We start from the raw sequence: 54978 nt of genomic DNA, 5'->3' as shown, positions 1-54978 counted from the left end.
CGGCTTTTGGTCAAAATATAGCATTTTATTCTATTAAAGCGCGGTCTAACTGTTGTGATTTTGTTAAAATTTGTTTGCTAGTTTATTGAATATTAAATAAAATCAAAATTAAGCCGCTCCCTACATTAGTGGCTGTTTGATTTATGAAATTTTATTTTCTGCACGATTTCTAGATAAAAATGTTATTTTACGACGAGTTAGGCAAGCCCAATGTGCACCTTCGTGGCTTGCCTGTGTAAACTAAGGAGCCATTATGCAACATGCCACACCGACACCAGAGAACGATACGTCAAACTGGAATTCTAAATTACGCGCGTTAGGCCCGGGCATCTTGATGGCCTCTGCCGCGGTGGGCGGCTCGCACCTTATCGCCTCCACCCAGTCAGGCGCCATCTACGGCTGGCAGCTGGCGCTGATTATTGTGTTGGCCAATTTATTTAAATACCCGTTCTTCCGCTTTGGTGCGCAATACACCCTAGACACCGGCAACACCTTGCTTGAAGGCTACCGCCAAAAAGGCAAATTTTATTTGTGGATGTTCACCATCATGAATTTGTTCGCAACCGTGGTGAACACCGCTGCGGTGGGCTTGTTGTGTGCGGTGATTTTAACCTTTGTGCTGCCATTTAGCGTGCCGCTGCCACTGCTGAGCTTGGTGGTGTTGCTCTTAAGCCTAGCGATTTTATTATTCGGGAAATACCGCATTTTAGATGGCATCTCGAAGGTGATTATGATTGCTTTGACGGTCTGCACCGTGATTGCTGTGGTCATCGCCTTTAGCCGCGGTGCGGTGGCCGCGCCCGATTACATCGGCCCAACACCGTGGAATATGGGCGCGCTGGCGTTTATCGTGGCCTTGATGGGCTGGATGCCTGCACCGATTGAAATCTCGGCCGTCAATTCAATGTGGGTGGTGGCCAAGCGCCGCTTGAATAAATTCTCCTACAAAGACGGCTTGTTTGACTTCAACGTCGGCTACATCGGCACCGCGATTTTGGCGTTGGTCTTCTTAGCCCTCGGTGCGCTGGTGCAATACGGCTCTGGCGTTGAGGTGGAAAAAGTCGGCGGCAAATACATCGCCCAGCTGATTAATATGTATGCCTACACCATCGGCGATTGGTCGCGCTGGTTGATTGCGTTTATCGCCTTTGCGTGTATGTTCGGCACCACCATCACCGTGATCGACGGCTACACCCGCACCAGCGTGGAGAGCATCCGCTTGTTGTTAAACAAAAAACACACCCGCCAAAGTGTGCTCAACGTTGCTTTGGCCTTGACCACCATTTCAGGCTTGGTGGTGCTGTTTTTCTTCAACAACGCCTTAGGCCCAATGCTGAAATTCGCGATGATCGCCTCATTCGTGTTGACGCCATTGTTCGCGTTCTTGAACTTGTTATTAGTGATGAAAGGTGAGCACCGCGTGCGTGGCGGCTTGTTTGTCCTCTCTGTGGTGGGGCTTGTCTACCTCACCGGCTTCGCGCTGTTGTTTATCGCGCAACAGTTAGGCTTGTTTGGCTAAGCGGTTTAAAAAGCAAAGTGCGGTCATTTGACCGCACTTTTTTTATTTCACATCAAAGGTGAGGGTGGTTTCCACCATGTCGATATCGCAGTGTTTTTCGTCTTGGAATTTCTCTTCCACTTCAGCTGTTAAATACCAACGCCCCGCCACGGTCGGTTTGAATAAAAACTCGCCGTCTTGATTGGTTTTGGCGTAAAACGCGTGCATGTCATCGCTATTTTTGTGAAAGCCTTGGTAGGCGCCCAAAATCACCACATCGGCAAGCGGCTGGCCGTCTTTGGTGAGTTTGAATTGTGACACCACGTCTTTATTAATCCGGCTTGGCAGCGTGATTGGCGTGATTTCAACGCCTTTGCCGAGTGCGTGGGTGGCGAATTTGCCGTCATCATCAATGCGGACAATACTTTTCCCGCGCATGGCGGCGCGTTCACATAGCTGCGCATCCGGGAAATCGTGGCGAGTTTTATTCATCTCCCATTTGCCGTCGGCTTTTTTGGTCCAAAATGTTGGCTTGTAATCCACACTTAAAATATAAGTGCCCTTGGCCAGCGCTTTGTCGCTTACAAAATGGTAGTTTTCCCCTTGCTGGGTGAGGGGCTGGGTGCCGCTTTCGCTGGTGAGCACAGGTGTTTCAAACAAACTCACGCGTTTTTCGGCGATGGTTTCAGGCTCGCCAAAGTGATGCCCGTAATTGATGTCCGCTTGGAATTGCTTGGCGTCATTCTCGCCATAAATCCAAACCGAGTGGGCGTGCGCGCCAAGGCTGGCAAGCATTAGGCAGGCAAGTGTTGTGACTTTTTTCATAGTAAGTTCCTCATGTCTGTCGTTAAGAGGCATCACTATAAATGATACTTATTTGCATCACAACGCACTTTAACTAACTTTATCTATCGCCATTTTGTGGCGAAAATTTGCGCATATTGCACCGCGTCACGGGGATGGCCATTGCATTTCAGGCAAAAAAATTCCATTATGACAACGAACCCATCGCAAGGACCCCTATGCAGCATCGAGAACCGTACTTTGCCCATTTTGTGCTCAATACGTTGAGCCGTTTTATTGCTGACTTTCCGATTGCCTTTTTGCAAGGCCAGCAAGGCTGCACCATTGCTTATCGCTTTTTCCGCCACCGCCACAGCCGCGAGCGGCGCTTGATTGTGCTGGTCAGCGGGCGGGGCGGCAATATGCTCAAATGGAGCGAGGTGGCCTATGATTTTTATCACGCCGGCTTTGATGTGATGCTGTTTGACCACCGCGGGCAGGGCTACTCTGGCCGGCTTTTGCGCGCGCAGGAAAAGGGCTACGTTGACCATTTTCACTACTATCTCGATGATTTAGACGCGGTGATCCACCAAATTGACGATTTAGCGGATTATCACACCAAGGTGCTGTTTGGCCACTCATTAGGCGGGTTGATTGCAACCCATTATCTCGCGCGCTACCCCCACAGTTTTGACAAATTGGTGCTCAGCGCGCCGCTTTTTGGCCTGCCGCTTAAGCGTGGCGTGGTGGACCGCGTGCTGGTGAATTTGGCGGTGCTGCTCGGCCAAGGCCAGCGCTACATCCCTGGCAAAACCGACTATCGCCCTGTGGATATTCACAACAACGATCTCAGCGCGTGCAAAACGCGCATGAAATGGGTCAATCGCCTTTCTCGCCGCTTCCCGAAACTGACGATCGGCGGGCCGACCTTTGGCTGGGTGCACCAGTGCTTGAATTTTATGCAACGCCTGCCTGCGGCGGCAAAAAAACTCGACCTGCCAGTTTTGATTATTCAAGCGCAAAAGGATACGATTGTCTGCAATCAGGTGATTGCAAACTGTGCGGCGCTGTTTAAAAATGCGCAGTGCACATCCATTGCCCATGCCAAGCATGAATTATTATTCGAGCGTGACCACATTCGTCATGCGGTGTTAACCACAATTTTTGACTTTTTACGTTAACTTATGCAAAACACAACGCCCACTTCGAACACCACGATGGACATTTTAGGCATCAACCAGCTGCAATTGGTGCTGGCGGAAAAGCGCACCGTGCTGGCTTCGATGCGCATTGGCATTTCGATGCTGGCGCTGCCGCTAGCAATTTTCAGTGCCTTGATTGCCACCTCAAAATATTACGAAATCGAGCACGTGTGGTTGGTGCTGAGTTTGATCAGCACGATTAACATCATTTTGATTGTGGTGGCCTGCTATTTGATTGTGCATGCGCTGATTCGCGTGCGCCATTATGATGTGATGATTGAAAACCTTAAGCGTGAGCACGCCAGCCTACAACCCTTGATTGAAAACTAAACCGCACTTTAGGCAAAGTGCGGTCGAGCTAAAGTGCGGTCACATTTAAATAATGCGTGAGAACTGCTGACGCTTGGCCAGCTGGCGTGAGTAGGTGTCGAAACACAAGCAAATATTGCGAATTAACAGTCGCCCCTTGGCGCTGACCTCAATACTGTGATCGGTGATGGTCAGCAGGCCATCTTCCGCCAGTGGTGCCAGCAGCTCCAGATCTTGGGCGAAATGCTGTTTGAAATCAATGCCATATTGCTGCTCAAACGGCGCGAAATCCAAGCGGAAGTTGCAAATCAGCGCTTTGATCACATCGCGGCGCAGGCAGTCTTCCTCACTCATCACAAAGCCCTTGGCCAGCGCCGTGCCGTGCGCTTCCACCGCGGTGTAGTACTCTTTCAGCACTTTTTCATTTTGCGCGTAGTGATCGCCTAGTAGCGAAATCGCCGACACGCCCAGGCCGAGCAAATCCGCCTCTTCTTGCGTGGTGTAGCCTTGGAAGTTGCGGTGCAGCACCCCGTTGCGCTGAGCAATCGCCAGTTCATCGTCGGGCTTGGCAAAGTGGTCCATGCCAATGAACTGATAGCCTGCGCCGGTGAGCGTTTCAATCGTGTTTTGCAAAATGGTCAGCTTGCTTGCCGCCGGTGGCAGGTTTTGCTCTTTGATTTTGGCCTGGCCTGCAAAACGTGCGGGCAGGTGGGCGTAGTTGAACACACTCATGCGGTCGGGGTTGAGCTCGCTGACGCGCTTGAGCGTTTGCATAAAGCTCTCCACCGTTTGGAACGGCAAGCCGTAAATCAAATCAATATTGGTTGAGTGAAAGCCGAGCTGGCGCGCTTTTTGCATCAAGGCGAAGATAAAATCTTCATCTTGAATGCGGTTAATCGCCGCCTGCACGTCTTTGTTGAAATCTTGAATCCCCATCGACAGGCGATTGAAGCCGATTTTGCGCAAGTGATCGAGCATTGAGAGCTCAATTTCGCGCGGGTCCATCTCGATGGAAATTTCCGCGTCATCGGCCACCGTGAAGTTGTCGGTCAGCATCGCCATCAAGCGCGCGGATTGCGCCTCGCTGAGGTAAGTTGGCGTGCCGCCACCCCAGTGAATTTGCGTCACTGTGCGTTGTTTAAACAGCGGCGCGCGGTGGAGAATCTCTTTTTCAACGTAATCAAGGTAGATATCCGCCTTGTGTTGATGGCGGGTGATCACCTTGTTGCAGGCGCAAAAATAGCACAATTTGTGACAAAACGGGATGTGGACATAAAGCGACAGCGGGCGGTCGGGGTAGCGCTCGGCGGCGCGCAGGAAATCCTGCTCGCTGTAGTGTTCGTTAAACTCAAGTGCGGTTGGGTATGAGGTGTAGCGCGGGCCTGATTGGTTATATTTTTGAATCAGCTTGAGGTCCCAGACGATCTCAGACATAAAGTTTCCTGTGTTGTAAATCCTGTAACAATTGGCGGGCATCGTCCAAAATGGCCGCTTGCAGCTCGGCCTCTTTGGCCTCGCGCGTGAGGTCATAGCGCATGCGCTCGTTACGTTTCAGCGCGCGGCGCTCGTCTAAAATCGGCATCGCTTTCACCGTGTCATACAGCGCGAACATCGCCGGGTAGTCACGCAGCGCCATGCCGCCTATGTTCGCTAGCAGGCCGTTGATGCGAATCACCCCTTCTGAGAGGTTGCACTCATCGCGCAGCATGGCGTTGGCGATAATCTCAATGCTCTCTTTGGCGTAGTCAAATTGGCGCAGTTTCACCGCATTGATGCGCTGCTTTTGCTTATTGACCGCCAGCATCAAGCTGCCCGCCCAGCCGGCCAGCCCCACCACAATGACAATCCCCACAAAAAGTAAAATTTGAATGGTGCTCATAATTATCTAAATTGGTTGATGTCCACTTGCGAAAAGCGTTTTAACAAATCGTCTTCGTCGTCTTCATCTTCATCAAGGCCGAGGGTTTGCATCAGCTCATCAATGCGCGCCAGGCACTCGTCAACAAAGGCTTGATCTTCCGCACTGAGCGTTTTGCCCGCATCGAGTTGGTCGAGCAGCGCGTTTAGGCACTCGTTATTCTCAAGTGCGGTCAGCTCCGCCATCGGGTCAGCTTTGGCGGGTTTTTCCGCTTTTATAGGGGCGATGGTTTGGCCTTTTTCAGGCTTGTTAACAAACTCCACCATCAGCGGGATTTTCTTGCGGCTGCCCACGCGCGGGTCGCGCGCAACCGCACTTTGGTTTTTATCATTGTGTTGGCTGGCGCTGTGGCGGTTGCCAGAGGGCAGGCCTTTGCGTTTTTTCTTGCGTTTTTCTTCGCGCGCTTTGGCATCAAGCTCATAGCGGCTTGAGCGGCGCGGCTGGCCGGCCGGTTTGTCGGCCTTGCGCGCGGGCATAATGTCGCTGATTTTGCGCGTTTTTTTCTGACGACTCATGGTTTCTCCGTCGTGATTAAAAAATTGATCGCACATTGTAGCATCTTCACGCCGCGCGCACAGCATAAATTCGCCAAAATGAGGTAATTTTACGAGCGCGATCGTAACAAGCGCCAAAACGGCTGGCAATGGCGGCAAAAATCGCGCAAAGTGCGGTTATTTGTATCAAACAAGGACGCTATGGACGGATTATTACCCCGCGAAAAATTATTAAAGTGCGGTGCCAGCGCGTTAAGCGACGACGAGTTACTCGCTATTTTCCTGCGCACGGGGATCAAAGGCTGCTCGGTGATGACGCTCTCCAAAGCGGTGCTGGCGGAATTTGGCTCGCTGCGCTATTTGCTCAGCGCCGATGAAAAAGCCTTTTGCGCGGTCAAAGGCCTTGGCATCACGCAATTTGTGCAACTGCAAGCCAGCATTGAGATGACCAAGCGCTACTTGGGGCAGCAATTGCAAGCCAAGCCGAGCTTTGACTCGCCTGAGCTGGCGCGCACTTATTTACAAAGCCTGCTGGAGGGCAGGCAGCGCGAGGTGTTTGTGGTGCTGTTTTTAGACAACCAACACCGCTTATTGCGCCATGAAGAGATGTTTCTCGGCAGCATCAACAGCACCGCCGTCCACCCACGGGAGATTGTCAAAACCGCACTTTCACTTAATGCCGCGGCGATCATTTTGGCGCACAATCACCCCTCGGGCGTGGCGCGCGCCAGCCAAGCCGACCGCGCGATCACTGAAAAGATCGAACGCGCCTGTGCGTTAATTGAGGTGCGGGTTTTGGATCATTTCATCATCGGCCACGGCTGTTATTTGGCCTTTTCAGAACAAGGCTGGCTCAACCCAGCGCCGTAAAAGTGGTGTAGATTTGCAAAAATCCGCATTGGGGCTTGAGAAAGCGAAAAAAAATGGGTATAATCCCCCACCTTTAATATCGTTGCGGGTCGGGTCATGTGCCTGACGAGGTAACCTGATGGGATCCGAACCGCTTAGCGTAAACTTAATTAAGTTTTTTGGAGAATGAACAATGTCTAGAGTCTGTCAAGTAACAGGCAAGCGTCCGGTCGTTGGTAACAACCGCTCGCACGCAATGAACGCGACCAAACGTCGCTTCTTACCAAACCTGCACACTCACCGTTTTTGGGTGGAAAGTGAAAAACGTTTCGTATCTTTGCGCGTGTCTGCCAAAGGTATGCGTATTATTGATAAAAAAGGCATCGATGCAGTGTTAGCTGATCTTCGTGCTAAAGGCGAGAAAATCTAAGGAGCTAAATCATGGCAGCAAAAGGTGCTCGTGAAAAAATCAAACTGGTTTCAACTGCTGAAACTGGCCATTTTTACACTACAACCAAAAACAAACGTAACATGCCAGAAAAAATGGAGATCAAAAAATACGATCCCGTTGTGCGCAAACACGTTATCTATAAAGAAGCCAAAATCAAATAATTCGCTTTTGGCGTAAAAAAGGTGAGCAGTGCTCGCCTTTTTTTGTGGGCGGCTGACCGCACTTTTGTATCCTGTGACTTGAAACACACTTAATTGGCCTTATTTATGCTATTATCGGCCAACATTGCTAAAAAGGTGAGTTTATGGCGCAGTACAATAAATTGAAATTAGCCTGGGAGTGCCGCCGTGGCATGCTGGAGCTGGATTATATGATTATGCCGTTTTATCAAGAACGGTTTGACAGCTTAAGCGAGGCGCAACAGGCGAATTTTGTGGCCTTTTTAGGCTACACGGACCCTCAACTCTTCCGCTGGCTGATGAACCAAGAAGCCGCTCCCACTGAGGCACTGCGCGAAATTGTGCAGCTGATTCAGCAACATTTGGCCTCGAAATAAAATTTTTTTGAACTTTTGAGAAAAACTACGCTCTAATGTTTTAAGACGACCTACTGTCAGAGCATGGAATGTTAGCGTAAAACGTGAAGGAGATTCGCTCACGATGGGTGAACAACTAACAGATCAAGCCCTGGTAGAAAAGGCTCAGCATGGTGATAAAAAAGCATTTAATTTGCTTGTTGCGCGCCACCAAAACAAGATTGCCGGTCTGTTAACGCGTTATGTTTCTGCCAATGACATTCCTGATGTGGTGCAAGAAACATTTATTAAAGCCTATCGCTCGTTGCATTTGTTTCGTGGAGATAGTGCGTTTTATACCTGGCTTTATCGCATTGCCGTGAACACCGCGAAGAACTATATCACGGCGCAAGGCCGCCGCCCACCGGGGGATGATATCCAAGCCGATGATGCGGAGGGCTATGAAACAGGTGACGGGTTACGCAACATTGATACACCGGAGAATTTGGTGCTATCGTCAGAGTTAAAAGATGTGATTTTTGAAACGATAGCCGCGCTACCAGAAGAGCTAAAAACAGCGATTACGTTGCGCGAATTAGAGGAACTGAGTTACGAAGAGATTGCTGAAATTATGGAATGCCCCGTTGGAACAGTGCGCTCACGCATCTTCCGCGCGCGGGAAATCATCAACAGCAAAATCGCCCCTTTAATGAGCAACGAACATTAACGACGACATAAGTCATAAAGCGGAGTAGATCAAAATGCAAAAAGAGTTACTTTCAGCCTATCTAGACGGCGAACATCAAGACAATCAAGCCCTTGATGCGCTTTGTCAGGATGAAGAGCTCCAGCAAACTTGGCAACATTACCATCTCGTGCGTGCCGTGATGCGCAACGAATCCGAGGTGCTATTAGGCGGTGATTTTACCCAAAAAATGGCGATGTTGATTGAATCAGAAGCCACCATTGAGTGCGATCAACCCACCCCGCATGAGGTTGAATCTCATCCGTTTGCGCAAACGCTCAAAAAATGGTTTGCCCCACTCACCCAAGTGGCGGTGGCTGCCAGCGTCTGCCTAGTGGCGGTGTTTGGCGTGCAAACGTATATGCAAAACGGCCAAGAGAGCAACTTTGCGCAAACACCGGTGTTGCAAACCTTGCCGTTTACCAACAACTTGCAGCAAGTGAGCTACAACGCGCCGAGCAAAGATTTGCCAACGCAAGATCAGCTTGAGCAACAAAGCAAGCGCATCAATTTGATGCTGCAAAACCACGAGCTGCAACGCCGTGTGAATGGCCCCGCTTTAGAGCATGTGTCTAACCACAATGACTAAAATGCTGATGACGGATTTCACCACCTTTGGGTGGTGAATTTATTTGCATTGGATGTATCAATGAAGCACAATTCTTATCTGCTCGCCCTGTGCCTGGCGGCAACCGCACTTTATCCTTCAACCCTGCTGGCAGACGACGCCCCGCGTGAGGCCGTGGCGGCGGAGCAAACCCAGCGCAGTAGCCTAGATGCGTTAGCGCAAATGACCGCCGCGTGGCGCAACAGCGACTTTGACATCACCTTTGTGAAGCTGATGCCAAATGAGGTTAATAGCTATCAGTACCGCCACCTTTACCACAACGGCAAGCACTACGCCCAGCTGTTTTCGCTTGATGGTGCGCGCCAAGAAATTATTCAGCGCGACGACATCGTCAGCTATTTTGGCTCGAATTATCAACCCTTTAGCCTTAAAGCCAATGCGATTATCGACGATTTGCCAAGTGCGGTCTATGCCGATTTTGACAAGCTCAAAGCCCATTACGACTTTATCGATGCGGGCAAAACGCGCATTGCCAACCGCATTGCGCAGGTGGTGCGGATTTTGCCGAAAGATGATTTTCGCTACCAATATGTGTTGTGGATTGACTCCGCCAGCCACTTGCTGATGCGCAGCGATATGCTCGATCGCAACGGCAATTTGCTTGAGCAGTTCCGCGTGACCTCGCTCACCCAAGGCGACACTCTTAAAGGGCTGATTGCCCCGATTGAGCAGCTCCATTTGCCGCCGGTGATCGCCTTAGAGGGCGATGCGCCCGCGCAAGACCCAAACTGGCACCTCAGCTGGCTGCCACCTGGCTTTGAGCTGCGCAAGCATGACAAATACCAAACCGACATCGGCGAGCTCGAAAGCCTGCTGTTTAGCGACGGCTTGTTCTCGTTTAGTTTGTACCTCAACCCCAATATCAGCGACAATTTGGGCGAGCACGCCTGGCAGCAGGAGAACAACACAATCTACACCTTGAGTGAAAATCACCACGAAATCACCCTGATTGGTGAAATCCCGCTGATTACCGCCAAGCAAATTGTCAAAGACATCACCTTCAGCAAGAGTGCCAAATAATGCTCATTGAGGTGGCGGAAGTGGTCAGCGTGCGCGACGGCATCGCCAAAGTGCGGTGTGAAACCAAGCAAAGTTGCGGTGGCTGTGCCGCCAAAGCCAGCTGCGGCGCGCATGCCCTGTCTGAGCTGGGTGGCGAGGGGCAAGATCATCTGTTGCTGAGTGTCGTGGTCAGCCCCGAGGTCCAAGCCGGCCAGCGCATTGAAATTGGCCTGCAAGAGCGCTCGATGATCTTGACCGCACTTTTACTTTATATCGCCCCACTGGCCGCCTTGGTGCTCAGCGCTGTGGCCAGTGCCCAGTGGCTGGAGGCTGAATGGTTGCAGGCCTTGGTGATCGCCAGTTGCACCGCGCTGAGTTTTGTCCTCATTCGCCCCATCAGCGCGAAATTGGCGGCGAGAAAGCACTTTCAACCGCACTTTATCCGCGTGCTCGGCAAGCCGATCACGTTGTCTGATACCAAATTTTATTGATATACCACACCCGCTTACCGCTGGGCATTTGCACGCAAATGTCGTCGTCCACCTGCTTGCCAATCAGCGCGCGCGCTACAGGTGAGTCGATCGAAATCCAGTTTTTTTGCGGGTCAAATTCATCACAGCCGACAATGCGATAGGCTTGCTTCTCGCCTTGCTCGTCTTCTAATTCCACCCACGCACCGAAAAACACCTTGCCCTCTTGTTTGGGGTGATAATCAACAATTTGCAGCACCTCCAAACGCTTGGTGAGAAAGCGCACGCGGCGGTCAATTTCCCGCAGGCGGCGCTTGCCGTAGATGTATTCCGCGTTTTCACTGCGATCGCCCAGTGCGGCGGCATCCGAGACCGCTTGAGTCACCTTCGGGCGCTCGTCACGCCAGAGAAATTTCAGCTCTTGGTCGAGCGCCTGCCAGCCAGGGCGGGTGATATAATTCGATTTAGCCATAGGATTCCTTAAAAATTGCGTCAAGATCGCCTTTGTCATTCCACATTCGCGCCATTTCAAGGTAAACTATACCAAATTGACACTCAAGGACAGACTATGCGCGTTCTCATTCTTATTTTAATCGCCCTGGTGGCATTGTTTCAATACAGTTTCTGGTTTGGCAAAAATGGCTATGTGCAACACAGCGCCGTGGAGCAAGAGATCGCCGCGCGCGAGCAAGAAAACGAACAATTGACCCAACGCAACCAGCTGATTATGGCCGAGATTAAAGACCTCAAAGAGGGCGTTGAGGCCATTGAAGAGCGCGCCCGCCTTGAGCATGACATGGTCAAGCCCAACGAGGTGTTTTACCGCTTAGTCAAATCCGACGAGTATCAATGATGCGCCGCCGTATTGCCGCCATTGTGCCCGCTGCGGGCGTGGGCAGCCGCATGGGCGCGCGTATCCCAAAACAGTATTTGACCCTGGCGGGCAAAACCGTGCTTGAGCACACGTTGAGCCGGCTGGCGCAGCATCCCGCCATTGGCGAGATTGTGCTGGCGGTGGCTGAAGACGACCACTGGATTGACGCCCTCAAACCGCACTTTGATGCAAAAGTGCGGTTGGTGACAGGCGGGGCGAGCCGCGCGCAGTCGGTTTATAACGCGCTGTGCACGCTGGAGGATGATACTTGGGCGCTGGTGCATGACGGCGCGCGCGCCTGTGTGCAGTTAAGTGACATTGATCAACTGCTGGCTGCTGATGCACCGCACGGGGCGATTTTAGCCTGCCCGGTGACAGACACGCTCAAGCTGGCCGACCGCGAAGGTGACATCAGCGAGACAGTCGACCGCACGTTGCTGTGGCAGGCGATGACACCGCAGCTCTTTCCGGTCAGTTTGCTGCGTGAGGGCTATGCCCGCGCTTTTGGCGAGCACGTTGAGCTGACCGATGATGCCAGCGCGATGGAGCTGCTTGGCTACAAACCGCACTTGGTCGAAGGCCGGCGGGATAATATTAAGATCACGCGCCCTGAAGATTTGGCGCTGGCAGAATTTTATTTACAACGGAGAGAGATGTGACAATACGAATTGGGCACGGCTTTGACGTGCACGCCTTTGGCGGCGAGGGGCCGGTGATTATCGGCGGCGTGGCCGTGCCGTTTGACAAGGGCTTGCTGGCGCACTCTGACGGCGATGTGGCCTTGCACGCGCTTACCGACGCGCTCTTGGGCGCAGCGGCACTGGGCGATATCGGCAAATTATTCCCTGATACCGACATGGCGTACAAAAACGCTGACAGCAAAGTGCTGCTCGCCGAGGCGTATGCTAAAGTGCGGTCTTGCGGCTGGGTGGTGGGCAATGTCGATGTGACCATCATCGCTCAATTGCCAAAAATGCGCCCACACATTGATGCCATGCGCCAAGCCATCGCCAACGTACTGGCGTGTGATGTGGCGCAGGTGAACGTCAAGGCCACCACCACCGAAAAACTCGGCTTTACCGGCCGTGGTGAAGGCATCGCCTGCGAGGCGGTGGCGCTGTTGGTGGCACAATGATGCTGGCGTATCTTTACGGCGAACCGCGCCAACACGCACGGCTCAAGGCCGAGCCGCAGGATTTTATTGTCCAAGAAGTGCTCGGTTATGATATGGCGGGTGAGGGCGAATTTGTCGCGGTGTATGTGCGCAAAACCGATTGCAACACCTTGTTTGTGGGCGAAAAGCTGGCTAAATTTGCCGGCATCAGCCAGCGCGATTGGAGCTATGCGGGGCTAAAAGACCGCCATGGCGTGACCGAGCAGTGGTTTTGCCTGCATTTGCCAGGCAAGCCAACACCGGATTTCAGCACCTTTGCGCTCGATGGCGTGGAGATTTTACAGGTCACACGGCACAATCGGAAAATTCGCATCGGCAGCTTGCAAGGCAACCGTTTTGCCATTTTGTTGCGCGGTGCCAAAGCCGATGACGACTTGCTCGCGCGGCTTGAAAACGTGCAAAAGTGCGGTTTTGCCAACTATTTCACCGAGCAGCGCTTTGGCCGCGAGGGCAATAACTTAACCCAAGCTGAACGCTGGGCGAAAGGCGAAATTTCAGTGCGCGATCGCAAAAAGCGCAGTTTTTACCTCTCGGCGGCGCGCAGTGAGCTGTTCAACCAAGTGGTCAGCGCGCGCATTGACCGTGGCTTGGCGGGCAGCGTTTTGCGTGGCGATGCGGTGCAACTGGCCGGCTCGCACAGTTGGTTTATCGCCCACGAAGACGATTTGGCCGCCACCCAGCAGCGTTTAGACGCGCAAGATGTGCAACTCACCGCACCGATGATGGGCGAGCAAGGCGCGCTGAGTGAAGACGCCGCACTGGCCTTTGAGCAAGGCGTGCTGGCCGAGCGCAGCGCCTTGTGCCAATTGCTTAGCCAAGCACGGCTGAAAAGTGATCGCCGCGCGCTGCGCGTGGAACCACGCGATCTGCAATACCACTTTGATGCCCAGGGCCTGCATTTGAGTTTCACGCTGCCGGCGGGCAGTTATGCCACCGCGCTGGTGCGCGAATTAGTCCACCTTGAAGATGAAGGGATGTAATGCGAATTTTATTAAGTAATGATGATGGGATCCACGCCCAAGGCATTCAAGTGATGGCGCACGCCTTGCGCCAATTTGCCGAGGTGATTGTGGTCGCCCCCGATCGCAACCGCAGCGCGGCGTCAAGCTCGCTGACACTGGTTGAGCCCCTGCGCCCACACAAGCTGACCAACGGCGATTATTGCGTCAATGGCACGCCAGCCGATTGCGTCCATTTGGCGCTCAACGGCTTGCTGCAAGAGCCGATTGATCTGGTCGTCTCGGGCATCAACGCGGGTGCCAACCTCGGCGATGATGTGATTTATTCCGGCACCGTCGCCGCCGCGCTTGAAGGCCGCCATTTAGGCTTGCCGTCGATTGCGGTGTCGCTTGATGGGCGAATCTATTTTGACACCGCCGCCAAAGTGGTGTGCGAGATGATTGAAAAACTCTACCCAAGTTTGCTGGGCAAGCATGAAATCATCAACATTAACGTGCCCGATGTGCCATTTGAGGAACTTAAAGGCAAGCAAGTGACTCATTTGGGTTACCGCCAATGCGCCAGCGAGTTGGTCAAACAAGTTGACCCACGCGGTGAGAGCATCTATTGGGTGGGCGTGAGTGGCCTGCCAGAATACGCCAGCGAAGGCACGGATTTTCACGCGGTGAAAAACGGCTATGTTTCTCTCACCCCAATTCAAACCGACATGACCGCGCATCAGTCTCTCGACAAATTGCGCCAATGGGTGGACGGCGACTGATGTCTCGCTTTTATCAACGCCAGCTGGTGGAAAAACTCTATCAACAAGGCATCCGTGACGAGGCCGTGCTCAGCGCCATGTTTGAGTTGCCGCGCACGCTGTTTGTTGATGAGGTGTTTGCCCAGCGCTGCTTTGATAATCAACCCATTCCGATCGGCGAGGGGCAAACCCTCTCGCAGCCTTATATCGTGGCGAAAATGACCCAGCTTTTAGGCTTGCAACCGCACTTTAAGGTGCTTGAAATTGGCACCGGCAGCGGCTATCAAACCGCACTTTTAGCCAAATTGTGTGCGCAAGTTTACAGCGTGGAGCGCATCAAACGCTTGCAGTGGCAGGCGCTTAGGCGTTTTAAAAAGCTCGATTTGCACAACATCCATCTGCGCCATGCCGATGGCTGGCAAGGCTGGGCCGAGCGCGGGCCGTATGATGCCATTATCGTCACCGCCGCCGCCGAGCAAATGCCCTTTGAGCTGATTATGCAGCTTAAGCAGCACGCCAAAATGGTGCTGCCCGTGGGGCTTGATGGCGACGAGCAAGAGCTGCAGCTGGTCACCCGCATTGGTGAGCAATACCAGCTGCAACGCATTGAAAAAGTGCGGTTTGTGCCGTTAATTAAAGGAGATGTGCAGTGAATATTTTTGGCACATTGTATGACAAAACCATGCAATATTCCCGCCACCACTTGGCCATTTATTGGCTGGCGCTGGTGAGTTTTATTGAAGCGATTTTCTTCCCGATTCCACCGGATGTGATGCTCATCCCAATGGCGATGACCCGCCCACAACGCTGGCTGCGCATGGCGCTGATCACCGCGCTGGCCTCCGTGATGGGCGGCATGGTGGGCTATTATATCGGCTTTGCTGCTTATGACTGGCTGCACCACTACATTGTGCAATTTGGCTATTTGGACAAATTCAACCAAGTGATCGCCTGGTTTGACCAATGGGGCGTGCTGGTGCTGTTTGTGGCCGGCTTCTCGCCGATTCCGTATAAAATTTTCACCCTCGCCAGCGGCGTGATGCAAATGGCGTTTTTACCGTTTGTGGCCACCGCGTTTATCTCGCGTGCAGCACGCTTTTTGCTGGTGGCTAAACTCGCTGCTTGGGGTGGGCCAAAAATTGAGGCGAAACTGCGCCGCTCTATTGAAGTGATCGGTTGGAGCGTGGTAGTCTTAGCTATTGTTGCTTATTTTTTGTTACGAAAATAAATTCTAAAGGATTATCTCATGAAAGTATCAATTGTATTTCCGCTCAGTGCCTTGGCGCTGGCTTTGGCAGGTTGCTCGAGCAATAACCCTGCCCCTGTTGAAAGTGCCGACGGCGCACTCTCCCCTGGGATTATGCAACCGGTTGAAAACACCGGCGCAAGCAATGGCAGCTGGCAGCCAACCTTGCAGCCACAAAGCATGCCTGAGAGCATGAACGTGAGTACAGAAAATATTCAACAAAACGTGCAAAGCGCCATTTCTCAACCAATTGGTGATGTGCAACAAAGTGCGCAAAGTGCGCAAAGTGCGGTCAATCAGGCCAAACTGCAAACCCAAAGTGCGGTGAGCCACGCGCAAACCCAAGCCGCTCACACGCAAAAAACGGTTAGCACCGTGAAAACCCAAGCTAAAGCGGTGTCGCAAGATTTCACCATCCCGCGTGATGCCACCACCAACGCGCCGATTTATAACCAAATCGACAAAGGCTTTTACAAAGGCGATACCTACACCGTGCGCAAAGGCGACACCATGTTCTTGATTGCCTATATTTCAGGCATGGACGTGAAAGAATTAGCCGCCAAAAACAACATGAGCGAGCCTTATAGCCTGAAAGTCGGCCAAGTGCTGAAAATTGGCGAAAGCCACCCAGCCGCCGCACCGGCACCAGCGCCAGCGGCGACACAAAGTGCGGTTGCGCCAGCCCCTGCGCCAGCACCAAAACCAGCGGAGCCGGCGGTGACTTACACCTCAGGCCCGAATAATACCAAATTTGGCTCTGATGGCAGCATCAGCGGCCCAGTTAAAGCCTCCGTCGGCAACCCGGCCATGGCGGGCAACAAAGGCGTGAGCGCCAGCACGGGCGTGGTGGCCTCAGCTGGCAGTGCCGTGGCGGCAAAAGCGAGCGTTACGCCACCGCCGCCGGCAACTTCAAACATCCGCTGGAGCTGGCCGAGCAAAGGGCGCATTTTGCAAGGCTTTTCATCGGCTGATGGCGGCAACAAAGGGATTGATATCGCAGGCTCGCGTGGCCAAGCGGTCAACGCCGCGGCCAGTGGCCGTGTGGTTTATGCCGGCAACGCCTTGCGTGGCTACGGCAACTTGATCATCATCAAACACAACGATGATTATTTGAGTGCCTACGCCCACAATGAAACCATTTTGGTTAAAGACCAGCAACAAGTCAGCGCGGGCCAACAAATTGCCAAAATGGGCAGCTCTGGCACCAACGGCGTGAAGTTGCACTTTGAAATTCGCTACAAAGGCAAATCCGTTGACCCAATGCGTTATTTGCCAGCGCAATAATCATCTCAAAACATCAGCGCTTTGCTGATGTTTTTTTTCAGGAGCGTTTATGCAGGGTTTAGCCATCATTTTAATGGGCGTGTCTGGCACGGGCAAAAGCAGCCTCGGCCAGGCCGCCGCGCGGGATTTACAGCTAAAATTTATCGACGGTGATGACCTTCACCCGAAAGCCAACATTATTAAAATGGCCAGCGGCACGCCGCTTGATGACGCCGACCGTGCACCGTGGCTTGAGCGCATCAACGATGCGGCGTTTTCTTTAGTGGCGAAAGGGGAGGTGGGCATTATTGTCTGCTCGGCGTTGAAGCGCGCCTATCGTGAGCGTATCCGCGCGGGCAACACGGCGCTGCGGTTTGTCTATCTTGAGGGCCGTTTTGATGAAATTGCACAGCGCCTATCCGCCCGCCAAGGGCATTTTATGGGGCAGGCGATGTTGCAAAGCCAGTTTGACGCACTCGAGCCACCAACAGGCGAGGCCGATGTGCTGACGGTGCCGATTACCGGTGATTTTGCCACGGTGCTTACTCGGCTAAAAACCGCACTTGACCCGATTTTGCCAAAAAGTGACAAAAACAAGTGACCTAGATCACAACGCGCAATCATTTTGGCGACAACGCAAAAAAGTTTTGTTATATTTAGAAACAATGTTTCATCTTTAAAAAGGATCAATTATGAGTTGGAAAATTCAACCAAGTGACGTGTTTTCAGCCTCCCCTGTGGTGCCAGTGATGGTGATCAAAGACTTAAAAGACGCCGTACCAATGGCGCAAGCCTTAAGTGCTGGCGGCATCAATGTGTTTGAAATCACCTTGCGCAGCGCAGTGGCGTTAGACGCCATCAAAGCCATCAGCGAGGCCATGCCACAAGCGTTAGTGGGCGCAGGCACTGTGCTCAACGCAGAGCAATACGACAAAGCCGTGGAAGCTGGCGCCAAATTCATCATCTCCCCAGGGGCGAGCGTGAATTTACTCAAACACGCCGCTGCTAGCGACATCCCTATGATGCCAGGCACCGCCACTCCATCTGAAATGATGACCGCACTTGAGCTGGGCTTTGACCACTTGAAATTCTTCCCAGCCGAAGCCAACGGCGGCGCGCCAGTGCTGAAAGCCATCGCGGCACCTTTGCCACAGCTGAGCTTTTGCCCAACTGGCGGCATCAGCCCGAAAAACGTGGCCAACTATTTAGCGCTGAGCTGCGTGAAAACCGTGGGTGGCTCTTGGATGATTCCAAACGACGCCGTGGCCGCCGGCAACTGGGATGAAGTGACCCGCTTAAGCCGCGAAGCGGTGGAGCTGGTCAACCAACTGCGCGGTTAATTCCACACCACTTACGATGCACGCTTGGGCGTGCATTTTTTTTGCCTGATTTGCGATCGTCGTCGTAAAACGCCGTTTGCCTGCTCGCCTTTGACCGCACTTTGACTATCCTTAAGCAAAAAAGGAGGCAACATGTCATTGGCGATTGTTTATAGCCGAGCTTGCATTGGCGTGCAAGCCCCACTGATTACCATTGAAGTTCACATCAGCCGCGGCAAACCTGGGCTCACCCTCGTTGGCCTGCCTGAGGCGGCGGTGAAAGAAGCGCGCGATCGCGTGCGCAGTGCGTTGATTAACGCCAATTTTGAATACCCTGTGGCGCGCATGACCATCAACATGGCGCCGGCGGATTTGCCCAAAGAGGGCGGGCGTTACGATCTCGCCATCGCCCTTGGGATCTTAGCCGCCTCAGGCCAAATCAGCGCGGAGAATCTCTCGCGCTATGAATTTTTAGGCGAGCTGGCGCTAACAGGCGAGTTGCGTGGCACGGCTGGGGTGATCCCCGCTGTGTTGGCGGCGCAAAAAGACCAGCGCGAGTTGGTGATTGCGCGTGAAAACGCCATGCAGGCCAGTTTAATTGGTTCAACCCAAACCCACTTTGCCGAAACGCTATTGCAAGTCGCCAGCTTTGTGCAAGGCCAAGAGGAGCTCGGCGTGGCGCAATTGATGCCGCGCGTTGAAACGCAAGAGAGCAAACCGCACTTGTGCTTAACGGATATCATCGGCCAGCAGCACGCCAAACGCGCGCTCACCATCGCCGCCGCCGGCCAGCATAATTTGCTCTTTTTAGGCCCGCCGGGTACAGGCAAAACCATGCTCGCTAGTCGCTTGACCGCACTTTTGCCTGAAATGTCGGACGAAGAGGCGATTGAAAGCGCCTCGATTGCCAGCCTTATTCAAACGCAAATCAATCGGCGATACTGGCGTGAGCGGCCCTTTCGTACACCGCATCACAGCGCCTCGTTGGCCGCTTTAGTGGGTGGTGGCTCGAACCCGAAACCAGGCGAGATTTCGTTGGCGCACAATGGCGTGTTGTTTTTAGATGAGTTGCCCGAGTTTGAGCGCCGTGTGCTTGACGCCCTGCGTGAGCCGTTGGAATCAGGCGAGATTGTAATTTCGCGCGCCAGTGCCAAAGTGCGGTTTCCCGCTAAGTTTCAGCTGATTGCCGCGATGAACCCAAGCCCGACAGGGCATTACCAAGGCAACCACAACCGCGCCTCGCAACAGCAAGTGATGCGTTATCTCAACCGCTTATCAGGCCCGTTTTTAGATCGCTTTGATCTCTCCATCGAAGTGCCCTTGCTGCCCGCGGGCAGCTTGCAGCGCGGGGGCGATCGTGGCGAGCGCACGGTGGAGGTGCGCGAAAAGGTGCACCGCGTGCGCGAGTTGCAGTTGGCGCGCAATGGCTGTGTCAATGCGCAATTGCAAAGCAAAGCGCTGGAAAAGCACTGCGCGCTGAGCGAAAGCGATGCCGCGTTTTTAGAAAGCGCGCTAATCAAGCTTGGCTTGTCGGTGCGGGCGTATCACCGCATTTTGCGCGTGGCGCGTACCATTGCTGATCTCGAGGGCAGCGCAAGCATTGAGCGGCCTCATTTAAGTGAAGCGTTAGGCTATCGAGCCATGGACCGATTATTGGCGCGCTTAGCGCAGGCGTAAAAAGGCAAAATAGTGATGCAAAGTGCGGTTTTTTGTCTGAAAATTAATCGAACAAAGAGAAAAAACCGCTTTTTTTGCAAAAAACACTTGTCAGCAAAATTATTATGCCTATAATACGCCTCACTTGTTTACGTCGCCGACTTAGCTCAGCAGGTAGAGCAACTGACTTGTAATCAGTAGGTCGCCAGTTCGATTCCGGCAGTCGGCACCATCAAGCAAGTACAGTGGAGGGATTCCCGAGCGGCCAAAGGGAGCAGACTGTAAATCTGCCGGCTCAGCCTTCGAAGGTTCGAATCCTTCTCCCTCCACCATTTTCTATTTCCTAGTTGATGATCGGGGTAGATGAATAAGAACGCGGGCATCGTATAATGGCTATTACCTCAGCCTTCCAAGCTGATGATGCGGGTTCGATTCCCGCTGCCCGCTCCAACGCTGATATAGCTCAGTCGGTAGAGCGCACCCTTGGTAAGGGTGAGGTCGGCAGTTCGAATCTGCCTATCAGCACCACGTCTTTTTATTCTTGCTTTCCCATTCATCTTGCGTGATTACAATCTACATTAGGTTAATGTGGTAGAGAACCATCGATAACCGTGTTTGTTTAGAGGGACTTAAAATGTCTAAAGAAAAATTTGAACGTACAAAACCGCACGTTAACGTGGGAACAATCGGCCACGTTGACCATGGTAAAACAACTTTGACTGCTGCTATCACAACTGTATTGTCTAAAAAATACGGTGGTGCAGCACGTGCATTTGATCAAATCGATAACGCGCCAGAAGAAAAAGCGCGTGGTATCACCATCAACACTTCACACGTTGAATACGATACTCCAACTCGCCACTACGCCCACGTTGACTGCCCAGGACACGCCGACTATGTTAAAAACATGATCACTGGTGCTGCGCAAATGGACGGCGCAATCCTCGTGGTTGCTGCAACTGACGGCCCAATGCCACAAACTCGTGAGCACATCTTGTTAGGCCGCCAAGTAGGCGTTCCTTACATCATCGTGTTCTTGAACAAATGTGACATGGTTGATGACGAAGAATTGTTAGAGTTGGTTGAAATGGAAGTGCGTGAGCTTCTGTCTCAATACGACTTCCCAGGTGACGATTGCCCAATCGTGCGCGGCTCAGCTTTGAAAGCATTGGAAGGCGACGCTGAGTGGGAAGAAAAAATCGTTGAACTGGCAAACCACCTTGACACCTACATCCCAGAACCAGAGCGTGCGGTTGACCAACCATTCTTGTTGCCAATCGAAGACGTATTCTCAATCTCTGGTCGTGGTACTGTGGTAACAGGCCGTGTTGAACGTGGTATCATCCGCACTGGTGACGAAGTTGAAATCGTCGGTATCAAACCAACTGCGAAAACAACCGTAACTGGCGTTGAAATGTTCCGTAAATTGCTTGACGAAGGTCGTGCAGGTGAAAACATCGGTGCCTTGTTGCGTGGTACAAAACGTGAAGAAATCGAACGTGGTCAAGTATTGGCTAAACCAGGTTCAATCACACCACACACTGATTTCGAATCAGAAGTGTACGTATTGTCTAAAGATGAAGGTGGCCGTCACACTCCATTCTTCAAAGGCTACCGTCCACAATTCTACTTCCGTACAACTGACGTAACCGGTACAATCGAGTTACCAGAAGGCGTAGAAATGGTTATGCCAGGCGACAACATCAAAATGACTGTTAGCCTGATCCACCCAATCGCGATGGACCAAGGCTTGCGCTTTGCGATTCGTGAAGGTGGCCGCACAGTCGGCGCTGGCGTTGTAGCCAAAATCATCAAATAATTGATGCTGAATAAAAAGGGCGATTCACTCGCCCTTTTTTGTTGCCTGAAAACCGCACTTTAGGTTTTCTTTGCGCGTGTAATCCACCGCACTTTAGCCTTTCAAATATTTTTCTCTCTAAAATAATACAGTGTTTCAAAAAAACTAGACTCAAGTCACAAAACGGAAAAGTCGCGTTCGGAATCTTTTGAATCTTGCGCATTAAACCCATAGAATCACTGGGGAAAGCAATTTTTGCTCGATTTGACCGATAATTAAGGAGAGTCTATGTTAAAACAAAAATTATTCAAACTGGCTGCGGTGACGGCGGCTATGGGCGCGGCGTTTTCAGCTTATGCCACCACCGAGTTGAAAGTGGCATTCAACCAATCAGACAAACACCCGCAGTTTGAAGCGTTGCAATATTTAAGCGACAATTTATACAAAAAAACCGACGGCCGTTATAAATTAAACGTCTATCCAAATGAGCTGCTCGGTGACCAACGCGCTTCACTGGAATTAGTGCAAAATGGCGCGATTCAAATGGCGGTGGTGGCCAACCCATTGGTTGAAAACTACGACAAAACCTTCGCCGTGTTGGGCTTGCCATACCTTTACAGCAACTCAGCCCACCAAGAAAAAGTCTTCACCTCGGATGTGTTAGATAATTTGTTCAAATCCACCGACAAATTCGGCTTTGAAGTGTTGACAGCCTACACCGCTGGTGCGCGCAGTGTATACACCAAAGCAGCACCGGTGCAAAACATGGACGACATGAAAGGCAAAAAAATCCGCGTGATGCAATCAGATACCATGATCAAAATGCTCGGCTGCATGGGCGGCACTGGCGTGCCAATGAACCAAGGTGAAGTCTACACCGCGATTCAACAAGGGGTACTTGATGGCGCAGAAAATAACGAAATCACCTACGCTGATTTGAAACAATACGAAGTGGCACCGCACTTTTCACGCACGCAGCATTTGATGGTGGCGGATTTAGTGGTGGTGAGCACCAACTTCTTGCAAACCATGTCGGAAGAAGACCAAAAAACCTTGCGTGAGCTGGCCAAAGACAGCACCAAAAAAGAGTTTGAGCTATGGAATGCGCAAATCTCTAAAGCTGAAGCCCTCGCTAAAGAAAAAGGCGCAACGTTTACTGAGGTGGACTCAAGCCAATTCCAACAAAGCTGTAAACCGCTAACCATGGAATTACTGAAAACCCCTGAGCAAAAAGCGTTATATGAGCAAATTGAAAAATTAAAATAATATCGAAATGCGCCGCTGCACTGCGGCGGTGCATTTATAAAGGTATGGTATGCAACAACTCGAACAAAATCGTTTTTTTGACTATCTTGAAAAGGTGAAATTCGCCCTCGATAAACTAGCCGCAGGCCTATGCATTGTGATTGTGGCGGTGATGACGGTGCTGATTACTTATCAAGTGGTGTCGCGTTATATTTTCAACAGCCCAAGTGCGGTCAGCGAAGTGCTCTCGCGCTATCTTTTCATTTGGCTGATTTTGCTGGCGGGTGCCTATGTGTTTGGCCTGCGTGAGCACATGGCGATTGCCTATGTCAAACTCAAATGCAGCCCGAAAATGCAAATTATTTTGGATATGATCTCAGAGCTGGCCACCGCCATTTTTGCCCTGAGCATTATGATTATTGGCGGCTACAGTGCCGCGCTGCGACAAATGTGGCAGCTTGACTCCGCCTTGCAAATCCCCATGGGGGCGATTTATGCAGGCATTCCTATCTCGGGCGCGATGATTGTTTTTATTTTCTCTACAACGAGCTCAAACTCGCGCGCGCTCTGCACCATTTGAAATAAGGAGTCATTATGGATTTAGCATCAACAGCGGCCTTGATCATGCTCGTCGGCACGGTATTTTCTTGATTATCGGCACACCAATTAGTATCAGTGTCGGGATTTCCTCTTTTGCGGCAATGTTGACTATTTTGCCAAGCCAGGGGGCGATGGTCACCTCCGCTCAACGTTTGTTTGTGGGCTTGGATTCGTTCGCCTTGCTGGCTATTCCGTTTTTTATCTTAGCGGGTAATATCATGAACAGCGGCGGGATAGCCATTCGCTTGATCAATTTTTCAAAAATCATCAGTGGCTTTTTCCCTGGCGCTTTGGCGCAAACGAACATTGTCTCCAATATGCTCTTTGGTTCCATCAGTGGCTCAGGCGTGGCTTCGGCGGCGGCCGTGGGCGGGATTATGTCCCCGATTGAGAAAAAAGAAGGCTATGATCCTAAATACAGCACCGCGGTCAACATCGCCTCAGCGCCAACAGGCATGTTGATTCCACCGAGTAATACCTTGATTGTTTACGCCACCGTGGCAGGCAGCGTGAGTGTCTCAGCCCTCTTTATGGCCGGCTACGTGCCCGGCATTTTGTGGGGCATTGGCGTGATGATTGTCGCCGGCATCATTGCCAAGCGCCGCGGCTACATCGCCAAGCATCGCATGAGTTGCGCCGAGTGTGTGAAAGTCACAATCGAAGCGCTGCCAAGCATGTCGTTGATTGTGATTGTGATCGGTGGGATTTTGGCCGGCGTGTTCACGGCCACAGAGGCCTCGGCGATTGCGGTGGTGTATTCATTGATTTTAAGCTTGCTGTACCGCACTTTGGATGTGCGCAAGCTGCCAGACATCTTTTTGCAAACAGCCAAAATGTCGGCAATTGTGATCTTTATGCTGGCCGCCTCATCAATTATGTCGTGGGTGATGGCGTTCACACAAATCCCTGCAATGATCGCCAACGGCCTGCTGGGGCTGACCGACAACCCAATTTTGATTTTGCTGATCATCAATTTGGTGTTGCTGTTTATCGGCACCTTTATGGACCCAACCCCAGCTGTGTTGATTTTCACTCCGATTTTCTTGCCAATTTGTATGAATCTTGGCATGAGCCCTGTGCAATTTGGGATTTTGCTGGTGTTCAACCTCTCCCTTGGCACGATCACGCCACCGGTGGGGCCGATTTTGTTCACCGGCTGTAAAGTGAGCAATATTGAGATTGACCAAGTGGTGCGCACCTTGATTCCGTTTTTCTTGGTGATTTTCTTGGTGTTGCTGCTGGTGACGTATGTGCCAGCCATCTCCATGACAATTCCACAAATGATGGGCTTGGTGCAATAATTTCGCGCTTATAAATTTAAAACCGCACTTTGCATAGTCAAAGTGCGGTTTTTTATTCACCCGTGGGCGCAATAAGGTGTTGGCAAGTGATGAATTAAAATGCTACAATCCTGTGTTCTAAAAAATAGGTCGTTTAACGTCGGATGAGACCAATATGAATTCGAAAAATACTAAAAAACAACTCCCAGACACCGTGCATGAAGGCAAAAGCAAGGGCGTGAATGCTTTTTTGTGGCTGTTGGCCGTGCTTGCTGTGGTGGTGGCTGCCGTGGGTAATGCCTACTTCGCACAAGAGCTGAATGTGGCGGTGCGTGTTGTTGGCGTGGTGGTGTTGCTGGCTTTAGCGCTGGTGTTTGCTGGGCTGACCAATCAAGGCCAAAAAGCCATCACCTTTGTGCGTGAGTCACGCGTTGAAGTGCGCAAAGTGGTGTGGCCAACACGCCCAGAGGCAACACAAACTACCTTGATCGTGTTTGGGGTTACTGTGGTTACGTCATTGATTTTATGGGGATTTGACTCAATTATTATTGCAGTCATTAACTTTTTAACTAATTTGAGATTTTAAGCCATGAGTGAGAACGAAACCCCAATCAAAAAACGTTGGTATGTGCTGCAAGCGTTTTCAGGCTATGAAGCTCGTGTCGCCAAAACCTTGATTGAATACATCAAACAACAAGACATGGAAGATCAATTTGGCGAAGTGCTGGTGCCGACCGAAGAAGTGGTTGAAAACGTGGCGGGCAAACGTCGCAAAAGCGAGCGTAAATTCTTCCCAGGCTATGTGTTGGTTGAAATGGAAATGAACGACGACACATGGCACTTGGTGCGCAGCGTGCCGCGCGTGCTTGGCTTTATTGGTGGCACGCCAGACAAACCAGCACCAATTTCCAAACGCGAAGCCGATGCTATCTTAAACCGCTTGAAACAAGACGGCGACAAGCCAAAACCAAAAACCATGTTCCAACCAGGCGAAGAAGTGCGCGTGACCGAAGGCCCATTTATGGACTTCAACGGCACTGTGGAAGAAGTGGATTACGAAAAGAGCCGCTTGAAAGTCTCTGTATCCATCTTTGGCCGTGCCACGCCAGTGGAGCTGGAATTCCGCCAAGTGGAAAAAGCGAACTAATTTACAAGCATATTGCTTGAAATCTGTGCGGTATTTGTCTACAATACCGCACTTTTACACACAAGGGAAGCCGCAAGGCGATATTACCCATTAAGAGGAAACTAAAATGGCAAAGAAAGTACAAGCCTACATTAAGTTGCAAGTTGCAGCAGGTATGGCAAACCCAAGTCCACCGGTTGGTCCTGCATTAGGTCAACAAGGTGTGAACATCATGGAATTTTGTAAAGCGTTCAACGCAAAAACAGACAGCATGGAAAAAGGCTTGCCAATTCCAGTTGTGATCACTGTTTACGCAGACCGCTCTTTCACCTTTATCACAAAAACTCCACCTGCCGCTGTGTTGTTGAAAAAAGCCGCTGGTGTGAAATCAGGTTCTGGTAAACCAAACAAAGATAAAGTGGGCAAAGTGACTCGTCAGCAAGTGCAAGAAATTGCAGAATTGAAAGCTGCTGACATGACTGGCGCAACTATCGAAACAAAAATGAAGTCAATTGAAGGTACTGCGCGTTCAATGGGCTTAGTGGTGGAGGACTAATCAGATGGCTAAATTAACTAAACGTATGAAAGCGATCCAAGAGAAAGTTGACTCTACCAAATTCTACGATGTGAACGAAGCTATCGCATTGTTGAAAGAATTAGCCACCGCTAAATTCAACGAAAGCGTTGATGTGGCTGTGAACCTCGGCATCGAAGCACGTAAATCAGACCAAAACGTGCGTGGCGCAACTGTGTTGCCACACGGTACTGGCCGCAGCGTGCGTGTTGCTGTGTTCACCCAAGGTGCTAACGCTGACGCCGCCAAAGAAGCTGGCGCTGATGTAGTTGGCATGGAAGACTTGGCGGAACAAGTGAAAAAAGGCGAAATGGATTTCGACGTGGTTATCGCCTCTCCTGATGCGATGCGCGTGGTAGGCCAATTGGGTCAAATCTTAGGCCCACGTGGCTTGATGCCAAACCCGAAAGTGGGCACTGTGACACCAAACGTGGCAGAAGCTGTGAAAAATGCCAAATCAGGTCAGGTGCGTTACCGCAATGACAAAAACGGTATCATCCACACCACTATCGGTAAAGTGAGCTTTGAAGATAACCAAATCAAAGAAAACTTAGAAGCGTTGTTGGCGGCGTTAACAAAAGCACGCCCAGCCTCTGCAAAAGGTGTGTTCATCAAGAAAGTCAGCCTGTCTACCACACAAGGTGCAGGTGTTGCGATTGATCAAACAACCTTAAATCAATAAGGGTTTACAAGGGCAAGATTATCCTCTATAATTTTGCTCTTGACTTTATTCCGTCTAACGGAATTCTGGTTGGTGCTTGCCGTAAATCAAGCCCCATCCAAGACCGCAAGGGGAGCCGCAAAGTGCGGTTGCTTAATCATCTTGCGTAGATGGTGAACAGAATAGAAAATTTTTCTGCTTCTGTGCGCCGAACGTCTTAGTAGCTTAGCTATTAAGGAATTTTAATCTGGGAAACCAGAAGTGTATTCAGGAGCTAAAAGCCAATGGCATTAAATCTTCAAGACAAACAAGCAATTGTTGCTGAAGTAAATGAAGCTGCCAAAGGTGCCCTGTCAGCTGTGATCGCCGACTCTCGTGGTGTGACCGTTGATAAAATGACTGAATTGCGTAAAAACGCTCGTGAAGCGAGTGTGTCAATGCGTGTGGTTCGTAACACTTTGTTACGCCGTGCGGTTGAAGGCACTGATCTTGAGTGTTTGAAAGACGTGATGGTAGGTCCAACACTTGTTGCTTTTTCTAACGAACATCCAGGTGCTGCAGCACGTTTGTTCAAAGATTTTGCGAAAGCAAACGACAAGTTTGAAATTAAAGGTGCAGCCTTTGAAGGTGAATTTATCCCAACATCAGATATTGATCGTTTGGCATCTTTACCAACATACGAAGAAGCAATTGCACGTTTAATGGGTACAATGAAAGAAGCTGCGGCAGGAAAACTTGTACGCACTTTAGCAGCATTACGCGACAAATTAGAAGCAGCTTAATAAAGTTTGCTTGGTCTATTAAATATTTTACTTTAGGAATTGATTGTTATGTCTCTAACTAACGAACAAATTATCGAAGCGATTGCTGAGAAATCAGTAATGGAAATCGTTGAGCTTATCTCAGCAATGGAAGAAAAATTCGGTGTTTCTGCTGCCGCTGCCGCTGTTGCAGTAGCTGGTGGTGCTGATGCAGCTGCCGCTGAAGAAAAACTGAATTCGACGTAGTATTAACTGCCGCTGGTGGTAACAAAGTAGCTGTTATCAAAGCCGTGCGCGGTGCAACTGGTCTTGGCTTGAAAGAAGCGAAAGACATGGTTGAATCTGCTCCAGCCACCTTGAAAGAAGGCGTTGCTAAAGCAGAAGCTGAAGAGTTGAAGAAAGCATTAGAAGAAGCAGGCGCTTCTGTAGAACTTAAATAATTTCGTTTTATTTAAGTCAGCCTAATTAAAGGCGAATGGCTAGTGGTCTATACCGCTAGCCATTTTGTGCCTTTAAAAAATAAAAGTGTTATTGCCGTTTTTTCACTTTTATATTTACTTAATTTTCAATAAGTTAAGTCTGCACGAGAGTTGTAAAAAGCAAAAGTGCGGTACCAACAAACGGTATCGAATGTATTGCCACCTTGTTAACTTGATCGCAAGTGTGCGCGAATTTTGGGTCACCGATCAGCAAGCAGAGGAACCCTATGGTTTACTCCTATACCGAAAAGAAACGTATTCGTAAAAGCTTTGGCAAACGCCAACAAGTTTTAAATGTACCTTATTTATTAACCATTCAAATCGATTCTTTTGATAAATTTATCGAGCAGGATCCAGAAGGTCAGCAAGGCCTTGAAGCGGCATTTCGTAGCGTGTTCCCAATTGTGAGCAACAATGGCAGCACTGAATTGCAATATGTCAGCTACCAATTAGGCGAGCCTGTTTTTGACGTGCGTGAGTGTCAAATCCGTGGTACAACGTTTTCAGCGCCACTGCGTGTGAAACTGCGCCTTGTCAGCTATGATCGTGACGGCGCACCGGGTACGGTGAAAGACATTAAAGAAAATGACGTCTATATGGGTGAAATCCCACTGATGACCGACAACGGTACCTTTGTCATCAACGGCACAGAGCGTGTTATCGTTTCACAATTGCACCGTAGCCCAGGCGTATTTTTCGACAGCGACAAAGGCAAAACACACTCATCAGGTAAAGTGCTATATAACGCACGCATTATCCCATACCGTGGTTCATGGTTGGATTTTGAATTTGACCCGAAAGATAACCTGTTTGCGCGTATCGACCGCCGCCGTAAATTGCCAGCCACCATCATTTTGCGTGCGTTGGACTACAGCACTGAAGACATTTTGTCACTGTTCTTTGACAAAGTGCGCTACACCATTCGCGACAATCAATTGTTGATGGAATTGGTGCCAGAACGCCTGCGTGGTGAAACCGCCAGTTTTGATATTGAAGCCGATGGCAAAGTCTATGTTGAGCGCGGCCGTCGTATCACAGCCCGTCATATTCGCCAATTAGAAAAAGATAAAATCAGCGAAGTGGTTGTGCCGACAGAATATATCGTAGGCAAAATTGTCGCCAAAGATTATGTTGACCTCGACAGCGGTGAGCTGATTTGTGCCGCCAATGATGAAATGACATTAGAAATGCTCGCCAAACTCAGCCAAGCCGGCTACAAAGAGTTTGACGTGCTGTTTACCAACGACCTTGACCACGGCGCTTATATTTCAGAAACCTTGCGCGTTGACCCGTCAAGCGATCGCTTATCTGCGTTGGTTGAAATCTACCGCATGATGCGCCCAGGCGAGCCACCAACAAAAGAAGCCGCCGAAGCGTTGTTTGAAAACCTGTTCTTCTCAAACGAGCGTTACGATCTCTCTGCGGTAGGCCGCATGAAGTTCAACCGCTCTTTGAACATTCCTGAAGGCGAAGGCAGCGGCATTTTGAGCAAAGACGACATCGTGAAGGTGATGAAAAAGCTCATCGAAATCCGCAACGGCCGTGGCGAAGTGGACGATATCGACCACCTTGGCAACCGTCGTATCCGCAGCGTGGGTGAAATGGCGGAAAACCAATTCCGCATTGGCTTGGTGCGTGTTGAGCGTGCCGTGCGTGAGCGTTTGTCAATGGGCGACCTTGATGGCGTGACTCCGCAAGATTTGATCAACGCCAAACCAATTTCTGCCGCGGTGAAAGAGTTCTTTGGTTCATCTCAATTGTCACAATTTATGGACCAAAACAACCCGTTGTCTGAGGTCACTCACAAACGTCGTATCTCAGCCTTAGGCCCAGGTGGTTTGACCCGTGAACGCGCCGGCTTTGAAGTGCGTGACGTACACGCCACTCACTACGGCCGCGTGTGCCCAATCGAAACCCCTGAAGGCCCGAACATCGGTTTGATCAACTCGTTGTCTGTTTATGCACGCACCAACGATTACGGCTTCTTGGAAACGCCATACCGCAAAGTGGTTGACGGCCAAGTGACCGAAGAAATTGAATATTTGTCGGCGATTGAAGAAGGCAAATATGTGATCGCGCAGGCAAACTCTAACCTCGACGACGATTTCCGTTTCACCGACGAATTTGTCACCTGCCGTGGTGAGCACGGTGAATCTGGCTTGTACAAACCAGAGCAAATTGACTACATGGACGTTTCCACCCAACAAGTGGTGTCTGTGGCGGCGGCGCTGATTCCGTTCTTGGAACACGACGATGCGAACCGTGCCTTGATGGGTGCGAACATGCAACGCCAAGCGGTGCCAACCTTGCGCTCTGACAAACCATTAGTCGGCACCGGCATTGAAAAAGCCGTAGCGGTGGACTCCGGTGTTACCGTGGTGGCCAAACGTGGCGGCCATGTGCAATACATTGATGCCTCACGCATTGTGGTGAAAGTCAACGAAGACGAAACCGTTTCTGGCGAAGCGGGCATTGATATTTACAACTTGACTAAATACACCCGTTCAAACCAAAACACGTGTATCAACCAAGTGCCATGTGTGGCATTGGGTGAGCCAATTGAGCGTGGTGAAGTGCTGGCCGATGGCCCATCAACTGACCTTGGTGAACTCGCCCTTGGCCAAAACATGCGCGTGGCGTTCATGCCTTGGAATGGTTACAACTTTGAAGACTCCATGTTAGTCTCCGAGCGCGTGGTGCAAGAAGATCGCTTCACCACCATTCACATCCAAGAGCTCACCGCCGTTGCGCGTGACACTAAATTGGGTGCTGAAGAAATCACCGCGGATATTCCAAACGTCGGTGAAGCGGCGCTGAGCAAGCTTGATGAATCGGGTATTGTTTACATCGGTGCGGAAGTGAAAGGCGGCGATATTTTGGTGGGTAAAGTCACACCAAAAGGGGAAACCCAATTAACCCCTGAAGAAAAATTGCTGCGCGCCATCTTTGGTGAAAAAGCCTCCGATGTGAAAGACTCTTCATTGCGCGTGCCAAACAGCGTGTCAGGTACGGTTATTGACGTACAAGTGTTCACCCGCGACGGTGTTGAAAAAGACAAACGCGCGATTGAAATTGAAGATATGCAACTCAAACAAGCCAAAAAAGACCTTGGCGAAGAGTTGGAAATCTTGGAAGCTGGCTTGTTTGCCCGCGTGCGTGCCTTGCTTGAGCAAAACGGTATTGACGCGAAAAAACTCGACAAACTCAGCCGTGAAAAATGGCTTGAGCAATCACTGGCGGATGAAAACCAACAAAACTTGCTTGAGCAACTCGCCGAGCAGCACGAAGAGCTGCGCAGCGAATTTGAACGCAAGCTGGAAATCAAACGCAACAAAATCACCCAAGGCGACGATTTGGCGCCAGGCGTGTTGAAGATTGTGAAAGTTTACTTGGCGGTGAAACGTCAAATCCAGCCAGGGGATAAAATGGCGGGTCGTCACGGTAACAAAGGGGTTATCTCTAAAATCAACCCAATTGAAGATATGCCGTATGACGAAAATGGCCAACCGGTGGACATCGTGCTCAACCCGCTAGGGGTTCCGTCACGGATGAACATCGGTCAGATCCTCGAAACGCACTTAGGCTTGGCGGCCAAAGGCATTGGTGACAAAATCAATGCGATGATCAAGCAGCAACAAAGTGTGGCGAAATTGCGTGAATATATCCAACGCGCCTATGACTTAGGCGGCGCGCCGAAACAGGTGGATTTGGATACCTTCACTGACGAAGAAGTGTTGCGCTTGGCAGAAAACCTGCGCAAAGGTATGCCACTGGCCACCCCAGTGTTTGACGGTGCCCACGAAGAAGAGATCAAAGGCCTCTTGGATTTGGCAGGCTTGCCAACCTCAGGGCAAATCACCCTCTTTGACGGTCGCACAGGGGAAAAATTTGAGCGCCCAGTAACTGTGGGTTACATGTATATGCTCAAACTCAACCACTTGGTTGACGACAAAATGCACGCGCGTTCAACTGGCTCTTATAGTCTAGTAACTCAACAACCGTTGGGTGGTAAAGCGCAATTTGGTGGTCAACGCTTCGGTGAGATGGAAGTGTGGGCGCTGGAAGCCTACGGTGCGGCATACACCTTGCAAGAGATGCTGACCGTGAAATCCGATGACGTGAACGGACGGACCAAAATGTATAAAAACATTGTGGACGGCGCGCACCAAATGGAGCCAGGCATGCCAGAATCCTTCAACGTGTTGACCAAAGAAATCCGTTCTTTGGGTATCAACATCGAGTTGGAAGACGATCAGTAATTGATAAAAAGTGCAAGTGCGGTTCGCCGCACTTGAATCAAGTTTAACTCCGACAGGAGCAAATCTGTGAAAGACTTAGTAAAGTTTTTAAAAGCGCAAACAAAATCCAGTGATGATTTTGATGTGATTAAAATTGGCTTAGCCTCCCCTGATATGATCCGCTCATGGTCATACGGTGAGGTTAAGAAACCCGAAACCATCAACTACCGCACTTTCAAGCCTGAACGTGACGGGCTTTTCTGTGCGCGTATCTTTGGGCCAGTGAAAGACTATGAATGTCTTTGCGGAAAATACAAACGTTTGAAACACCGCGGCGTGATTTGTGAAAAGTGCGGTGTGGAAGTTACCCAAACCAAAGTTCGCCGTGAGCGCATGGGCCACATTGAGCTGGCCTCACCGGTGGCGCACATTTGGTTTTTGAAATCACTGCCATCGCGCATTGGCTTGTTGCTTGACATGCCACTGCGTGACATTGAGCGCGTGCTCTATTTTGAAAGCTACATCGTCACCGAGCCTGGCATGACCGAATTGCAACGCGGCCAATTGTTGACCGAAGAGCAATTTATTGAAGCGGAAGACCGCTGGGCAGACGAATTTGAAGCCAAAATGGGTGCCGAGGCGATTCAGCACCTGTTAAAAGAGATGGATCTCAACCACGAGATTGAAACCTTGCGTGAAGAGCTGCAAGAAACCAGCTCTGAAACCAAACGCAAAAAAATCACCAAACGCTTGAAATTGCTCGAAGCCTTTGTGCAATCGGGCAACAACCCAGAGTGGATGGTGCTCACTGTGCTGCCTGTGTTGCCGCCAGATTTGCGCCCATTAGTACCACTCGACGGTGGCCGCTTTGCGACTTCTGATCTCAACGACTTATACCGCCGTGTGATCAACCGTAACAACCGTTTAAAACGCCTGCTCGATTTAGTTGCGCCAGATATCATCGTGCGCAACGAAAAACGCATGCTGCAAGAATCTGTGGATGCCTTGCTCGACAACGGCCGCCGTGGCCGCGCCATCACCGGCTCCAACAAACGTGCGTTGAAATCGCTAGCAGATATGATCAAAGGGAAACAAGGCCGTTTCCGTCAAAATTTGCTCGGTAAACGTGTGGACTACTCCGGCCGTTCGGTTATCACCGTGGGGCCATACCTGCACTTGCACCAATGTGGTTTGCCGAAAAAAATGGCGCTGGAACTCTTCCGCCCATTTATCTATGCCAAACTGCAAAGCCAAGGCCATGCGTCAACTATCAAAGCCGCCAAAAAAATGGTGGAGCGTGAAGACGCCATTGTGTGGGATATCTTAGCCGATGTTATCCGCGAGCACCCAATTTTGCTCAACCGTGCACCAACCTTGCACCGTTTGGGTATCCAAGCGTTTGAGCCATTATTGATTGAAGGTAAAGCCATTCAGTTGCACCCGCTCGTGTGTGCGGCGTTCAACGCCGACTTCGACGGTGACCAAATGGCGGTGCACGTGCCATTAACGCTCGAAGCGCAATTAGAAGCGCGCGCGTTGATGATGTCCACCAACAACATTTTATCGCCAGCCAACGGTGACCCAATCATCGTGCCATCACAAGACGTGGTGTTGGGCTTGTATTACATGACCCGCGAAAAAGTCAACGCCAAAGGCGAAGGCATGTTGCTGCAAGACCCACGCGAGGCCGAAAAAGCCTACCGCACAGGGGATGCTGAACTGCACGCCCGCGTTAAAGTGCGGATCACCGAACACGTGAAAAACGAAGCCGGCGAGTGGGAAGCAAAAACCACGTTGACCGATACCACCGTGGGCCGTGCGATTTTGTGGATGATTGCGCCAAAAGGCATGCCGTTTAGTTTGTTCAACCAAACCTTAGGCAAAAAAGCGATCTCCAAATTAATTAACGCCTGTTACCGTATCTTGGGCATGAAGTCGAGCGTAATCTTCGCCGACCAAATCATGTACACTGGTTTTGCCTTCGCGGCGCGCAGTGGTGCGTCTGTCGGCATTGATGACATGGTTATCCCAGAGGCGAAAGACAAGATCATCAACGAAGCCGAAGAAGCGGTGAAAGAAATTCAAGAGCAGTTCCAATCCGGTCTTGTCACCGCGGGTGAGCGCTACAACAAAGTGATCGACATTTGGGCCAGTGCGAACGAACGCGTGGCCAAAGCGATGATGGAAAACCTCTCCACCGAAGAAGTGGAAAACCGCGACGGCGAGATGGAAAAACAAGCCTCATTCAACAGCATCTTTATGATGGCGGACTCTGGGGCGCGGGGTAGTGCCGCACAGATTCGTCAGCTTGCCGGTATGCGTGGTTTGATGGCGCGTCCAGACGGCTCGATCATCGAAACACCAATCACCGCGAACTTCCGTGAAGGGTTGAACGTATTACAATACTTTATCTCTACCCACGGGGCGCGTAAAGGGTTGGCGGATACCGCACTGAAAACCGCGAACTCTGGTTACTTGACTCGTCGTTTGGTTGACGTGGCGCAAGACTTGGTGATCGTCGAAGATGACTGTGGCACTGACCGCGGCATCGTGATGACCCCGTTAATCGAGGGTGGCGATGTGAAAGAGCCATTGCGCGACCGTGTGCTCGGCCGTGTGGTAGCCGAAGATGTGGTGAAACCAGGCACCGACGAAGTGCTGATTCCACGCAACACCTTGATCGACGAAAAATGGTGCGACATCATCGACCGTGAATCCGTTGACAGCATCAAAGTGCGGTCAGTGGTAACCTGTGACACTGACTTTGGCGTGTGTGCCAAATGTTACGGCCGTGACCTGGCTCGCGGGCACATCATCAACAAAGGTGAAGCCGTCGGGGTTATCGCGGCGCAATCCATCGGTGAACCAGGTACACAGTTGACCATGCGTACGTTCCACATCGGTGGTGCGGCATCGCGTGCGGCGGCCGAGTCGAGCATTCAAGTGAAAAACAACGGTAGCGTGCGCTTGGCGAACGCCAAATTTGTCACCAACAAAGACGGCAAATTTGTCATCACCTCGCGTAACACCGAGTTGACCGTATTAGACGAATTTGGCCGCACCAAAGAGAGCTACAAAGTCCCTTATGGTGCCAGCCTGAGCAAACAAAACGGTGACGAAGTCAAAGCTGGCGAAATCATCGCCAACTGGGACCCACACACCATGCCAATCATCGCCGAGGTGGAAGGTAAACTCGAGTTTGCTGACATCGTGGATGGCGTGACTGTCACTCGCCAAACCGACGAGCTCACAGGCCTGTCATCCGTTGTGGTGCAAGACGTGGGTGAGCGTGCCACCGCAGGTAAAGACATGCGCCCAGCGTTGCGCGTAGTTGATGCCAAAGGCAACCCAGTGGTATTAAGCGGCACCGACGTGCCAGCGCAATACTTCCTGCCTGGTAAAGCGATTGTGACCCTCGACGACGGTGCGGAAATCCACATTGGTGACCCTCTGGCGCGTATCCCGCAAGAATCTGCAGGAACCAAAGATATCACCGGTGGTTTGCCACGCGTAGCCGACTTGTTCGAAGCGCGCAAACCAAAAGAGCCTGCCATCATGGCGGAAATCTCCGGTACCGTGTCGTTTGGTAAAGAAACCAAAGGCAAACGCCGCTTGCTCATCACCCCAACTGACGGTGGCGATGTGTATGAAGAGATGATTCCAAAATGGCGTCAGCTCAACGTGTTTGAAGGCGAGCAAGTCGAGCGCGGCGACATCATCTCTGAAGGGGCGGAAACGCCGCACGATATCTTGCGCTTGCGTGGTGTTCACGCCGTGACTGAGTACATCGTCAACGAGGTGCAAGAGGTTTATCGCCTGCAAGGGGTTAAGATCAACGATAAACACATTGAGGTTATCGTGCGTCAAATGCTGCGCAAGGCGATCATCACCAACGCCCACGACAGTGAGTTCCTCGAAGGGGAGCAAGTGGAAGTGGCGCGCGTGAAAATCGTCAACCGCGAGCGTGAAGCACAAGGCAAGCCGTTGGTGGAATACGAGCGCGAGTTGCTCGGTATCACCAAAGCGTCATTGGCGACCGAGTCGTTTATCTCAGCCGCGTCGTTCCAAGAAACCACCCGTGTGCTCACCGAAGCGGCGGTGGCGGGCAAACGCGATGAGTTGCGTGGCTTGAAAGAGAACGTGATCGTCGGCCGTTTGATTCCAGCCGGTACGGGTTATGTTTATCATCAAAATCGTCACGATGGTAAGCTGGCCGCAGAGTTGGCGGTGGATGAGGACCTTGAGCATAAGGTGGATGCCGATGAGGCGTCAGCCAATTTGGCCGAGATGCTGAATATGACAAGTGATTTTAATCAGGCTTGATGCGTTGAGTGAAAAAACCTAGGTTCGCCTAGGTTTTTTTATGTCTGCTGACCGCACTTTGGGTTTTTATCACTCCGTCATCTCTCTTATTTCCGCCTGCGGCGGGTGGAATCGCGATAGCGATACGCAGTCATGACCATGCGCATCAAGTACTCGCGTACAAAATCTCCTTTTTATCTCCAAAAACTCCTGTATAATCAACGCCGTTTGACAACCTAACAAAGGAGAGCATCATGCACGGCTCGCATCGACTTCATCAAGCCACGCGAGAGGCGCGGTGGGCTTTAATCGTCACCATCGCCTACCTCATTGGCTGGATTTGCTGCGCCTACCTGCCACCGGACACCAAAGGCCCGCTCAACTTCCCTCTTTGGTTTGAACTCGCCTGCCTTTACCTGCCCGTGGTGTTTATCGTCGTGGCTTATTGGCTGATCAAAATTGTCTATCAAGATATCTCGTTGGAAAAGGACGTTCACGATGACTAATCTAGGCATGATTATCCCGCTGGTGATTTACCTCCTGTTTGTATTTGGTGCGGCGATTTATGCCTACACCCGCCGCAGCCGAGGCGATTATTTGACCGAATATTACGTTGGCAACCGCTCGATGACAGGCTTTGTGCTCGCGATGACTACGGCGGCGACCTATGCCAGTGCCAGCAGCTTTGTTGGTGGGCCAGGGGCGGCGTATAAATTTGGTTTGGGCTGGATTTTGCTGGCGATGATCCAGCTGCCGGCCGTGTGGTTGGCGCTGGGCGTATTGGGTAAAAAAATGGCGATTTTATCGCGCAAAGTCGATGCCTTAACCATCAACGATTTATTGCTCTATCGCTATAAAAACCGCACTTTGGTGTGGATCTCGTGTGTGGCATTGCTGTTGGCATTTTTTGTTGCGATGATCGCCCAATTTGTCGGGGGCGCGCGGCTGTTAGAAACCACGCTTGGCATCAACTACCGTTTATCGTTGCTGATTTTTGCCGTCACTGTGGCGCTCTACACCTTTATCGGCGGGTTTCGAGCGGTGGTGTTGACCGACACCTTGCAAGGGGCGGTGATGATTTTGGGCACCTTGATTTTGCTCTCCGGCGTGATTTATGCCACCGGCGGCATTGAGCGGGCGATGGCGACACTGCACAGCATTGACCCGGCCTTGGTCACGCCTTACGGGCCGAATGATATGCTCGGCTTTGAATTTATGGCCTCGTTTTGGGTGCTGGTGTGCTTCGGCGTGGTGGGCTTGCCGCACACCGTGATCCGCACCATGGCGTATAAAGACAGCAAGGCACTGCACAGCGGCATGCTGATTGGCACCGTGGTGCTCGGCATTATCATGCTCGGTATGCACCTCTCTGGCGCGTTGGGCCGGGCGTTAATTCCCGATCTTGCGATTCCCGATCAAGTCATCCCAACCTTGATGGTGCAAGTGCTGCCACCGATTGTGGCAGGCATCTTTTTGGCCACGCCGATGGCCTCGATTATGTCCACCATTGACTCCCAGTTGATTCAATCCTCGTCGGTGTTTGTCAAAGACATCTACCTTGCACTCAAGCCACAAGCGGCGAATAATCAGCGCCGTTTGTCGCGCATTTCTAGCGTGATCACGTTGCTGATCAGCATTTTGTTGATTTTTGCGGCGCTGAACCCGCCTGATATGCTCATTTGGCTCAATATTTTTGCCTTTGGTGGGCTTGAGGCGGCCTTTTTATGGGTGATTGTGTTAGGGCTTTATTGGGAAAAGGCCAACGCCTATGGCGCGATAGCCTCCATGCTCACGGGCATGATTTGCTACATCGGCTTGACCGCCGCGGGGGTGAAATTATTCCACTTCCACGCGATTGTGCCGTCGTTAATTTTGGGCTTGCTTGCCTTCTTGATTGCGAATAAAGTGGGTGAGAAGAAACAGATGGCCAACACACAGGAGTGATTATGCCTTGGGTACAAATTCGAATTGAAAGCACCAAAGACGAAGCCGAAGCGCTTGAAGATGCGTTATTGGCGCAAGGTGCGGTGTCGGTGACCTTTATGGACAGCGAAGACTGCCCGATTTTTGAGCCACTGCCAGGCGAAACGCGCTTGTGGGGCAACACGGTGGTGATCGGGCTTTTTGACGCCGAAACCCGCATGCAAGCGATTGTCGCCGATTTGCTCGCGCAAGGGGCGCTGGATGCGCACTCACAATACAAAGTGGAGCTGATTGAAGACAAAGATTGGGTGCGCGAGTGGATGAAAGATTTCAAGCCAATTTCATTTGGCAAACGGCTGTGGATTTGCCCAAGCTGGCTGCCCGTGCCCGATGAAAGTGCGGTCAACGTGATGCTTGACCCAGGCCTGGCCTTTGGCACCGGCACCCACCCGACAACCGCACTTTGCCTTGAGTGGCTTGATGGGCTGGATTTGGCAGGCAAAACGGTGATCGATTTTGGTTGCGGCTCGGGCATTTTAGCCATTGCGGCGCTCAAACTGGGCGCGAAGGCGGCGATTGGAATCGACATCGACCCGCAAGCGCTGCAAGCCAGTGCGCAAAATGCGCACAATAACAGCGTGGCGGAGCGCCTTTCGCTGTATCACGCCAATGAGGTGCCAGCTGGCCTACAAGCCGAGGTGGTGGTGGCCAATATTTTGGCCGAACCACTGCGTCAGCTTGTCAGCGAGATTGCAAGCGAGCGCCTTGCACCATACGGGCGGCTGTGTTTGTCTGGCATTTTAGACACCCAAGCCGATGAGATTGCCGCAATTTATCAAGACTATGTGCGCATTGATGAGGTCAAAACTCGTGGTGAGTGGTGTCGCGTGGTGGGCACGCGCGCGTAACATTTTGGTGGAGATAGCGCCAACCGCACTTTGCTTTTCGAACATCACGCGCGGGCAAAGTGCGGTGTGTGGCTTTGTGAATTTTAGGCCATAACGATGAAGTTTTGAGCAGCGTCTCACCTTGCTGAAGCGATTAACCTGGCAAAATCCACCCCAAAAGAGGTAAAAGTGCGGTTGTGTTTGGCGAAAAAAGAGCCAAAAATTGGACGTGGATCAAAAAAAAAGCATTTGTTTAAAAAATAGTCTTCCCTATCGTTAAAAAAGTGCGTATTATAGCGCCCTTGTTCGGTTTAACGCAGTTGCGTTGTTTAAGTGGGGCGAGATGCGCATTGGAAAATTTCAATTACTAAATCGCGTATTTCTCGCGCCAATGGCAGGGGTCACTGATCTCCCTTTCAGGCGGTTATGCGCGCGCTATGGCGCGGGTTTGACCTATTCTGAAATGATGTCGGCCAATCGCGATGTTTGGCATACCGAAAAATCACGCTTGCGCGTGGCGCACCACCCTGAAATTGGCATTCAAGCGGTGCAAATTGCAGGCAGCGAGGCGCAAGAGATGGCGCAGGCCGCGCGTGAAAACGTGGCACTGGGCGCGGAGATTATCGACATCAATATGGGTTGCCCGGCAAAAAAGGTCAACCGCAAGCAAGCGGGCTCAGCATTAATGCAAAGCCCCAAGCTGGTGGAGGCGATTTTGCACGCGGTGGTGGATGCAGTGGACGTGCCTGTCACCTTAAAAATGCGAACCGGCTGGGATAAAGCGCATCGAAACTGCCTTGAGATTGCCCGTATTGCAGAGCAAGCCGGCATTTGTGCGGTGACCATTCATGGGCGCACGCGCAGTTGTATGTATGACGGTGAAGCCGAATACGAGCATATTCGAGCGGTGAAGCGCGCGGTGAGAATCCCGGTGATTGCCAACGGTGACATCACCTCGCCTGAAAAGGCCAAATGGGTGTTGGATTACACCGAAGCAGATGCGGTGATGATTGGCCGAGCGGCACTTGGGCGGCCATGGCTGTTTGACCAAGTGGGCAAATTTTTGCAAACAGGCACCGCCTCAGGCGAGCCTGAATTGGCAGAAAAATGCCAAGTTGCTCTTGAGCATATCCATGCGCTTCATCAATTTTATGGAGCGCAGAAAGGTTTTAGAGTAGCGCGCAAGCATTTGGGCTGGTATTTGGACAACATTAAGCCTGACATGACGTTTAAGCGCCAATTCAATGCCATCAGCGACCCTGATGAGCAACTTGCGGCGTTAAGCGCGTTTTTTGACTCAATTTTAGCAAATTGAGAAGTTTTTATCGTTAAATGGAATAAATTGAATATGTTAGAACAACGTAGTAATTCATCAGAAGCATTAACCGTTTCGACATTGAATGCACAATCTCAACTTACAAATAAACCACTAAGAGATTCTGTCAAACAAGCATTGAAAAACTATTTGGCGCAACTCAACGGCCAAGATGTCAATGATCTTTATGAATTGGTGTTGTGCGAAGTTGAGCATCCAATGTTAGACATGGTGATGCAATACACTCGCGGCAACCAAACCCGTGCGGCGAACATGCTCGGCATCAACCGCGGCACATTGCGCAAAAAATTGAAAAAATACGGCATGGGCTGATAAAGCGACGCCAAAAACCCGCCATGTGCGGGTTTTTATTGCCTTTTTAGCCCAAGGTCACATTTTGCTTAAGCCCCGCTCGCACAGCGTGCGCATTTTGACTAAAATAGCCGCAAGAGGCCGGTTATGTTCAGTTCCATTCGACGCAATCTTTATTACATCTTAGAAAGTGCCCACAAAGGTGGGGTTTGGCGCGTGGTGGTCAATTCACTGATTGTGTTTTTGATCATTTTAAACGTGTTTGCCGTGATTTTAGAGTCCGATCGCGACATTTACCTGCAGTTTTATTCTCTTTTCTACCAGTTTGAAGTACTCTCCGTCAGCTTGTTTGCGTTGGAATATCTCGCGCGGATTTGGGTGATTCCTGAGAAAAATAAAACCCAAAGCGCGTGGAAAATGCGCCTAAAATGGCTCATCACGCCAAGTGCGGTGATCGACTTGCTGGCGATTTTGCCGTCGATTTTGCACTATTTCATCCCGTTTGATTTGCGCCTGTTGCGGATTTTCCGCTTGATTCGGATTTTAAAACTGGCGCGTTATTTCACCGCGATGCAGCTGATGCTGAAAGTCATCGCGCGGGAGAAGCGCTCGTTTCAAGCGGTGTTGATGATTTTGCTGATTTTGATCATCATCTCCGCCAGCGCCATTTATGTGGTGGAGCACAATGTGCAGCCGCAGGTGTTCGGATCGATCCCGAAATCGATGTGGTGGGCGGTGGTCACGCTCACCACGGTGGGCTATGGTGATGTCACGCCCATCACGCCGCTGGGCAAAATCTTAGGGGCGATCATCACCGTGCTGGGCATTGGCGTGGCGGCGCTGCCAGCAGGTATTTTAGCCTCAGGCTTTGCCAGTGAGTTGAACCAACGCCGTCAGCGGATGGAGCAAAAATTTCGCCAAGCATTGATGGATGAAAATACGCTGTCGCTTGATGAGCGCAAAATCCGACGGCTGCGCCGCAGTTTAGGGCTGTCGCGCGATGTGGCGCACGAGATTTTGCAGCAAGTGATCACCGAAAAGCGCATTCAAAAAGGGGAGAGTGAAGCTCAGCACGCCGCTGAGCTTGGCTATTGCCCCCATTGTGGTAAAAAACTGCCGCATCGCTAATGTAAAATACACAAAGTGCGGTTACAGCGCCTCTTCGTTTTCTTCGCTTGTGCGAATGCGGATCACGCGCTCGACGTCATAAACAAAGATTTTGCCGTCGCCAATTTTGCCTGTTTGCGCGCTGTCAATAATCGCCTCAATCGCGCGCTCAACGTCTTCGTCGAGCACCACGATATCGAGTTTCACTTTGGGCAGAAAGTCCACCATATACTCCGCGCCGCGGTACATCTCGGTGTGGCCTTTTTGCCGGCCAAAGCCTTTGACCTCGGAGACCGTCATGCCCGTGATGCCAACATCAGAGAGCGCCTCGCGCACGTCATCGAGTTTAAATGGTTTGATAATTGCTTCAATTTTTTTCATCTTGGCTCCTTAACGCCGCGCCGATTTTGGGCGGAAGGCGCTGACCACCGTGTCATGGGTTTCAACATAAATGCCGCTGAGCAGCTGCAAGCAGTAGGGCACCGCGCTGAAAATGCCGCGCACCACGGTGTTGCCCTCGGCGTCTTTCACGCCTTCAAGGGTTTCTTTAATCGCCTTTGGCTGGCCGGGCAAATTCAAAATCAAGCTTTCACCGCGGATCACGCCCACTTGGCGAGATAAAAGTGCGGTCGGCACAAAGTGCAAACTCACCTGACGCATCTGCTCGCCAAAGCCTGGCATGTCGCGATCGGCCACCGCCAGTGTGGCATCGGGGGTGACATCGCGCTTGGCCGGCCCCGTGCCGCCGGTGGTGAGGACCAAATCGCAGTGGTGAGTGTCGACTAACTCGATTAAAGTTTGCTCAATTAACGGCTGCTCGTCTGGAATCAGGCGGCTTTCAACGGCAAATTCGCCAACGATAGCGCTGCGCAACCAGCGTTCAAGCTCTGGCAGGCCCTGGTCTTGATAGACCCCTTGGCTGGCGCGATCAGAGACCGACACCAGGCCAATTTTCAGTTGTTTAGTCATGCGGCTTCTCCTTGTTAGGCTGGGCGCGTTGTTTTTCCAGCTCAGCTTGCGCTTGCGTGATGCTGCGCTCAATCAGCGCAATGCGGCTGTCGCTGGCGGGGAGTAATTTTAACATCATTTTCCACGCCGTTAATGCCATGGTGTAATTTTCTTTTTCATAGGCATTAAACGCCAGCAGGCTGAGCGCTTGCGTGTTGGTGTGATCGCGCTTAATCACTTGGCGCAACAGCAGCTCGCCTTGCACGTTGTCGCGCTCATCTTGTGAGAATAACAACACGCGCGCGTAGCTAACTTGATAATTGAGATCATCCGGCGCAAGCTGGTAGGCGCGTTTGTAGCTTTCCATCGCCAGCTGGCCGTTATTGGTGTTCATGCCGATTTGGCCCAGCAGCCACCAACCTTTGGCGTCATTTGGGTTGTGCTGCAATTGGGTGCGCAAGCCGATGGTGAGCTGTTGCAGCTCCTCCATGGTGAGCGGCTTTTGTTGTTCTTCCTCTAAGCGTTGATAAAGTGCGGGCAGCTGCGCTTGGGCGTGGTCTAATTGCTGCTGCGCATGCCATGAACCGACGGAAAAATAAGCCCCCAGGGCGATAACCACCAGCGCCAAGGTGGCGGAGGCAAACCACACGCCGCCACGGGCAATGCGCTGTGGCGTGACCGCACTTTGCGTGTCAGGAATGTCGCTTAATAGCCGTTGTTGCAGCTCATGCTCGGCTTGCGCGGCATCGTCAAGCACGCCTTCGTCTTGCTGCTGTTGCGCCTCTTGCAAGCTGTGGTAATAAAACGCACGGTTGAGCGCTTGCTGGCGGGTGAAAGTGCGGTTGCCCGAGCGCATTAACAACGGATAAAACGCCATCAGCGCCACCAGCACAGTAAAAATCAAAATCGCAAGCCACAGTGCCATTATTGCTGCTCCTCATCGTTGCGCAGCAGCGCATCCAGGCGCTGGCGGTCAAGTGAGCGCTCGTCACTGTGTGGCCGGCGCTTGAAAAAAAGCCCAAGGCCGATGAGCAACAGCACCACTGGCAGCAGCCACAACAGCACGGTGGAGAACGTCAGCGGCGGGTCGTAGGTGACAAAATGGCCATAACGCGCAACCATGTAATCGACAATCTCTTGCTTGCTTTTGCCTTGTTCTAACAGCTCAAACACCTTTGCGCGCATGTCGTTGGCGATGGTGGCGTTGGAATCCGCAATCGAGTTGTTTTGGCACTGCGGGCAGCGCAACTGCTCGGTCAATTGGTGATAGGCCTCCTCCTGCGCAGGGGAGGAAAACTGCAAGGCGTCAATCGCGCCATTGGCCTGCACGGCAAACAGCAGCAACGCCGCGGCGATTATTTTTGACATGTGTTCTCCTTGGCGTAGCGGTCATAAATCGGCTTGAGGGTTTGGCGCCACACGGCCTCATCCACCGCGCCGGCAAAGCGGTAGCGGATGATGCCTGCGCAATCAATGATGAACGTCTCGGGCGCACCATACACGCCTAAATCAAACCCCAGCGCGCCTTTTTCATCAAAAATCACGTGCTGATATGGGTTGCCTAACTTCTCCAGCCAGCGCAGCGCGGCCTCTCGGTTGTCTTTATAATTAACGCCTACCAGCGTAACCGCACTTTTCAGCGTGTTCAAATAGCTGTGCTCGGCATAACACGTTGGGCACCAGGTGGCCCACACGTTGAGCAAAATGGGCCGATTGCCGACAATGCTATGCTCATTTATCCGCCCAGCGCGCGCGTCTAGCGCCGGCAGATCAAAGTGCGGTAGCGATTTGCCCACCAGGGCAGATTCCAGCGCTTTCGGGTCGTCGCCGTGGGCGTTGCGCAACAGCTGCCAGCCAAACAGCGCAACCAAGATTAAAAACGCAATCAGCGGTAAAAATAACTTTTTGTTCATAGCGCCTCTTTATTGGCTTTTTTCACCAAGCGTTGCAAGCGGTAGCGGCGATCGCTGATGCACAATAGCCCACCGAGCGCCATAAACAGTCCGCCAAACCAAATCCAGCGCACAAACGGCTTGAAATACAGCCGCAGCGCCCAGGCATCCCCCTCCAACCGCTCGCCGAGGGCAACATAGAGATCGCGGCTAAAGCCCCAGTCGATCGCCGCCTCCGTCATGCTCATTTTACTGACGGTATAAAAGCGTTTTTCTGCCTGCAGGTGGGCTTGCGCGCGGCCATTTTTGTTGACCGAAATCTCGGCGCTGGCGCCTTGATAATTCGGCCCGTCTTGTGGTTTGACACCGTCAAAGGTGAAGGTGTAGCCGGCAATCTCAACGCTGTCGCCTGGTTGCATACGCACGTCGCGCTCAACGCTGAAATTTTGGCTAAAGGCAATGCCAAACACCGTCATCGCCACACCTAAGTGGGCACTCACCATGCCATAATGCGAGCGCGAGAGCTTGAGCAAGCCTTTAAAAAAGCCATGGCGGTGGGTGGCGCGCAGGTGCAGCTCATAGAGGCTTAGGAGCACGATAATCGCCGCCATCATGGTGCCAAGCACCGCCGTGGTGGTAAGGCGGTCAAATAAAGTGTAAGGCAAAATCACGCCAAGTGCGGTCATGGCGATGAGGCTGATGATAACCGGCGTGCGAATGGCGCTGAGTTGATCGCGGCGCCATTTGACCAGCGGGCCGATGCCGAGGATAAAGGCAAAAGGCACCATCAAAATCAGGAACATTTGGTTGAAAAACGGCGCGCCGACGGAAATTGATCCCAAGCCCAGCTGCTTGTGCAGTAGCGGCAGCAGGGTGCCGATCAATACCACCGAAAGTGCGGTCATCAAAATCACATTGTTGAGCAGCAGCAGGTTTTCGCGTGAGTAGCGCTCATAGTGATTGAGTGAGCGAATTTGGCTGCCTTTGAAGGCATACAGCGTGAGCGAGCCGCCGATCACCAGCACCAAATAGGCGAGGATAAACATCCCGCGCGTTGGGTCGGAGGCAAAGGCGTGAACAGACACCAAAATGCCCGAGCGCACCAAAAAGGTGCCAAGCAAACACAGCGAAAAGGCAAGAATCGCCAGCAGCACTGTCCAGGCTTTGAAACTGCCGCGTTTTTCTGTCACCGACAGGCTGTGAATCAGCGCAGTGCCCGCCAGCCACGGCATCAGTGAGGCGTTTTCAACTGGGTCCCAAAACCACCAGCCGCCCCAGCCGAGCTCGTAATAGGCCCACCATGAGCCGAGCACAATCCCGAGGGTCAAAAACACCCACGCCGCCAGCGTCCATGGGCGGGACCAGCGCGCCCACGCGGTGTCGAGCTGCCCGCCAATAAGCGCGGCGATGGCAAAGGCAAAGGCGACCGAAAAGCCGACATAGCCCATGTAAAGCAGCGGCGGGTGGAAAATCAGCCCCACATCTTGCAGCAGCGGGTTGAGCTCGCGCCCATCAACGGGGAAGTCAGGAAAAGTGCGGTCAAACGGGTTGGAGGTGAAAATGATAAAAATCAAAAAGCCGATGCTGATCAACCCCATCACCGCCACCACGCGCGAGATGGCCTCCAGCGGCAGGCTTTTGCTCCACAGCGCCACCGCCGCGCCCCACAGCGAGAGCAGCCAAATCCACAGCAGCAGCGAGCCCTCATGGGAGCCCCACACCGCGGAGAGGCGATAATACAGCGGCAGCTGGGTGTTGGAATTGTTCACCACATACTGCACGCTGAAATCATTCACAGCAAAAAGGTAGCTAAGGCTGACAAACGCCACCGTGAGCGTGACAAACAAGCTAATACTCAGCGGGCGGGCGAGTAGCATCAAAGTGCGGTTGTGCCAGCGGCTGCCAAGGGCAGGCAGCAGCGCTTGCATCACCGCCAGGGCAAGGGCGAGCGCGAGCGCGTAGTTTCCAAATTCGGCGATCATTTCCGCCCTCACTGGCATCGATGGTTTGTTTCAAATGCTGATTGAATTTCTCGATCGCTTGCGCGTCGCGTGCTGATTCGCCTTTGAGATCCTCACCGCTCACGCCCATCGGTTGGTGAACTTTTTGCATTTGCGTTTCAAGCTCAGGCGGCACGTAGTTTTCATCATGCTTGGCGAGCACTTCACTGGCTTTGAGCGTGGTTTCATCGATTAGCACGCCTTGCGCCACAATGCCTTGCCCCTCGCGGAACAAATCGGGCAAAATGCCCTCGTATTCCACCGTGATGGCAGGGCCTATGTCGTTGAGGTCAAACCGCACTTTCAAGCTGTTGGGATCGCGTTTGACCGAGCCCTCCACCACCATGCCGCCCACGCGCAGGCGTTGGCCGGGGTGCGGCTTGGCATCAGGCTTGTTGTCCTTGCCATAAATCACCTCAGAGGGGGTGTAGAACAAGTCAATATTTGAGCGCAGAGCAAACAGCATCAAGCCCACGGCGATGCTCAAGCCCAGCAGCACAAACACAACCACTTTTAAGCGCGATTTACGTCTTGGATTCATGCTCACTCCTTTTATATTGCGCTTGTTGCGCTTGGCGTTGGTGGTAGCGGGCAATCTCGCGCAACAGCCGTTTGCGCTCACGCACGCTCACCCCAATTAAGCCGAAAATGCAAAGTGCGGTCAGGCCGTAGCACAGCCACACATAAAAACCGTAGCCACCCATGTGGATAAACTCGGCAAAACTGTCAAAAAACGGTGTCATACCCCACCCCCTGCAAGTGCCTTCACCCACGGGCGTTTAAACTCTTCACGCAATAATGCGTTGCGATAGCGCATAAGGCTGAGCCACACGGTTAAGCATAAAAAGCCGAAAATCGCCAAAATGAGCGGATACAACATGGCGCTGGCCATCGACGGCTTGGCAAATTTGGTGATGGTGGCGCCTTGGTGCAAGGTGTTCCACCACTGGACGGAAAAGTGAATGATCGGCAAATTGACCACGCCCACCACCGAGAGCACGGCGGCGACTTTGCCACCGCGGCGGCTGTCGTCAAAGGCGCTGTAAAGGGCGATGATGCCGATGTATAAAAAGAACAAAATCAGCTCCGAGGTGAGCCGTGCGTCCCACACCCACCAAGTGCCCCACATCGGCTTGCCCCAAATGGCGCCGGTGGCAAGCGCGATAAAGGTGATGGTCGCGCCAATCGGTGCCATGGCGATCATCGCCAAATAGGCCTGGCGAATTTGCCAAATCAACCCCACGGCGGCCGCCGTTGCCATCGCGGCATAAATGCCCATCGACCAAATTGCGCTGGGCACATGGACATAAATCATGCGAAAGCCATTGCCTTGCTGATAATCCGCCGGCGCAAACGCCAAGCCCCAAATCAGGCCTACGGCGAGCAAGCAAAGAGCGCTCAGGCCGAAAAAGGGCATCAGTTTGCCGCACAAGTGGTATTGCGTTTGTGGTTTTGCATAAGGGTGAAGCCATTTCCACATGGGGTGTTGTCCTTAATCTAAATGTATTTTGATAGCACCAGCGATAGCAAACGGCGCCAGCGTGACGCTCAGTGCTGCGATCGCACCCAAAATCGCCAGCTGTGGGCGGTAGTCGAGCTGCAATTGCGCCGCATCCAGCGCGGCGGCGGAAAAGATCAGCACAGGGATGATAAGCGGAATCACCAGCACACTGAGCAGCACGCCACCACGGCGCAGGCCCACGGTCAGCGCCACGCCAATCGCGCCAATCGCGCTCAGCGTTGGCGTGCCCAGCAACAAGGTGAGCACCAGCGCCCACCACAGCGGTGCGTCTAAATTTAACAGCAGCGCAGCCAGGGGTGAGAGCACAATCAGCGGCAGTGCGGTCACCAGCCAATGCGCGAGCATTTTCGCGAGCATCAGCCACGGCAGCGGCGCGCTCAGCAGTGCGATTTGCTCGAGCGAGCCATCGCGGAAATCATCGGCAAACAGCCGCTCAAAGGCCAATAGCGCAGAAAATAGCGTGGCGACCCACACCACACCCGGTGCAATGCGCGCCAACAGCACCGGCTCCGGCCCAATAACAAGCGGGAAGAGCGTGATCACCAGCAGGAAAAACCACAGCGGGTTGAGCAGCGCCGATTTGCTCAGCCACGCCAGATGCAGCTCGCGTTTTAAAATGGTCGCGAAAATCATCATTCCTCCTCGCCTTTGAAGGCGTTGAGGTCTACGCGCGCGAGCATCTCGCTTTCAACGCGTTGGTGACTGGTTAAAATCACCATGCCGCCTTGCGTGCAGTGGCGCTCAAAAAGTGCGGTCAGCGTGGCTTGACCTTGCTTGTCGATGGCGGTGAACGGCTCATCAAGCAGCCAAATAGGTGCGTGGGTGAGGTGCAACCGCGCGAGCGCCACACGCTTTTGTTGCCCGGCAGAAAGCTGACCCAAGGCGGTGTCTTCCAGCCCCATCAAACCCATGCGATAGAGCGCGTCGAGCACCGCACTTTCACCTTGCTCACAGGCGCTGATGCGTTGATAAAAGCGCAAATTCTCCAGCGCACTCAACTGTGGCTTGAGCCCGCTTTGGTGGCCAAGAAAAAGCAACTGGCTGTGGTAGTGCTCGCGCTGCTGGGTAATGGGTGTGCCGTCAAAGCGCACCTCGCCTTCACGCGGGCGAGAGAGCCCGGCGATAATGCGCAGCAAGCTGGTTTTGCCAATGCCGTTGTGCCCTTCAAGTTGCAGCATTTGCCCACTTTGCAAGGCATACGACAAGCCTGCGAACAGCGTGTTGTCACCGCGCTGGCAGGCAAGTTGATGCAATGTGAGTTGATGTTGGGCAAACATAGGGCACCTTACGTGATTAGTTGAGTGAGGATTTTAGCACAGCCTTTTCTCGCTGTGCTAATGCAAGGTGCGCGGCGGGCTAACTCAAAAGATGTAGAGCGCGCGCCGATTTGCCCGCCTTTAAGTAAAATCGGCGTGTAACGACTTGATATTTCAGCAAAATCTTGCGTCAAAATAGTTGCGAAAATTTTGATCTATCGCAAGTCGATTACCCGCACCGCACTTTCGTTTTTTACAGCACTAGGCTTTGATATCAGCGATGCGTTGATAAATGCAAAAGCGGCAGTCGTAGGCGTTTTTCTCGTCTTTTTCGGCCCATTGCTCAAACACCCGCTTCCAGCGCGCCGGCTCGATGTCAGGGAAGAAGGTGTCGCCTTCAAGGGTGGCTTGAATTTCGGTTAAATAAAGTGCACTCGCCAGCGGCAGCGCTTGGGCAAAAAGCTGCCCGCCGCCGATGATCATCACCTCACTGGCCTGTGCACACAAGCTCAAGGCGTTGTCTAAATTCTCCGCCCAGGTGACGTTTTCCGCCTCAAACGGGGTGCGTGAGAGCACAATATTGTGGCGATTGGGCAGCGCTTTGCCAATCGACTCAAAAGTTTTGCGCCCCATGATAACCGGCTTGTTGAGGGTGTTTTGCTTAAACCACGCCAAATCCCGCGGCAGGTGCCACGGCATGGCGTTGTCTTTGCCGATCACGCGGTTTTGGCTCATCGCCACAATTAAACTGATTTGCATGCCTGCTCCTTACACCACAGGGCGTTGACGGAAGAATAACAACCCCGGCAGCGCCAACCCAAAGGCCAGCGCACCAATGATAAAGCCCGATTTGACAAAGTTGTCGACCGCTTGTTGAAAGAGCGCATCAGCATAGCCGAAATGGTGAATCTGCACAACGGCGATCATCGCTTTGTAGGCATAAACCCCTGGGATCATCGGGATAATCGCCGCCACCGTGAACACTTTCGGGTGGGCGAGGTAACGCTGGGAGAGATACACGCCGATAAAGCCAATCAGGCTGGCGGCAAAAAAGGTGGCAAACACCATCGGCATGTCGATGGTCAGCAGCAACAATTTGCGAAACGCGTGGCCAAGGGCGCCGAGCAGCGCGCAGTATTTCAATGCATTCGGCGGCACGTTAAACAGCAACGCAAAGCCCACCGCCGGGATGGCGGCGAAGAACATATCGTCGAGCAAGGTTAAAATCAAGTCCATTAGCCACCCCACTGATGAATGTTAAGCAAACTCAAGGCAAACACAATGCCGATGCACGCACCAAAGGTCAGCACCGTGGCCAGCGCCCAGCGGCCAATACCCATGTTGGTGAAGCCTTTTAAAATATCCGACAACGAATTGATATACGGAAACCCTGGCACCAACAGCAACACGCTCGAGGCGATCGCCACTTGTGGGTCGTTGCCAATGCCAAAGCGCAGCGACACGCTGGAAATGCAAGTGGCCACAAACGCGGTGGTGGCAAACACAATGGTTGGGTTGTAGTGGCGCATCGCCAGCGCTTGGCGGACATACATCGCCACGCATGAGGCCAAAAAGGTGATGGCGCAAATGTTGGCGTCACCTCCTGAAAGGCGCGCAAAACTGGCGCACGACAGCCCGACCATCAGCACCACCAAATAGCGGTTGTATTTATACGGGCGGATGGCGTAGAGCTTTTTGTGCACGGTGTCGGTGTCGTAAATGTGGTGCTCGGCGGCAATCACAATGTGCTGCACCTCGGTTACCACGTGCATATTAATCCCGCGGTCTTGATTGCGCCGCGTGGTGGTGATGCAGTTGCCATCGTGGCGGGTGGTGAGCACCACGGCATTGGCGGTGAGCGCAATCTCCACGCTTTCCACGCCCAGTGCCTTGCCAAGGCGCTCGGCCACTTGGCTGACCAGCGTGCTCTCGGCGCCGTGTTGCAACAGCAAAAGTGCGGTGTGCACACACAAGCGCGTGATTTCTTGCTGCTCACTATGAGAGAGTTTTTTAAGCTCCATGGATAAGTCCTAGACAACGATTTTGTGAATGATTTTTAGCTGGAATAATGGTAACGTAACAGGAAATTTTTTTCATTATTTAAGACTAAAAATTATGCAAAAAGTGCACACATCCGATAGCGCCACCGGCAAAACGGTGGTGTTGAAATTTGGCACCAGCGTGCTCACCCAAGGCTCGCCGAAGCTCAACCGCGTGCAAATGCTCAACATTGTGCGCCAATGCGCCGAGCTCAAACGCATGGGGCTGCGGGTGGTGATTGTCACCTCCGGCGCGGTGGCGGCAGGGCGCGATTATCTCTGCCGGCCACAACTGCCCCCGACCATTGCCTCCAAGCAGATGCTCGCCGCCGTCGGCCAAAGCCAGCTGATTCAAGCCTGGGAGCAATTGTTTGATATTTATGATATTTTTATCGGGCAGATGCTGCTCACCCGCGCCGATTTGGAAGATCGCGAGCGTTTTTTTGAACGCGCGCGACACCCTCAATGCGCTGCTCGATAACGACATTATCCCGATTATTAATGAAAACGACGCCGTCGCCACCGCTGAAATCAAAGTCGGCGACAACGACAATCTCTCCGCGCTGGTGGCGATTCTCGCCAATGCCGATCAGCTCTATCTGCTCACCGATCAGCAAGGGCTGTTTGACAGCGACCCGCGCGCCAATCCTGAGGCAAAATTGATCCCCGTGGTGGACAAAATCACCGAGCACACCCGCGCCATTGCCGGCGGCAGTGTTTCGGGCCTTGGCACGGGCGGCATGAGCACCAAAATCACCGCGGCCGACATTGCCACCCGCTTTGGCATTGAAACGATCATCGCGCCCGGCGGGCAGGCGGATGTGATCGTTGCGCTGGCCAAGGGGGATGCGATCGGCACCAAATTTGTTGCCACCAGCCATACCTTGCAGCGACGCAAGCAGTGGCTGTTTGCTGCGCCCAAAGCTGGCCGCGTGACGGTGGACGACGGCGCCGCACAGGCGATTTTGCACGAGCACAGCTCGCTGCTGCCGGCTGGCATCGTGGCGGTTGAGGGGCGCTTTGCCCGTGGTGAAGCGGTGCAGGTGTGTACGGCCGCGGGCAAAAACATCGCCATTGGCATGGCGTGCTACAACAGCGATGCACTCAACGTGATTAAAGGGCACAAATCCAACGACATCACCGCACTTTTGGGCTATGAATACGGTCATGTGGCGATTCATCGTGATGATATGGTGGTTTTAGATTAAGGATAAACTATGCAACTAATTGAGATGGGAAAACGCGCCAAAGCGGCCGCATTTGAGCTGGCGCAACTGAGCACCAGCGCGAAAAACCGCGCCTTGGGCGTGATTGCCGATGAGCTTGAAGCCAACGCCGAGCACATTCTAGCCGCCAACGCGCAAGACATTGAGCGCGCGCACGCACAAGGCTTGAGTGAGGCGTTGATCGACCGCTTGTTGCTCACCCCTGAGCGGCTGCGCGGCATTGCCAACGACGTGCGCCATGTGATTACGCTTGCTGACCCAGTCGGGCAGGTGATTGACGGCGGGCAGCTTGACAGCGGCTTGGCGATTTCCCGCGTGCGGGTGCCGCTGGGTGTGGTGGCGACCATTTATGAAGCGCGGCCGAATGTGACCATTGATGTGGCGTCGCTGTGTTTGAAAACGGGCAACGCGGTGATTTTGCGCGGCGGCAAAGAAACACGCAACACCAACGCCGCCTTGCTGGAGGTGGTGCAAACCGCACTTTCCCGCGCGGGCTTGCCGCACGATGCGGTGCAGGCGATTTTAGACCCCGACCGCACGTTGGTTTTAGAACTGTTAAAACTCGACCGCTATGTGGACATGATCATCCCACGCGGCGGGGCAGGCTTGCACCAATTGTGCAAAGAGCAGGGCACGATCCCGGTGATTGTCGGCGGCATCGGCATTTGTCATATTTTTGTGGAAGAAAGTGCGGATCAAGCCCGCGCGTTAGCACTCATTAACAACGCCAAAACCCAGCGCCCAAGTGCCTGCAACGCGCTGGAAACGTTGCTGGTACAGCGCAGCATCGCGAGCGAGTTTATCCCGCAAGTGGTGGCCGAACTGGCGGGCAAAAATGTGCATTTTTACGCCGACGCTGACGCGCTGGCGATTTTGCAAAAGTGCGGTGCGAGCGTAAGCAGCGTAAGCGACGAGCAACTGCGGCGTGAGGCGTTGTGCAACGATATGAATGTGGTGATTGTCGATGACATCGCGCAGGCGATTGGCCACATTCGCGAATACGGCAGCGCGCATTCGGACGCGATTTTGACCCAGTCGCCACAGTTGATGACGCAGTTTGTCCGGCAAGTGGATTCGGCGACGGTGTATGTCAACGCCAGTACGCGTTTTACTGACGGCGGGCAGTTTGGCTTGGGTGCTGAGGTGGCGGTGAGTACGCAAAAACTCCACGCTCGCGGCCCGATGGGGCTGGAGGCGTTGACGACCTATAAATGGGTTTGTGTGGGGGATTATCTCAGCCGCGGTTAAGTGCGGCGATAATTGGCAAAGTGCGGTTGGCGAGTGCGACCGCACTTTTCTTTTTGATGACGCCGTCATCGCTCTCTTTTCCGCCTGCGGCGGGTGCTTTGTTCTCTGCCATCACTCCGTCATGGCGCTACGGTTTCGCCGTTGGCGA

At 52.3% G+C, this 54978-nt stretch carries 59 protein-coding genes, 4 tRNA genes and 3 pseudogenes; 46 read left to right on the top strand and 20 right to left on the bottom strand.

Annotated features, from left to right (window positions below; translation table 11 throughout):
- The first annotated feature begins 253 nt into the window (after positions 1-253).
- A complete protein-coding gene (locus tag HPC37_RS00325) occupies positions 254-1519 on the top strand; it encodes an Nramp family divalent metal transporter (protein WP_208121263.1) in 1266 nt (421 codons plus the stop codon).
- Positions 1520-1561: 42 nt separating this feature from the next.
- Here the strand turns inward: HPC37_RS00325 and HPC37_RS00320 are convergent, their stop codons facing one another.
- Positions 1562-2323 (bottom strand): DUF4198 domain-containing protein, encoded by a 762-nt coding sequence (locus HPC37_RS00320; protein ID WP_208121262.1) that lies wholly within the window; start codon positions 2321-2323, stop codon positions 1562-1564.
- A 197-nt stretch (positions 2324-2520) separates the two neighbouring features.
- Here HPC37_RS00320 and HPC37_RS00315 point away from each other — a divergent pair, with 197 nt between their 5' ends.
- Both HPC37_RS00315 and HPC37_RS00310 read left to right on the top strand, forming a co-directional pair.
- Complete coding sequence (locus HPC37_RS00315) at positions 2521-3462, top strand: alpha/beta fold hydrolase (protein WP_208121261.1); 942 nt, start codon at positions 2521-2523, stop codon at positions 3460-3462.
- 3 nt (positions 3463-3465) lie between these two features.
- Positions 3466-3813 (top strand): hypothetical protein, encoded by a 348-nt coding sequence (locus tag HPC37_RS00310; protein ID WP_208121260.1) that lies wholly within the window; start codon positions 3466-3468, stop codon positions 3811-3813.
- A 45-nt stretch (positions 3814-3858) separates the two neighbouring features.
- On the opposite strand, the gene hemN is transcribed toward HPC37_RS00310, so the two are convergent.
- Genes hemN through yihI form a run of 3 tightly spaced genes read right to left on the bottom strand, consistent with a single transcriptional unit; the run spans position 3859 to position 6225 of the window.
- Entirely contained in the window at positions 3859-5226 is a 1368-nt protein-coding gene (hemN, locus tag HPC37_RS00305; protein ID WP_208121259.1) for an oxygen-independent coproporphyrinogen III oxidase, read from the bottom strand.
- Positions 5219-5671, bottom strand: coding sequence for a DUF2489 domain-containing protein (locus HPC37_RS00300; protein ID WP_208121258.1), 453 nt, complete (start codon positions 5669-5671; stop codon positions 5219-5221). Before HPC37_RS00300 ends, hemN begins: the two co-directional genes overlap by 8 nt.
- A 2-nt stretch (positions 5672-5673) precedes the next feature.
- On the bottom strand, positions 5674-6225 hold the full coding sequence (gene yihI, locus HPC37_RS00295) for a Der GTPase-activating protein YihI (RefSeq protein ID WP_208121257.1): 552 nt from the start codon (positions 6223-6225) through the stop codon (positions 5674-5676).
- A gap of 180 nt (positions 6226-6405) precedes the next feature.
- On the opposite strand from yihI, the gene radC reads away from it, so the two are divergent.
- From radC to HPC37_RS00255, 8 genes are all read left to right on the top strand, one after another.
- Complete coding sequence (gene radC, locus HPC37_RS00290; protein ID WP_208121256.1) at positions 6406-7074, top strand: RadC family protein; 669 nt, start codon at positions 6406-6408, stop codon at positions 7072-7074.
- 172 nt (positions 7075-7246) lie between these two features.
- Positions 7247-7483, top strand: a complete 237-nt coding sequence (gene rpmB / locus HPC37_RS00285; RefSeq protein WP_208121100.1) for a 50S ribosomal protein L28 — start codon at positions 7247-7249, stop codon at positions 7481-7483.
- Between the two features lie 11 nt (positions 7484-7494).
- Positions 7495-7665: a 50S ribosomal protein L33 gene (gene rpmG, locus HPC37_RS00280; RefSeq protein ID WP_065234024.1), complete on the top strand. Its 171-nt coding sequence runs from the start codon at positions 7495-7497 to the stop codon at positions 7663-7665.
- A gap of 143 nt (positions 7666-7808) precedes the next feature.
- Positions 7809-8060 (top strand): FAD assembly factor SdhE, encoded by a 252-nt coding sequence (locus HPC37_RS00275; protein ID WP_208121255.1) that lies wholly within the window; start codon positions 7809-7811, stop codon positions 8058-8060.
- A 103-nt stretch (positions 8061-8163) separates the two neighbouring features.
- Complete coding sequence (gene rpoE / locus HPC37_RS00270) at positions 8164-8745, top strand: RNA polymerase sigma factor RpoE (RefSeq protein WP_208121097.1); 582 nt, start codon at positions 8164-8166, stop codon at positions 8743-8745.
- A 34-nt stretch (positions 8746-8779) separates the two neighbouring features.
- Positions 8780-9352 (top strand): sigma-E factor negative regulatory protein, encoded by a 573-nt coding sequence (locus HPC37_RS00265; RefSeq protein WP_208121254.1) that lies wholly within the window; start codon positions 8780-8782, stop codon positions 9350-9352.
- A 60-nt stretch (positions 9353-9412) separates the two neighbouring features.
- Positions 9413-10411, top strand: a complete 999-nt coding sequence (locus HPC37_RS00260) for a MucB/RseB C-terminal domain-containing protein (RefSeq protein ID WP_208121253.1) — start codon at positions 9413-9415, stop codon at positions 10409-10411.
- The gene (locus tag HPC37_RS00255; RefSeq protein WP_208121252.1) at positions 10411-10881 is read left to right on the top strand and encodes a SoxR reducing system RseC family protein; all 471 of its coding nucleotides are present in this window, start codon (positions 10411-10413) and stop codon (positions 10879-10881) included. The genes HPC37_RS00260 and HPC37_RS00255 overlap by 1 nt, the downstream gene beginning before the upstream one ends.
- On the opposite strand, the gene greB is transcribed toward HPC37_RS00255, so the two are convergent.
- Entirely contained in the window at positions 10853-11332 is a 480-nt protein-coding gene (greB, locus tag HPC37_RS00250) for a transcription elongation factor GreB (RefSeq protein ID WP_208121251.1), read from the bottom strand. The two genes, HPC37_RS00255 and greB, sit on opposite strands and share 29 nt — an antisense overlap.
- A 96-nt stretch (positions 11333-11428) precedes the next feature.
- Here greB and ftsB point away from each other — a divergent pair, with 96 nt between their 5' ends.
- The 33 genes and pseudogenes from ftsB (at position 11429) to HPC37_RS00085 (ending at position 42720) form a co-directional block, all read left to right on the top strand.
- Positions 11429-11713: a cell division protein FtsB gene (ftsB, locus tag HPC37_RS00245; protein ID WP_208121250.1), complete on the top strand. Its 285-nt coding sequence runs from the start codon at positions 11429-11431 to the stop codon at positions 11711-11713.
- Entirely contained in the window at positions 11713-12393 is a 681-nt protein-coding gene (ispD, locus tag HPC37_RS00240; RefSeq protein ID WP_208121359.1) for a 2-C-methyl-D-erythritol 4-phosphate cytidylyltransferase, read from the top strand. The genes ftsB and ispD overlap by 1 nt, the downstream gene beginning before the upstream one ends.
- Before the next feature lie 2 nt (positions 12394-12395).
- Positions 12396-12869 carry a 2-C-methyl-D-erythritol 2,4-cyclodiphosphate synthase gene (gene ispF / locus HPC37_RS00235; protein WP_208121358.1) on the top strand — a complete coding sequence of 158 codons (474 nt, stop codon included), beginning with the start codon at positions 12396-12398 and terminating at the stop codon, positions 12867-12869.
- On the top strand, positions 12866-13888 hold the full coding sequence (truD, locus tag HPC37_RS00230) for a tRNA pseudouridine(13) synthase TruD (RefSeq protein WP_208121249.1): 1023 nt from the start codon (positions 12866-12868) through the stop codon (positions 13886-13888). The genes ispF and truD overlap by 4 nt, the downstream gene beginning before the upstream one ends.
- Positions 13888-14628, top strand: a complete 741-nt coding sequence (gene surE / locus HPC37_RS00225; RefSeq protein WP_208121248.1) for a 5'/3'-nucleotidase SurE — start codon at positions 13888-13890, stop codon at positions 14626-14628. The genes truD and surE overlap by 1 nt, the downstream gene beginning before the upstream one ends.
- A complete protein-coding gene (locus HPC37_RS00220; RefSeq protein ID WP_235961205.1) occupies positions 14628-15260 on the top strand; it encodes a protein-L-isoaspartate(D-aspartate) O-methyltransferase in 633 nt (210 codons plus the stop codon). Before surE ends, HPC37_RS00220 begins: the two co-directional genes overlap by 1 nt.
- Entirely contained in the window at positions 15257-15835 is a 579-nt protein-coding gene (locus tag HPC37_RS00215) for a VTT domain-containing protein (protein ID WP_208121246.1), read from the top strand. The genes HPC37_RS00220 and HPC37_RS00215 overlap by 4 nt, the downstream gene beginning before the upstream one ends.
- 18 nt (positions 15836-15853) lie before the next feature.
- The gene (gene nlpD, locus HPC37_RS00210) at positions 15854-17137 is read left to right on the top strand and encodes a murein hydrolase activator NlpD (RefSeq protein WP_208121245.1); all 1284 of its coding nucleotides are present in this window, start codon (positions 15854-15856) and stop codon (positions 17135-17137) included.
- Between the two features lie 49 nt (positions 17138-17186).
- Entirely contained in the window at positions 17187-17717 is a 531-nt protein-coding gene (locus HPC37_RS00205; protein ID WP_208121244.1) for a gluconokinase, read from the top strand.
- 91 nt (positions 17718-17808) lie between these two features.
- Positions 17809-18456: a bifunctional 4-hydroxy-2-oxoglutarate aldolase/2-dehydro-3-deoxy-phosphogluconate aldolase gene (locus tag HPC37_RS00200; RefSeq protein WP_208121243.1), complete on the top strand. Its 648-nt coding sequence runs from the start codon at positions 17809-17811 to the stop codon at positions 18454-18456.
- Between the two features lie 132 nt (positions 18457-18588).
- Positions 18589-20112 (top strand): YifB family Mg chelatase-like AAA ATPase, encoded by a 1524-nt coding sequence (locus tag HPC37_RS00195; RefSeq protein ID WP_208121242.1) that lies wholly within the window; start codon positions 18589-18591, stop codon positions 20110-20112.
- 135 nt (positions 20113-20247) lie between these two features.
- Positions 20248-20323: transfer RNA gene (locus HPC37_RS00190), tRNA-Thr, on the top strand.
- A gap of 15 nt (positions 20324-20338) precedes the next feature.
- A tRNA-Tyr gene (locus HPC37_RS00185) sits at positions 20339-20423 on the top strand.
- 43 nt (positions 20424-20466) lie between these two features.
- A tRNA-Gly gene (locus HPC37_RS00180) sits at positions 20467-20541 on the top strand.
- A 2-nt stretch (positions 20542-20543) separates the two neighbouring features.
- Positions 20544-20619: transfer RNA gene (locus HPC37_RS00175), tRNA-Thr, on the top strand.
- Between the two features lie 106 nt (positions 20620-20725).
- Positions 20726-21910, top strand: coding sequence for an elongation factor Tu (tuf, locus tag HPC37_RS00170; protein ID WP_208121241.1), 1185 nt, complete (start codon positions 20726-20728; stop codon positions 21908-21910).
- A 267-nt stretch (positions 21911-22177) separates the two neighbouring features.
- Positions 22178-23155 (top strand): TRAP transporter substrate-binding protein, encoded by a 978-nt coding sequence (locus tag HPC37_RS00165; protein ID WP_208121240.1) that lies wholly within the window; start codon positions 22178-22180, stop codon positions 23153-23155.
- A gap of 49 nt (positions 23156-23204) precedes the next feature.
- Positions 23205-23714: a TRAP transporter small permease gene (locus tag HPC37_RS00160; RefSeq protein WP_208121239.1), complete on the top strand. Its 510-nt coding sequence runs from the start codon at positions 23205-23207 to the stop codon at positions 23712-23714.
- A 61-nt stretch (positions 23715-23775) separates the two neighbouring features.
- Positions 23776-25035, top strand: coding sequence for a TRAP transporter large permease (locus HPC37_RS00155; RefSeq protein WP_427915929.1), 1260 nt, complete (start codon positions 23776-23778; stop codon positions 25033-25035).
- A gap of 154 nt (positions 25036-25189) precedes the next feature.
- A complete protein-coding gene (gene secE, locus HPC37_RS00150; RefSeq protein WP_208121238.1) occupies positions 25190-25600 on the top strand; it encodes a preprotein translocase subunit SecE in 411 nt (136 codons plus the stop codon).
- A 3-nt stretch (positions 25601-25603) separates the two neighbouring features.
- Complete coding sequence (gene nusG, locus HPC37_RS00145) at positions 25604-26161, top strand: transcription termination/antitermination protein NusG (RefSeq protein ID WP_208121237.1); 558 nt, start codon at positions 25604-25606, stop codon at positions 26159-26161.
- Positions 26162-26267: 106 nt separating this feature from the next.
- The gene (gene rplK, locus HPC37_RS00140) at positions 26268-26696 is read left to right on the top strand and encodes a 50S ribosomal protein L11 (RefSeq protein WP_208119150.1); all 429 of its coding nucleotides are present in this window, start codon (positions 26268-26270) and stop codon (positions 26694-26696) included.
- 4 nt (positions 26697-26700) lie between these two features.
- On the top strand, positions 26701-27396 hold the full coding sequence (rplA, locus tag HPC37_RS00135) for a 50S ribosomal protein L1 (protein ID WP_208121186.1): 696 nt from the start codon (positions 26701-26703) through the stop codon (positions 27394-27396).
- 263 nt (positions 27397-27659) lie between these two features.
- Positions 27660-28157 (top strand): 50S ribosomal protein L10, encoded by a 498-nt coding sequence (gene rplJ / locus HPC37_RS00130; RefSeq protein WP_208121236.1) that lies wholly within the window; start codon positions 27660-27662, stop codon positions 28155-28157.
- 48 nt (positions 28158-28205) lie between these two features.
- Positions 28206-28576: pseudogene (gene rplL / locus HPC37_RS00125) on the top strand (50S ribosomal protein L7/L12).
- A 266-nt stretch (positions 28577-28842) separates the two neighbouring features.
- Positions 28843-32874 (top strand): DNA-directed RNA polymerase subunit beta, encoded by a 4032-nt coding sequence (rpoB, locus tag HPC37_RS00120; protein WP_208121235.1) that lies wholly within the window; start codon positions 28843-28845, stop codon positions 32872-32874.
- Positions 32875-32940: 66 nt separating this feature from the next.
- Entirely contained in the window at positions 32941-37176 is a 4236-nt protein-coding gene (gene rpoC / locus HPC37_RS00115) for a DNA-directed RNA polymerase subunit beta' (RefSeq protein WP_208121234.1), read from the top strand.
- A 233-nt stretch (positions 37177-37409) separates the two neighbouring features.
- Positions 37410-37661: a YhdT family protein gene (locus HPC37_RS00110; RefSeq protein WP_208121233.1), complete on the top strand. Its 252-nt coding sequence runs from the start codon at positions 37410-37412 to the stop codon at positions 37659-37661.
- Positions 37654-39099 carry a sodium/pantothenate symporter gene (panF, locus tag HPC37_RS00105; RefSeq protein WP_208121232.1) on the top strand — a complete coding sequence of 482 codons (1446 nt, stop codon included), beginning with the start codon at positions 37654-37656 and terminating at the stop codon, positions 39097-39099. The genes HPC37_RS00110 and panF overlap by 8 nt, the downstream gene beginning before the upstream one ends.
- A 2-nt stretch (positions 39100-39101) precedes the next feature.
- Positions 39102-39986 carry a 50S ribosomal protein L11 methyltransferase gene (gene prmA / locus HPC37_RS00100; RefSeq protein ID WP_208121231.1) on the top strand — a complete coding sequence of 295 codons (885 nt, stop codon included), beginning with the start codon at positions 39102-39104 and terminating at the stop codon, positions 39984-39986.
- A gap of 322 nt (positions 39987-40308) precedes the next feature.
- The gene (dusB, locus tag HPC37_RS00095) at positions 40309-41280 is read left to right on the top strand and encodes a tRNA dihydrouridine synthase DusB (protein ID WP_208121230.1); all 972 of its coding nucleotides are present in this window, start codon (positions 40309-40311) and stop codon (positions 41278-41280) included.
- 33 nt (positions 41281-41313) lie between these two features.
- Entirely contained in the window at positions 41314-41613 is a 300-nt protein-coding gene (fis, locus tag HPC37_RS00090; RefSeq protein ID WP_208121229.1) for a DNA-binding transcriptional regulator Fis, read from the top strand.
- A 126-nt stretch (positions 41614-41739) separates the two neighbouring features.
- Positions 41740-42720 carry an ion transporter gene (locus tag HPC37_RS00085; RefSeq protein ID WP_208121228.1) on the top strand — a complete coding sequence of 327 codons (981 nt, stop codon included), beginning with the start codon at positions 41740-41742 and terminating at the stop codon, positions 42718-42720.
- 21 nt (positions 42721-42741) lie between these two features.
- Here the strand turns inward: HPC37_RS00085 and HPC37_RS00080 are convergent, their stop codons facing one another.
- The 14 genes and pseudogenes from HPC37_RS00080 to HPC37_RS00015 form a co-directional block, all read right to left on the bottom strand.
- On the bottom strand, positions 42742-43080 hold the full coding sequence (locus HPC37_RS00080; protein WP_208121227.1) for a P-II family nitrogen regulator: 339 nt from the start codon (positions 43078-43080) through the stop codon (positions 42742-42744).
- A 9-nt stretch (positions 43081-43089) separates the two neighbouring features.
- Positions 43090-43668, bottom strand: a complete 579-nt coding sequence (mog, locus tag HPC37_RS00075) for a molybdopterin adenylyltransferase (RefSeq protein WP_208121226.1) — start codon at positions 43666-43668, stop codon at positions 43090-43092.
- Positions 43661-44572 (bottom strand): c-type cytochrome biogenesis protein CcmI, encoded by a 912-nt coding sequence (gene ccmI, locus HPC37_RS00070; protein ID WP_208121225.1) that lies wholly within the window; start codon positions 44570-44572, stop codon positions 43661-43663. Before ccmI ends, mog begins: the two co-directional genes overlap by 8 nt.
- On the bottom strand, positions 44572-45015 hold the full coding sequence (locus HPC37_RS00065) for a cytochrome c-type biogenesis protein (RefSeq protein WP_208121224.1): 444 nt from the start codon (positions 45013-45015) through the stop codon (positions 44572-44574). Before HPC37_RS00065 ends, ccmI begins: the two co-directional genes overlap by 1 nt.
- Positions 45003-45560, bottom strand: coding sequence for a DsbE family thiol:disulfide interchange protein (locus HPC37_RS00060; RefSeq protein WP_208121223.1), 558 nt, complete (start codon positions 45558-45560; stop codon positions 45003-45005). Before HPC37_RS00060 ends, HPC37_RS00065 begins: the two co-directional genes overlap by 13 nt.
- On the bottom strand, positions 45557-47521 hold the full coding sequence (locus HPC37_RS00055) for a heme lyase CcmF/NrfE family subunit (protein WP_208121222.1): 1965 nt from the start codon (positions 47519-47521) through the stop codon (positions 45557-45559). The genes HPC37_RS00060 and HPC37_RS00055 overlap by 4 nt, the downstream gene beginning before the upstream one ends.
- A gap of 58 nt (positions 47522-47579) precedes the next feature.
- A pseudogene (ccmE, locus tag HPC37_RS00050) lies at positions 47580-48080 on the bottom strand (cytochrome c maturation protein CcmE); the annotation flags it as partial.
- Positions 48064-48282 carry a heme exporter protein CcmD gene (gene ccmD, locus HPC37_RS00045; protein ID WP_208121221.1) on the bottom strand — a complete coding sequence of 73 codons (219 nt, stop codon included), beginning with the start codon at positions 48280-48282 and terminating at the stop codon, positions 48064-48066. The pseudogene ccmE and the gene ccmD, both read right to left, overlap by 17 nt.
- Complete coding sequence (locus HPC37_RS00040; RefSeq protein ID WP_208121220.1) at positions 48279-49019, bottom strand: heme ABC transporter permease; 741 nt, start codon at positions 49017-49019, stop codon at positions 48279-48281. Before HPC37_RS00040 ends, ccmD begins: the two co-directional genes overlap by 4 nt.
- A 12-nt stretch (positions 49020-49031) precedes the next feature.
- On the bottom strand, positions 49032-49694 hold the full coding sequence (gene ccmB / locus HPC37_RS00035; RefSeq protein WP_208121356.1) for a heme exporter protein CcmB: 663 nt from the start codon (positions 49692-49694) through the stop codon (positions 49032-49034).
- On the bottom strand, positions 49694-50338 hold the full coding sequence (ccmA, locus tag HPC37_RS00030) for a cytochrome c biogenesis heme-transporting ATPase CcmA (protein WP_208121219.1): 645 nt from the start codon (positions 50336-50338) through the stop codon (positions 49694-49696). Before ccmA ends, ccmB begins: the two co-directional genes overlap by 1 nt.
- Positions 50339-50578: 240 nt before the next feature.
- A complete protein-coding gene (gene folA / locus HPC37_RS00025; RefSeq protein ID WP_208121218.1) occupies positions 50579-51076 on the bottom strand; it encodes a type 3 dihydrofolate reductase in 498 nt (165 codons plus the stop codon).
- 9 nt (positions 51077-51085) lie between these two features.
- A complete protein-coding gene (locus HPC37_RS00020; protein WP_208121217.1) occupies positions 51086-51553 on the bottom strand; it encodes a threonine/serine exporter family protein in 468 nt (155 codons plus the stop codon).
- Positions 51553-52338 carry a threonine/serine exporter family protein gene (locus tag HPC37_RS00015; RefSeq protein WP_208121216.1) on the bottom strand — a complete coding sequence of 262 codons (786 nt, stop codon included), beginning with the start codon at positions 52336-52338 and terminating at the stop codon, positions 51553-51555. Before HPC37_RS00015 ends, HPC37_RS00020 begins: the two co-directional genes overlap by 1 nt.
- 94 nt (positions 52339-52432) lie before the next feature.
- Between HPC37_RS00015 and proB the strand changes: the two are divergent.
- Together proB and proA are read left to right on the top strand one after the other, a co-directional pair.
- Positions 52433-53564: pseudogene (proB, locus tag HPC37_RS00010) on the top strand (glutamate 5-kinase).
- Between the two features lie 9 nt (positions 53565-53573).
- On the top strand, positions 53574-54830 hold the full coding sequence (gene proA / locus HPC37_RS00005; RefSeq protein WP_208121215.1) for a glutamate-5-semialdehyde dehydrogenase: 1257 nt from the start codon (positions 53574-53576) through the stop codon (positions 54828-54830).
- Here proA and HPC37_RS11040 read toward each other — a convergent pair.
- Positions 54817-54942 (bottom strand): hypothetical protein, encoded by a 126-nt coding sequence (locus HPC37_RS11040; RefSeq protein ID WP_282435380.1) that lies wholly within the window; start codon positions 54940-54942, stop codon positions 54817-54819. The genes proA and HPC37_RS11040 overlap by 14 nt on opposite strands.
- Positions 54943-54978: the final 36 nt, after the last annotated feature.

Origin of the sequence: Spirabiliibacterium mucosae (assembly GCF_014884965.1) — a bacterium.
GTDB classification, from domain to species: Bacteria; Pseudomonadota; Gammaproteobacteria; order Enterobacterales; family Pasteurellaceae; genus Spirabiliibacterium; species Spirabiliibacterium mucosae.
The sequence above is the reverse complement of the archived record's forward strand: the minus strand, read 5'-3'. Positions and strand labels throughout refer to the sequence as shown.

What these genes read in the sequence shown, in the direction of transcription:
- HPC37_RS00325 (WP_208121263.1), top strand. Translation starts at nt 254, where the DNA reads ATGCAACATGCCACACCGACACCAGAGAACGATACGTCAAACTGGAAT.
- HPC37_RS00320 (WP_208121262.1), bottom strand. Translation starts at nt 2,323, where the DNA reads ATGAAAAAAGTCACAACACTTGCCTGCCTAATGCTTGCCAGCCTTGGC.
- HPC37_RS00315 (WP_208121261.1), top strand. Translation starts at nt 2,521, where the DNA reads ATGCAGCATCGAGAACCGTACTTTGCCCATTTTGTGCTCAATACGTTG.
- HPC37_RS00310 (WP_208121260.1), top strand. Translation starts at nt 3,466, where the DNA reads ATGCAAAACACAACGCCCACTTCGAACACCACGATGGACATTTTAGGC.
- hemN (WP_208121259.1), bottom strand. Translation starts at nt 5,226, where the DNA reads ATGTCTGAGATCGTCTGGGACCTCAAGCTGATTCAAAAATATAACCAA.
- HPC37_RS00300 (WP_208121258.1), bottom strand. Translation starts at nt 5,671, where the DNA reads ATGAGCACCATTCAAATTTTACTTTTTGTGGGGATTGTCATTGTGGTG.
- yihI (WP_208121257.1), bottom strand. Translation starts at nt 6,225, where the DNA reads ATGAGTCGTCAGAAAAAAACGCGCAAAATCAGCGACATTATGCCCGCG.
- radC (WP_208121256.1), top strand. Translation starts at nt 6,406, where the DNA reads ATGGACGGATTATTACCCCGCGAAAAATTATTAAAGTGCGGTGCCAGC.
- rpmB (WP_208121100.1), top strand. Translation starts at nt 7,247, where the DNA reads ATGTCTAGAGTCTGTCAAGTAACAGGCAAGCGTCCGGTCGTTGGTAAC.
- rpmG (WP_065234024.1), top strand. Translation starts at nt 7,495, where the DNA reads ATGGCAGCAAAAGGTGCTCGTGAAAAAATCAAACTGGTTTCAACTGCT.
- HPC37_RS00275 (WP_208121255.1), top strand. Translation starts at nt 7,809, where the DNA reads ATGGCGCAGTACAATAAATTGAAATTAGCCTGGGAGTGCCGCCGTGGC.
- rpoE (WP_208121097.1), top strand. Translation starts at nt 8,164, where the DNA reads ATGGGTGAACAACTAACAGATCAAGCCCTGGTAGAAAAGGCTCAGCAT.
- HPC37_RS00265 (WP_208121254.1), top strand. Translation starts at nt 8,780, where the DNA reads ATGCAAAAAGAGTTACTTTCAGCCTATCTAGACGGCGAACATCAAGAC.
- HPC37_RS00260 (WP_208121253.1), top strand. Translation starts at nt 9,413, where the DNA reads ATGAAGCACAATTCTTATCTGCTCGCCCTGTGCCTGGCGGCAACCGCA.
- HPC37_RS00255 (WP_208121252.1), top strand. Translation starts at nt 10,411, where the DNA reads ATGCTCATTGAGGTGGCGGAAGTGGTCAGCGTGCGCGACGGCATCGCC.
- greB (WP_208121251.1), bottom strand. Translation starts at nt 11,332, where the DNA reads ATGGCTAAATCGAATTATATCACCCGCCCTGGCTGGCAGGCGCTCGAC.
- ftsB (WP_208121250.1), top strand. Translation starts at nt 11,429, where the DNA reads ATGCGCGTTCTCATTCTTATTTTAATCGCCCTGGTGGCATTGTTTCAA.
- ispD (WP_208121359.1), top strand. Translation starts at nt 11,713, where the DNA reads ATGCGCCGCCGTATTGCCGCCATTGTGCCCGCTGCGGGCGTGGGCAGC.
- truD (WP_208121249.1), top strand. Translation starts at nt 12,866, where the DNA reads ATGATGCTGGCGTATCTTTACGGCGAACCGCGCCAACACGCACGGCTC.
- surE (WP_208121248.1), top strand. Translation starts at nt 13,888, where the DNA reads ATGCGAATTTTATTAAGTAATGATGATGGGATCCACGCCCAAGGCATT.
- HPC37_RS00220 (WP_235961205.1), top strand. Translation starts at nt 14,628, where the DNA reads ATGTCTCGCTTTTATCAACGCCAGCTGGTGGAAAAACTCTATCAACAA.
- nlpD (WP_208121245.1), top strand. Translation starts at nt 15,854, where the DNA reads ATGAAAGTATCAATTGTATTTCCGCTCAGTGCCTTGGCGCTGGCTTTG.
- HPC37_RS00205 (WP_208121244.1), top strand. Translation starts at nt 17,187, where the DNA reads ATGCAGGGTTTAGCCATCATTTTAATGGGCGTGTCTGGCACGGGCAAA.
- HPC37_RS00200 (WP_208121243.1), top strand. Translation starts at nt 17,809, where the DNA reads ATGAGTTGGAAAATTCAACCAAGTGACGTGTTTTCAGCCTCCCCTGTG.
- HPC37_RS00195 (WP_208121242.1), top strand. Translation starts at nt 18,589, where the DNA reads ATGTCATTGGCGATTGTTTATAGCCGAGCTTGCATTGGCGTGCAAGCC.
- tuf (WP_208121241.1), top strand. Translation starts at nt 20,726, where the DNA reads ATGTCTAAAGAAAAATTTGAACGTACAAAACCGCACGTTAACGTGGGA.
- HPC37_RS00165 (WP_208121240.1), top strand. Translation starts at nt 22,178, where the DNA reads ATGTTAAAACAAAAATTATTCAAACTGGCTGCGGTGACGGCGGCTATG.
- HPC37_RS00160 (WP_208121239.1), top strand. Translation starts at nt 23,205, where the DNA reads ATGCAACAACTCGAACAAAATCGTTTTTTTGACTATCTTGAAAAGGTG.
- secE (WP_208121238.1), top strand. Translation starts at nt 25,190, where the DNA reads ATGAATTCGAAAAATACTAAAAAACAACTCCCAGACACCGTGCATGAA.
- nusG (WP_208121237.1), top strand. Translation starts at nt 25,604, where the DNA reads ATGAGTGAGAACGAAACCCCAATCAAAAAACGTTGGTATGTGCTGCAA.
- rplK (WP_208119150.1), top strand. Translation starts at nt 26,268, where the DNA reads ATGGCAAAGAAAGTACAAGCCTACATTAAGTTGCAAGTTGCAGCAGGT.
- rplA (WP_208121186.1), top strand. Translation starts at nt 26,701, where the DNA reads ATGGCTAAATTAACTAAACGTATGAAAGCGATCCAAGAGAAAGTTGAC.
- rplJ (WP_208121236.1), top strand. Translation starts at nt 27,660, where the DNA reads ATGGCATTAAATCTTCAAGACAAACAAGCAATTGTTGCTGAAGTAAAT.
- rpoB (WP_208121235.1), top strand. Translation starts at nt 28,843, where the DNA reads ATGGTTTACTCCTATACCGAAAAGAAACGTATTCGTAAAAGCTTTGGC.
- HPC37_RS00110 (WP_208121233.1), top strand. Translation starts at nt 37,410, where the DNA reads ATGCACGGCTCGCATCGACTTCATCAAGCCACGCGAGAGGCGCGGTGG.
- panF (WP_208121232.1), top strand. Translation starts at nt 37,654, where the DNA reads ATGACTAATCTAGGCATGATTATCCCGCTGGTGATTTACCTCCTGTTT.
- prmA (WP_208121231.1), top strand. Translation starts at nt 39,102, where the DNA reads ATGCCTTGGGTACAAATTCGAATTGAAAGCACCAAAGACGAAGCCGAA.
- dusB (WP_208121230.1), top strand. Translation starts at nt 40,309, where the DNA reads ATGCGCATTGGAAAATTTCAATTACTAAATCGCGTATTTCTCGCGCCA.
- fis (WP_208121229.1), top strand. Translation starts at nt 41,314, where the DNA reads ATGTTAGAACAACGTAGTAATTCATCAGAAGCATTAACCGTTTCGACA.
- HPC37_RS00085 (WP_208121228.1), top strand. Translation starts at nt 41,740, where the DNA reads ATGTTCAGTTCCATTCGACGCAATCTTTATTACATCTTAGAAAGTGCC.
- HPC37_RS00080 (WP_208121227.1), bottom strand. Translation starts at nt 43,080, where the DNA reads ATGAAAAAAATTGAAGCAATTATCAAACCATTTAAACTCGATGACGTG.
- mog (WP_208121226.1), bottom strand. Translation starts at nt 43,668, where the DNA reads ATGACTAAACAACTGAAAATTGGCCTGGTGTCGGTCTCTGATCGCGCC.
- ccmI (WP_208121225.1), bottom strand. Translation starts at nt 44,572, where the DNA reads ATGGCACTGTGGCTTGCGATTTTGATTTTTACTGTGCTGGTGGCGCTG.
- HPC37_RS00065 (WP_208121224.1), bottom strand. Translation starts at nt 45,015, where the DNA reads ATGTCAAAAATAATCGCCGCGGCGTTGCTGCTGTTTGCCGTGCAGGCC.
- HPC37_RS00060 (WP_208121223.1), bottom strand. Translation starts at nt 45,560, where the DNA reads ATGAACAAAAAGTTATTTTTACCGCTGATTGCGTTTTTAATCTTGGTT.
- HPC37_RS00055 (WP_208121222.1), bottom strand. Translation starts at nt 47,521, where the DNA reads ATGATCGCCGAATTTGGAAACTACGCGCTCGCGCTCGCCCTTGCCCTG.
- ccmD (WP_208121221.1), bottom strand. Translation starts at nt 48,282, where the DNA reads ATGACACCGTTTTTTGACAGTTTTGCCGAGTTTATCCACATGGGTGGC.
- HPC37_RS00040 (WP_208121220.1), bottom strand. Translation starts at nt 49,019, where the DNA reads ATGTGGAAATGGCTTCACCCTTATGCAAAACCACAAACGCAATACCAC.
- ccmB (WP_208121356.1), bottom strand. Translation starts at nt 49,694, where the DNA reads ATGATTTTCGCGACCATTTTAAAACGCGAGCTGCATCTGGCGTGGCTG.
- ccmA (WP_208121219.1), bottom strand. Translation starts at nt 50,338, where the DNA reads ATGTTTGCCCAACATCAACTCACATTGCATCAACTTGCCTGCCAGCGC.
- folA (WP_208121218.1), bottom strand. Translation starts at nt 51,076, where the DNA reads ATGCAAATCAGTTTAATTGTGGCGATGAGCCAAAACCGCGTGATCGGC.
- HPC37_RS00020 (WP_208121217.1), bottom strand. Translation starts at nt 51,553, where the DNA reads ATGGACTTGATTTTAACCTTGCTCGACGATATGTTCTTCGCCGCCATC.
- HPC37_RS00015 (WP_208121216.1), bottom strand. Translation starts at nt 52,338, where the DNA reads ATGGAGCTTAAAAAACTCTCTCATAGTGAGCAGCAAGAAATCACGCGC.
- proA (WP_208121215.1), top strand. Translation starts at nt 53,574, where the DNA reads ATGCAACTAATTGAGATGGGAAAACGCGCCAAAGCGGCCGCATTTGAG.
- HPC37_RS11040 (WP_282435380.1), bottom strand. Translation starts at nt 54,942, where the DNA reads ATGGCAGAGAACAAAGCACCCGCCGCAGGCGGAAAAGAGAGCGATGAC.